The sequence below is a fragment of the Spirosoma terrae genome (assembly GCF_010435915.1).
In the GTDB taxonomy this organism is placed as follows: domain Bacteria; phylum Bacteroidota; class Bacteroidia; order Cytophagales; family Spirosomataceae; genus Spirosoma; species Spirosoma terrae.
Genome location: NZ_JAAFZH010000019.1, coordinates 57,672 through 115,342 on the forward strand (window position 1 = coordinate 57,672; position 57,671 = coordinate 115,342).

The window sequence follows — 57,671 nt, forward strand, 5'->3', positions numbered from 1 at the left end:
ATCAGCGAAATGGACATTACCGAGCCCGATGAGGTGCCAGCCATGCTGGATGACTTGTTCCTGGAACGTGTCGCGAATCGATTCCGCGACATGGATCAGGACTGGCAGGAAACCGGCGAACGTAACGGCGTTATGTAACAGTTTATAGTGTATGGTTCATCGTTTATGGTTTACGGCTTTAATGTCCTGTCACCCGAACGATAAACCATAAACAAAAAACCATAAACTATAAACCTCCCAACCCTCAACTCGTTGGTTTGTCAGGTAGTGGGGCTGATGCGTGGAATTCCGTGTAGATACGATGCATATAGGTGTCCATGAGCTCCATAATGCGGGCCTGATTATCGGAACGGACAATCAGCCCAACATGATAGTCCCGGTTTAGACGCCACCATATTTCCGGCTCCGTGAAAACCGACACGTCAGGCCACTGCTGACGAGCGAGCGATATGATTAAACCAGCGTAATGAGGCTCATCGGCCGGAACCTTGTAGGGTTGATTGCTGGCAACGGCATTTTCCAGGATTGCCCATTCCCGCCAAAGATTAATGCCCGACGCGGCTTCAACCAGTTCGGCAATGTGGGCACCGCCAACCCGGGATGCTGTTTCCAGGAAATACAACTCGCCATCATGCTCGCTACGTATATATTCTGAGTGAGAGGCACTATGACGCATCCCAAACGCCTTCAGCACATTAGTATTTAGCTGCTTCAACGCTTCCGTTTCTTCCGTATCGAGTGGTAAATTAACGGTTCGAAACACGCCCCCACCGTGGGCCACTTCCATAGGGGTAGCCAGATACTGACTAGCCCGCGTAAATACTACGTTACCGTCGTACGACAGCGAATCGACATGGTACACGCGGCCCGGCTTGAACTGCTCGATCAAAAACTCATGTCGGTGGTCACCCAGTGAGTGAATAACGTTCCAGGCTTCCTCCAGTGACTGAACTTTTCGAATGCCCGTAGCCGACGCTTCTGAACGCGGTTTCAATAACCAGGGTGCTTCTGTTGATCGTAAAAATTCGGTAATAGCTTCATCATTGACTAACGAGCTAAACGCCGGTACGCGGATACCGTCGGAGGCAGCCCGCATCCGCATCGCTAATTTGTCCCGGAAAAAACGGGCGGTTGTCTGGCCCATCCCCGGAATACGAAACGTTTCCCGAATCAGGGCTCCTTTCTCTACGTCAAAATCATCCAGGGCCACCACCCGATCTATTTTACGAGTGCGCATGACGTGGGCCAGCCCCAGTATCATCTCATTGAGACTCTCCGTATCATTGCTGGGGGAGTTGAGAAAAAAGAATTCGTCAATAGCTTCCCGGGGCCACGCCTTTTCCGCTAACTTCTGATCCGTGAGCAGGTAAACGGTGTTGCCGAGTTCCTTACAGGCTCTCATAAACTCCTCCCCTTTAAAATAAGTGGCAACGCACAGGAATGTCAACGCAGGCATATAAGTAATCGATTAAATGATGAAAACCCGTTGGTAATGATGGCTGTTTGTCGCTATTGGTTTGCCCCCAGATGCTGCAAATAATCAATCAGCAACCGGATTCCAAAACCAGTTGCATTTTTCTGACTCCCAAATTCAGTATCGGCAAAGGCCGTACCGGCAATATCCAGATGGGCCCAGGCCGGATGAAAGCGCTCCTCGCCCGCTTCGTCCTCGTTACGTTCCGTAAAGACCTCCAGAAACTTAGCCGCACTGATCGACCCGGCTATGGGTTTACCGCTAAAATTTTTCAGATCGGCCACGTCGGATTTAATGTCTTCCGTGTAAGCATCCCACAACGGTAACCGCCAAAGCCGCTCGCCTGTTTTATCCCCCGACGCGATCAGTTGAGCTGCCAGTTCGTCATTTTGCGTAAAAAGTCCGGCGGCATGATACCCCAGTGCCGAAATTACACTTCCTGTTAGTGTAGCCAGATCAATTACTATGTCGGGGCGGAAGTTACGTACCATATACCCCAATCCATCAGCCAGAATGACACGCCCTTCGGCATCCGTATCGATCACTTCGATCGTTTTGCCGGTATACGATTGAACCACATCACCCGGCTTCGTGGATCGTCCGTCAATACTGTTCTCGGTTGACGGCACAATGCCAATCAGATGCACCGGCAGATTAAGCTTTGCCGCTACCTCAACGGTACCCAGTACGGCTGCTGCCCCGCCCATATCACTCTTCATCAGGTGCATATTGTTCGAGGTTTTGATCGAAACACCACCAGTATCGAACGTAACGCCCTTACCAACCAGCCCTACTACGGGCCAATTTTCATTACGTCCAGACGCAGTCGGTTTGTGCTCGGCAATAATCAGTACGGGTGGTTTCTCACTTCCCTGACTCACACTAAGCAACGCCCCTAACCCCTGCCGCTCCAGTTCCGGTTTGTCCAGTACGGTTACCGCGTAGTTATAGTTCTTACCAGACTTAATGGCCCAATCGGCCAACGTCTGTGGGCTTTTGTGACTGGCTGGTGCATTCATAATATCCAGCATGGCGGTCTGAGTCTGCGCGATTGCTTCGGCTCTGGCCAGGGCCGGCATGGCTGTTTCCAGCATACCAACGTCGGTTAACAGTGTTAACTTACCCTGTTCGCTATATAAACCGGTCGTTTCCTGTTTACCTGTCTTGTATAAGCCAAGATCATAGCCTCCCATACGGATACCGATCACGACCGGTTCTACTACGTTACCCTCAACACCACGAAGGTCGACCAGAACCTCCTGCGGCCATTTGTTCTTCTCCGAAAAAAATAACTTTCGGAACGCCTTTAACCAATCCATCGATACCGGCGATTTTCCAAGCCCTAGCAACACAAATCGGTTTCCGTCGGCTCCATACATCGACAGTGTTTCATTCCGATCGGCTTTAAAATCACGTTGAAGCACCGTTTCCGGTACGTTAATTCGTCTGGCAATGACTGCTAATGAATCACTGAGATCGTCTCTTTTCAGCACTGGAATCACCTCAGCAGCTACGGATGTATACGTAGTTTGGGTTATAATCTGCATAATAAATAATGTCCCTCTAATTGGTCTGACAAGTTAATAAAATAGCCATTCCAGCGCAGCCGTAAACTCGTGTCCCCAATCGGATTCGCTGTGTTTACCAGCCGGGTTAATCGTCAACTGAACCGCAACCGACTGCTTCGTTCCCGCCAATTCCAGATTGTTGACAAAGTGTTTCAGCGACGAAACCATATACCGCGATTCGCTCCCCCCGCCATATACGTACCATTTCGACGGATAATCACGAGGCCCACGTCGGGTATCAGTCTGAAGATTTGGTGCTGCCCAGAAGGAAGGCGAAAAGACCAGCAGCCGACCAAATACGTTCGGATAGAGTAAGCCCCCATACGTAGCCAATAAGCCGCCCATCGAACTACCACCTAAACCGGTAGCTGTTGCTGCCGATTGAGTACGATAGGTTTGATCAATATAAGGTTTCAAGGTACTGATGATGAAATCAAGGTAATGTCGGCCATCGCCGGTGCCAGCCATCATAACATCGGGAGTAAATTCCTGAACCCGTTTCTCTCCCCCATGATCAATAGCCACCACGATAACTTCATGATGATGGCGGGACGCCAGCACCGCCATTCGCCGATCGATCTCCCAACTGCCATAGTCAGAACCAGCTCCTATCAGATTCTGGCCATCCTGCAAATAAAGCACGGGATACCGTTTTGTGGATTGCTCATAATCGTACGGGAGGAGCACCCGCACCCGACGCGTGGTTTGTAGTTGTGGAACGGAAAAATCAGTCTGGTCAAATCCCAACCGGGGTTGAAAAGCCGGATTGAACGAGTGTCCATTCCAGCGCCAGTGCGGTACATAGTCTCTTCGTACGCCCCTTTTTTGTTTTGTTCGCCGATTTGGGGGCACATCACCCGCCCCATCCAGTTCCACCTGGTCCCAACCGCCCCGTGTGTACTTATAGTTCAGCACATCCGGCCATTCCACATCCACGTCCAGTACGTAGTACCCGTCGCCTACTTGTTGCATCCGAAAAGGCTCCAGATCTGGATACCAGTCGCAGAAATTTCCGGCTACATAAACCGGTCGTTCGTCAGAAACAGGGGTAGTTAATTCGAAACGTAGCAAGGGATAATGGGTTGGTATACCAGCAATGGATCAAGGTAAGTAAAGTAATCAAAAAAACGGGTCAGCATTCAAGCTGACCCGTTTTTTTAAGCGTATTAATGAAAAACTCATTAGTTGATGTACAGCCATTTCCTGAATAACGCTTTCTGCTCCGGTGTCTGATTCGGTAAAAACTCCAGCCGATAGCTAACCAGCGGATTCTGGATAAGCGTAATGGGTAATTCCCGAAGAACTCCGGCCCGGTTAACCAGTACGTTAATCGTTTCCCCCACGTTACGACCACTAATCAGACGGAGCAGATCGTCGCCCACCCGAACGCTATCAACGGCCAGAATTTCATCACCGACATTCAGCCCATCCTGATAAGCCGCCGATCCACGCCGAACACTGGACACGGTCGATTTACCACCCGAAGGGGTTATAGCCGCACCCAGAAAACCGTCCTGCGTTTTAGCGGCTACATTGGTCAGTTTTAATCCTACCGGTTCAAAATACGCGTTATAATCAATCGGGTCGGCCGAATTCACTCCGATGGCAAAAAAATCGTCGAGCTTACGACCGGCAATCTGTTCGGCTGCTTTCCGAAACTCATCGTCGGTAAAACCACGCTTTAGTTTTTTGTAATACTCATTATAGAGAAGACGCATCAGGTCATCCATGTTACGTTCTCCTTTACTACCAGCCAGAATAGCCAGGTTCAGCAGTGAGCCCAGTACGCTCCCCTTACTGTAATACGAAATCGTTGTGTTCGACGAATTTTCGTTGGGACGATATCCCTTAATCCAGGCATCCCAGCTCGACTCAGCGGCCGACTGAACCCGAACACCCGGTTGATTTTCAATGCCGGTAATGTCGTTGGCAACAATATTCAGATAGGTTTCAGGCGTATGGAAACCCGCCCGACGTAGAATGTAATCCTCATAGAACGACGTACAGCCTTCCGACAGCCAAAGCATGTGGGTATAATTCTCATTGTCGTAATCGAAGGGACCAAGCGCAATTGGCCGAATCCGCTTTACGTTCCAGAGGTGAAAATATTCATGCGCAACCAGAGTCAGAAAACCCTTGTAATTGGTTTCGGTAGCGTAAGCGTTCCGATACGTCTCCAGGGTTGTAGAGTTGAGGTGTTCAAGCCCACCGCCCCCCTGTGGAATATGATGAACAATAAACGTATAATGCTTGCAGGGATGCTCCCCAACAACCGTCGCGGCCGTTTCGCATACCCGCTTATAATCGGCGGCCAGTTTTGTTTCATTATAGTCGACATCGCCAAACATAGCTACCGTATGAGGAACCCCCGAGGCTGTAAATGAAAACGTACGCTGATTACCGATCTCAATGGGCGAGTCGACCAATAGGTCGTAATCGGGCGCTTCATAGGTATTGGCATTACCCGTAACAGGTTCAAGCGCCGTGGTCACTACGTTCCAGGCTTTGTACGGTTGCACCACCACCCGATGCGGGATCGTCTTCAGCGCATCCAGATACATAAATACACTGGCGGGCGTTACGTAGCCATGATCGATATCCACAAAACTAGTACGGACAGTCAGTTCGTTGGCATACACCCGATACCGGATCGTCAGATTATCTTCGGTCGACGATACGCGCCAGGCATTCTTCCTGATTTTTTCGCTACGTACCGGTTTGCCATCTACCGACGCCACAAAGGCCTCGACGTTTTTTGCGTACTCCCGAATCAGGTAGGAACCGGGTGTCCAGACGGGCATTTTTATATCGACGTATCCGTTTTTCTTGGCGTTTGTTGCTGAAGCTATATTTTTGAGCTGCATTTCCACCTCGAAATAGTGGGTCTGTGGCTCAGGCATCGACAGAACGTAGGTAATCGCGGGTTGAGGAGCTGGCGGGTTGTCTTCGTTCGCCAAGACAGGCACAGCAATTACTCGAAAAGAGACAAAAAATGTCCAGACAGTAAGTAAATACAGCAGCCGGGCGTTTTTTTTCATACGGAAACAGGAATACCTTCGTTTTTTGTCCAGAATTGACCTGATATTTGTCAATTTGTCGGCGAAGCTACGACTCAATCCAAGCATTCACAACCGTTACTTTCGTTTATGCCCTATTCAGATACCCAGCTGGGCCAGCACCAGACGTTCCGTTTTATACCGGATCGGCTTATGTTGTCCCTGATTATTGGGATACTTACCACCTTATCGGCTTCGGCCCAGCGTACCCAAAGTTATTCAGAACCCGATTATCACTATCGAAACGGCATGGAGCTGTTTGAGCGTAATAATTACGCAGCTGCTCGCTATGAATTTCGGCAGTATCTGGAACCCAGACGGGGCGATGGCACCCGCACCTTGCTAAACACCAGCGACCAGCATGCGGTAGATGCCGAATATTACATTGCCCTCACCAGCCTGTATATCGACGAGCCGGGTGCTGAGGTGCTGGTCGATCGGTTCGTTAAAAATCACAGTGAACACCCAAAGGCAGGGCAGCTTTACGGTGATCTGGGAACGTATTATTATACGCGTCAGGATTACAGTAAAGCCATTACGTTTCTGGAAAAGGCCGTTACCCAGAGCGGGAGTAGCAGCCGTCAGCTGGCTTATAAATACCAGTTGGCCCTCTCCTATTATAATACGCAGGATCTGCAACGAGCCCTACCGTTGCTGAATGAGGTAAAAACAGACCCCAGCTCGCCTGATGCGCCGGCAGCCTCTTACTACGCGGGGGTTATCAATTTCCGGAATAAGAATTTTAATGAGGCTGTTGCCGATTTCCGGCGGATTGAAACCAATCCAACGTACCAGAATCAGGTTCCGAACTGGATTGCCCAGGCACTCTATCGGCAGCGACGATTTGATGATCTGCTGGCCTATACGGAACCGCTGCTCCGTCGTACTAACGGAGCGGGCTTAAGCGAAGTCGCTCTGTTTACCGCGGAGGTGTATTATCAGCAAAATCAGTTTGCCAAGGCTATTCCGTATTATAAGCAATATATCAATGCGTCAGGGGTCAAAGCTCCTGGTGCTGTGAAGTTTCGGTACGGACAATCCCTGTTCCGGACAGGTGCCTACAACGACGCGATTGCCCAGCTAAAAACCCTCGCGGGGGGCAAAGACACAACGGCACAGTACGCGGCTTACACGCTGGGGGTTAGCTATCTGCAAACGCAAAACCCTACCTATGCGCTGAACGCCTTCGATCAGGCCGGGCGGTTATCGTTTAACCCAGCCATTCAGGAGGAAGCCCGCTTTAACCATGCGAAGCTACAACTGGATCAAAATAATGGCGCGGATGCGGTGAAAGAGTTGACCGCTTTCCTGAAACAGTATCCCAACAGTAAGTTTGAGAATGAAGCCAATGAACTCGTTGGCGAGGCTTATTTTGTGTCCAACAACTACCCCGCTGCCATTGCGTACATTGAAGGATTAAAACGGCGTACGTCTAAAATTAACGCTACGTACCAACGGCTGACCTACAACCAGGGGGTTAGCGATTTCAACGCCGAACGGTATCCGAAGGCGGTTGCTAACTTCGATAAGTCGCTTAAGTTTCCGGTCGACAACGAGCTTCAGCAGGCGGCTCAATTCTGGAAGGCCGAATCTTATTCAGCCGGGAAGCAATACGACACGGCAATTCCTCTGTATGCCAGCATTGCCAAAAGCAGCGCTGGAGACTATGCCGATAAAAGTCTGTATGCCTTAGGGTATGCCTACTATAACAAAAAGGATTTTGCCCGGGCCCAAACCTACTTCCGGGATTTTGTTAGCCGGGGAACCGGCGATAAAGCACAGCTACAGGATGCTACGGTACGGCTGGCGGATACGTATTTTGCAACCAAGCAATACGAAAATGCCATGAAATATTACGATCAGGCCATCGCGCAGAACGCGCCGGATAAAGATTATGCGTCCTATCAGAAAGCCGTGATCTTGAGCTACGTGGGCCGCGACAGCGAAGCGAAAGCGATGTTTGATCAGGTTCAGCGTCAGTATCCGAATTCACGTTTTGTGGATGAAGCCCTGTTCCAGACGGCCAATGTCGACTTTGAAAAAGGGTCGTATCAAGTTGCTATTCGTGGCTTTTCAAAACTGATTGATGGCAAACCTAACAGTAAACTGATACCAGCCGCCTTATTGAAACGAGCCATTGCGTACGGTAATATTCAACAGTACGATCCGGCCATTGCGGATTACCGACGTATTCTGAGCGATTTTGGCGACTCCGAGCAGGCACAAAGTGCGTTATTAGGTATTCAGAATACGCTGAATGATGCGGGTCGGCCCGAAGAGTTTTCGCAGGTACTGGGTCAGTACAAAAAAAGCAATCCGTCGAGCACGGATGTGGAGCGCGTGCAGTTCGATAATGCCAAAAATATCTATTTCAACCAGAAATACGATCAGGCCATTCAATCGCTGCTGGCCTTTATGCAGGAATATCCGGCCAGTCCCAACACCAACGAAGCCCGCTTCTATCTGGCCGAATCCTACCGTCAGACGAACGATTTAGCCAACGCACTCCGGTATTATTACCTGATTACAGCCGACAATCGATCCGATTTTCTGGTGCGTGCCGCTACTCGGGCAGCCGAAATTGAGAGCAAACAAAAAAACTACGCCCGTGCTATCCGTAATTACCAGATCATCGTGGCCCGATCAACCAATAAAGCCGATCAGGTGGCCGCTCAGCTGGGTATGATGGATACATACTTTGCCATTCCTAAAGCTGACTCAGCAGGCGTAATCGCCCGTGAAGTACTCGCAGCGGGCAACGTTGTGTCAGGAGCGCAGAACCGAGGTCAGTTAATGCTGGGTAAAGTAGCATTTTCAAAAGGCGACTACAAAACGGCCCAATCGGAATTCGAGAAAACGATTGCGCTGGCGAAGGATGTCAACGGTGCGGAAGCTCAGTATTACCTGGGTGACATTCTGTACCGGCAAAAAAAATATAAGGAGTCAGTTGCTACGTTACTGAAATTCAACGCTGATTTCAGCGAATTCGAATACTGGAAAGGCAAAGCCTTTATTCTGGTTGCCGATAACAACATCGCCCAGGATGAACTGGCCCAGGCCAAAGCCGTATTGAATTCCATTATCGAAAACTCTTCCGAAGAAGCCATCATCGCTGAAGCGAAACAAAAGCTGGCCAGTCTGGAAAACAAAAATTAACCCGTCTCATGTCTGATGCGGAAATTTACAGTCTGCATCAGACATCATACATACCCCGTATGATTCACCCTATTCGCCCCCTGCTCACGCTCTCCTTTTTGTCGCTGTCGGCAACCTTGCTGGCCCAACAGCCAAAACCTACTCGCCCAGCCAAAGAGGGAGAAGTGGATAACCAGGAAATTACTGTCGAAAAAAACAGAAAGATCGAATTGCCACCGGCCAACCGTCTTTTCAATAAAATTCAGTCGCTGAAGCCATCCGCCGAGCAGCGGAAGCTCACCTATGAATTTGAAGACCGAAAACTAACCGTTGGCGATCCTCGCATAACGCCCGGCGTTTTGTCGCCAGCCACGACGCAGCCAGACGATAATCCCGCCTTTAACAATTATGTCAAACTCGGCGCTGGTAACTACAGTACGTTCTTTGGCGAAGGCTTTGTGGGTATCAATAACCTGTCGAACCTTTCCCTGGAAGGATCGCTCCGTCATTTATCGTCCGCTATTGGCCCGGTAGACGGCAAGAACTCCGCCCAAAGTGATACCCGATTAAATGTTACGGGAAAATACCTGGCGGATGCGTTCAAGCTCCAGGCCGATTTGGGATACGACCGGAACGCCTTCAATTTTTACGGCTACAGCCGTGAATACGCTACGTCTCCGTCGTTTAATCCTGACCTGCTCAAACAACGGCTGAACACGGTCAATTTTCGGCTCGGCATAGAAAACGCCAATTCCGACAATACCATCGATTATTCGTTGAAGACAGGAATTACCTCCCTACGCGATCGCTTTAATGCATCAGAAACCGATTGGGGCACGAACCTGAACGCGTCGTTGGGCATTACCGATAACGTTTTTGCGCTGGTAGCTGCCGATGCCTACGTAACGCAACGATCTGACGGCTCAATTGTCGATAACCGGAATCTGTTCCGGGTTAAGCCAACGTTTAAATACACATCATCTTTATTCACGATCACCGCTGGTATTAATGCCGTCAATCAAACCGACAAGCGACAGAATATTAACAACACCCGCGCTTTTCCGGTACTGGATATTGACGTAGTGCCCGTAGCCAACATTCACTTCTTTGCGGGTGTCGACGGCGATATCAACCGAAACACACTACGCTCATTATTAAGCGAAAACAAGTGGCTGGCTCCACAAGTACTTTTAGTTAACACCGTTAAGAGCCTGGATATCTACGGTGGGTCGAAAGGAAGCCTTGGTGGCGGTTTTTCGTATGAGGGCAAAGTCTCCTATGCCAGTTACCGTGATTTTTCGACGTTCAACAACACCTACCCCGACACCACCAAGTTTTTTGTGCTGTACGATGGTGGAATTTCGCGCATTTTAACCATCTCCGGACAGCTAGGTTATTCCGTGAAAGATAAATTCCGGTCAACCCTAAAAGGGGATTTCTTCCGCTACGGTCTGGATCGGCTGGAGGAAGCCTGGGGGCGTCCTCAATTCGCTGGAACCTGGTCTAATTCGTACATCCTGAACAAAAAATTATTTATTACGGCTGATTTGTATTTTTATGAGGGCATCAAAAACAAAAACTTCACTTCCAACGTCGTCTATACGCTGAAACCGATCTACGATGCCAACATTAAAATTGACTATTTCCTAGGAAAACAGGTATCTGCGTTTGTTTCGTTAAATAATATCTTTAGCCAGAATTATCAGCGGTATTTGTATTATCAGTCACAAGGCCTTAACTTTCTCGGCGGAATTAGTTATTCATTCTAACCGCCAACAAGATTTCCTATGGCTTCCGTTAATGACTACCTGAAAAAGTTGCTGTATCAGTATGACTGTGTTGTTGTATCTGAGTTGGGGGCTTTTCTAACCCACTATCAACCGGCATCCTTTGCGGAAACCAGCGGTCTTTATCTCCCCCCTCGCAAGCGGGTAGCTTTTAATGAAGCACTCCGTCTGGACGATGGGATTTTAGCCAACTATATTATGCTTCATGAGCCACTTACCCGTGAGGGTGCTCAGCGGCATATAAGCCAGTTTGTTACGTTGCTACGGCAGCAGGTTGACCAGACTGGCCGTTTTGAACTGGACGGCATTGGCACATTTACCCGTAACGATGAAGGTCGGCTTCAATTCGACCCAAGTCTTCGGCATAATTTTTTCGGTGAAGCCTATGGAATGAGTGCGATTTCGGCACAACTGGTTGCAAAAGAAACGGAGCAACAACTCGCTATCGAAGCCATACCGGTAACCGCTGTTGGTCCACACATACCTCAGGAAGAACTTGTTTCCGTAGAACCTTTGCCGGTTAGACGCTCCTACTGGCGAATTGCGGCAGCAGCCCTGCTCATTGGCTCATTGGGTTTGTTTAGTTATTCGTCTGTCGTCAAACAAGGCCAGTCGCAACAAAGCAGCCTGACACCATCCAATTTATTCAGGCTTCCCGCTTCTTTTTTGGATCGTTCTACGGCCGATAACGCGTCAACAACCTCTGCAACACCCGTTTCGTCTCCGCAGGTACGTACCACATCAGCCAGTACGCCAGTTGTAGAACCAAAGCCGGTTGCAGAACCAGTCATTGTGGCTGAAACGAAAAAAGACTTTATAGAAGCAGAACAGGTAGCTAAAGCACCTGAAGAGATAGCCAGCGCAGCTGTAAAACCAGTTCATAAATTACCTCATTACACAGTTATTGCGGGTAGTTTCTCCAATAAACGTAACGCGTTGCGGTTTAGAAAACAGTTGAGGAAAGCTGGTTATACGGATGCCTACGTAATAATGCCCGAACAGAAAGGCCAGTTATATAAAGTAGCGGCTGCAGGCTCTACAGTTCGTGAAGAGGCTGTTGCCCAAATGAATGCTATCGGCAAAGTGGCAGGTACTGAGCCCTGGCTATTTAATAACTAGTTCATTCATAGCCGAACAAAACGAAAGCCAACCCAGTGGGTTGGCTTTCGTTTTGTAATACTCTATAAACAAAAACGGCTCCCACTTTCGCAGAAACCGTTTTGCACATACAAACAGGACCGTTTAGCCTAAATACGTCTTCAATGCCTTCGACCGGGAGGTGTGGCGCAGGCGACGAATGGCTTTTTCCTTTATCTGGCGAACCCGTTCACGGGTCAGATTGAATTTTTCACCTATCTCTTCAAGAGTCATGGCGTGTTCGCCATTCAAACCGAAGTAAAGCGTAATAACATCGGCTTCACGTTGTGTCAACGTTGACAGCGCCCGTTGTACTTCTTTACGTAGTGAATCGTTGATCAAACCTGAATCAGGCTTATCCTCACCATCGTTCTCAAGCACGTCGAGCAGGCTGTTTTCTTCACCCTGAACAAATGGTGCATCCATCGACACATGGCGACCTGAAATTTTCAGCGTATCAACAACTTCGGCAGCAGAAATTTCAAGCACAGCGGCCAGCTCCTCTGGAGATGGCTCCCGTTCAAATTTCTGTTCCAGGTCTGAAAACGTTTTCGATATCTTGTTCAGCGAGCCTACCCGGTTGAGCGGCAATCGAACAATCCGCGACTGCTCTGCCAACGCCTGTAGAATCGACTGACGAATCCACCAAACGGCATAGGAGATAAATTTAAATCCGCGCGTTTCATCGAAACGCTGAGCGGCCTTAATTAGACCCAGGTTACCTTCATTGATCAAATCGCCCAATGAAAGGCCCTGATTTTGATACTGTTTCGCTACCGACACGACGAATCGTAAGTTAGCTTTCGTTAAGCGCTCCAGTGATAGTTGATCACCTTCGCGAATTTTCTGAGCTAGCGTTACTTCCTCATCGGGCGTAAGCAAATCTACCTTACCAATCTCCTGCAAGTACTTGTCTAACGACTGACTTTCGCGGTTGGTAATCTGTTTTGAAATTTTTAGCTGTCTCATGATACGTTGCCCCGAGTCGGGTGGCTATATAACGCTAACTTTTGACGTTGCATTACACAAAAAAGTAACAATCACTTACGCATTTTTGTTCTCTGGCTTGGGCAGAAGAACTTTACGGGATAAGCGATATTTTCCAGTCTTTTTATCTATGTCCGTCAATTTCACGGTTACTTCCTCCCCTACCTGCAATACACCGTCCATTGACTCAAGACGTTCCCATTTAATCTCGGAAATATGCAACAGACCGTCTTTACCTGGCATAAATTCGACGAAGGCACCAAATGGCTGAATAGTTTTCACCTTGCCAACGTATACTTCGCCAACTTCTGGCACAGCAACAATTCCCTTCACCCGTGAAACGGCTTTGTCCATGCTTTCCTTGTTGGTAGCAAAAATGCTGACCCAACCTGCATTATCGTGTTCGTCGATATTGACAACGGCACCGGAATCTTTCTGAATATCCTGAACCACTTTACCACCTGGTCCAATAACGGCGCCAATCTGGTTCGTATCAATTTTAATAACGATAGCCCGGGGAGCATGTGCTTTCAGATCAGAACGAACTTCAGCAATACCTTTCGCCATTTCGCCCAGAATATGCAGACGCCCCTGACGAGCCTGTTCTAATGCCTGCGCCAGCACTTCGTACGATAAACCGTCTACTTTCAGGTCCATCTGGCAGGCAACGATTCCTTTTTCAGTTCCCGTTACCTTGAAATCCATATCGCCCAAATGGTCCTCATCGCCAAGAATATCCGACAGGACAGCGTACTTTTCACCGTCAGAAATCAGGCCCATGGCAATACCAGCCACAGGAGCCTTGATTTTAATCCCGGCATCCATCAGCGCCATCGTACCAGCACAAACGGTTGCCATCGACGACGAACCATTCGATTCCAGAATATCGGAAACGATACGAATCGTGTATGGATTTTCGGCCTCTGGTGGTAATACTTTCTTTAGGGACCGGTGCGCCAGATTACCATGACCGATTTCACGGCGGCCAGCACCCCGGTTAGGTTTCACTTCACCCGTTGAGAATCCGGGGAAATTGTAATGCAGCAGAAATTTGCTATACCCCTGGAACATCGCCTGATCAACGATCTGTTCGTCCACTTTCGTTCCGAGCGTAACAGTTGTCAACGATTGAGTTTCTCCACGTGTGAACAACGCTGATCCGTGCGGTCCTGGTAAATAACCCGCTTCGGTCGATATCTGCCGAATTTCATCCAGTTTACGACCATCCAGCCGAACCCGTTCATCCAATACCAGCCGTCGAGACGCTTCCCAAACCAAATCGTGAAAATACGTCTTAATCAAGCTCGTATTTACGTCTGATCCTTCGGGGAACGTAGCCAGGTATTCCTCCTGCACTGCTTTAAAGCCTTCGGAACGTCCTTTCTTAACCGGATTTTGTCGACGAGCTACGTCGTAGATTTTATCGTAGCAATAGGCCCGAACAGCCGCACGCAGTTCTTCGTCGTGCGTTTCGTGATTATATTCACGCTTAACCGTTTTGCCAACCTTTGCTTCCAGCTCTTTTTGTGCCTGGCATTGCACTTTAATGGCTTCGTGGGCGACTTTCAACGCTTCCACGACTTCGGCTTCTGAACATTCGCTCATTTCGCCTTCCACCATACAAATATCTTTCTCCGTAGCAGCAACAATTAAATCGAGCGTAGCCCGGTCGATATCGGCTGTTTTAGGGTTGATTTTATATTCACCGTCAATTTTAGCGACCCGAACTTCCGAAATAGGGCCGTTGAAGGGTATATCAGAAACGGCCAGGGCCGAAGAAGCAGCTAACGCAGCTAATGCATCAGGCTGAACTTCTGGATCTGCCGAAATTAACGTAATGATTACTTGGGTATCAGCGTGGTAATTATCAGGGAAAATTGGGCGTAATGCACGATCGACCAGCCGACTGATCAGAATTTCGTGATCGCCTAAACGCCCCTCACGACGCTGGAAACTACCAGGAATACGCCCTGCCGACGCAAATTTCTCCTGATAATCAACGGAAAGTGGAAGAAAATCGACTCCTTCCTTCGCTTCTTTACTTGATACGACCGTGGCCAGTAACATCGTATCGCCCAGTCGTACAACCACCGCGCCGTCGGCCTGTCTGGCCAGTTTGCCGGTTTCGATGGTAATTTCTCGCCCGTCGGGCAGTGCAAGGGATTGCGTGGTGATTTGAAACATACAACAGATTTTGAATACGCCCTCTACAGCTTTACCGCTAGTTTCGATCAGCCTTAATGCTAATCGTGTATAAACCTCTTTTACTATACTTTCCTCTAAGCCGCTCTCACTAACGCAATTACCGCTCTCTATCACTGAAATCACAAAAATGAGGGAATCTACTGTCTGGTAGATTCCCTTTTTTTTATTGGCCGGATTATTTTCTCAGACCAAGTGCGGCCAAAATAGCCCGGTATCTGGTGATGTCTTTTTGCTGCAGGTAGTTCAGCAGACGCCGGCGTTTACCTACTAATTTTAAAAGACCCAGTTGTGTGCCGTAATCGTGCTTGTGAACTTTCAGGTGAGCGGTCAAGTGATTGATCCGGTACGTGAACAGCGCGATCTGGGATTCGGCCGACCCGGTGTCCCCTGCACTTTTGGCAAAACCCGAGGTGGAGAAAATCTCCTGTTTCTTTTCGGTCGTTAAATACATCTTCAGACAGCTAAAAAATAAAACAAATTATGAATTTGGGTGCAAAGGTAAGGAAAATAGTGATTAGTCGGTTCATAAAATAATGAGTTTTATGAAAACATCAGCAATTTCCTAAACGGACCGAGCAGGCTGGCCTTTATAAGCGGCCCATCGCTTCTTTAGTTTTTCCCAGGCAATCAGATAAATATCCTTGTCAAACAATCGGGAATCGTGACGAGCCCGTTGCATTAAAAAGAGCCCTATCGGAAATAATACCATATTGGCTAACCATGCCCCCACAGGCACCGCAATAAGCCCGTCTTTAGCATACTTATCGCCCTGTAATGTTAGTACGTATAGTAAAATAAAAAAGACGATAGATACCAGTACTGGTAAGCCAAAACCTCCTTTTTTTATGATAGCCCCCATCGATGCCCCAATCAGAAACATCACAAAAACGGAAATAGCCTGCGTGAATTTATGATGAGTTTCCAGTTGATACCGCCAGATGTTTTTTTCCTTGTCCGTCAGATACGTAACGTTTGATGTGGCGTACGACAGAATATTCTGGGCCTGACTAAGAGCCCCCTGCGCCAATTCCTGCTTTACTATATGCTGTTTACGTAGCAACGAGTCGACCCATTTCCCATCCTTTAAAACGGGTGGTTGGGGTGTAGTGCCCGTAACTATTGTGGCTGGTTTAAACTGATAATTGTAATACTGTTTAGATGTAGCCGCCACACTTAAGCTTGTATTTCGATAATCCTTACGTAGTGAATCGGTTAAGGTGGAGAGCTGATTGAGGTCTTTCATCAGTTCATGATACTCAAACTGATTTTCATCCGTACGCTTTATGCCAAACGATTCCATACTAATGACCAGTCGGTAATCCTTAAATCCATTACGCACAAACTCAGCTCCTTTAGCTGGGCCACCGCTACTGGCATAACTAACCGTATTGTTACCCGAGTATTCCTGATAATCGTTTCCATTAAACAACTCAAAAGTCAGGTATGTACGATCCTTGTCAGTGTACATTCGACCCGAATCGGCCAGTATTATTTCCCGATTACCACTCTCAATGCCATTAGTCGAATGTTTATATATCACCAGCCCTTTTAGTAAGTCACCAGTAGCGCTCTCTTTACCACTCTTTATTTTGTGGTCTACTTTTATGCTGTACCCTGGCAGATCATTGTAAAAAATACCTTCCTTCAGACTAAGCGTAGCCTTGGCGGTTTTAATATCATACAGTAAACTATACCCTTTCAAATTGGCCCAGGGCGATACTTTATTGTTAAACCAGAACGAAAAGGCACTGATGCCAATGGCTACGATCAGAAGGGGGCGCATAGCACGGGTTAAGGAGATACCCGCACTCTTCATGGCGGTCAACTCAAAAAACTCACCTAAATTACCAAACGTCATTAAGGACGATAAGAGAACAGCCAACGGTAATGCCGTCGGTATGGTAAGCATGGCAAAGTAGAAAAGCAGCCGACCGAACGTAGCGATATCGAGATCTTTTGACACAAAATCATCGATATAAAACATGAGCAGTCGCATCAGAAAAATAAAGATGACGACGCCCAACGTCAGGAAAAAAGGCCCCCAGAATGAGCCAAGCACTAATTTATCAATTTTCTTCATTCTAATGCCTACTAGTCAACGAACCGGCGTAGGTGTTCATATAGACTAATATAGTATACGTGTAACTAGAGCCTACCGTTCATTTTTTATTACTCATTAACAAATATTAATAGTTTCAGTAAGGTGAAGCGCCATATATAACTAGCACACACCTATTGATAGCTCCAAACTGCAGGAAGATGAGTTTAGCGCTATACGGTATTTTTCGTTTAGCCAGTTAAACAACCGCATCTACGATATTTAACTAGCTAAATAGAAAGGAGTTAAACCCAGACATCTAAAGAAAAACTTAAGATCTGATAAAAATATAATGTTTAACTAATATCCCTACATCTTTCCCTGATACATAAGCTTGGTCAGATACCTTTTGTATACATGCGAACCAAAAGCACTGAGCCTCTGCCTATCAAATGGGTCAGCCATAACACAAAATAGCCCCCAAATACTTAATATTGGGGGCTATCACAGGAATTTCGCAGTAGCGGGGAGCAGGATCGAACTGCCGACCTTAGGGTTATGAATCCTACGCTCTAACCATCTGAGCTACCCCGCCTTCTTCTGAGCACAAAAGTAAGAAAAAATCGAGCTTACGCAAAAAAGTGCGTTGACTTTCGCAAAAAAAATCGTTTACCTTTGCTTAGACCGGGTTTGACGAGTTTGACGTTTTACTGATAATAGGCTGATGTTCCGGTGTGTAGCCTAAATGCCTTTTCTAAATTACTTGACATGGAGAAATTTAAATTTGTTGCCGAATACGAGCTCCGGGCATCCCCCAAAATGCTTTTTCCTTACATAAGTACGGCGTCGGGCCTGTCGCAATGGTTTGCCAACAAAGTAAATACCATGCCAGAACAACGATTCGATTTTCAATGGGATAATGAAAGCCATATTGCGCGCCAGGTTTCCATGCGCCAAAATAAAGGAGTTCGCTTCGAATTTTTAGATACGGCCGAGAATGGGTCCGACAATAATTATATTGACTTCCGGGTAGATCAGTCGGAACTTACCCAGTCAACATTTCTTCGGGTTACGGATTATTCATCAACCAATGATGAAGATGAACTGCGGGATCTCTGGGAAGGCTTAATGGATAAACTGCGGGAAATTGTTGGCAGCTAACGACTCAACCCAACCGCTGTTCTTTTGTTAAACCTAACTTTGCTATAAAAAGAAACCCGCCATCAAGCGGGTTTTTCGTTTATAATCTATTACGGGAAATAATTCAGTTTACTTTCAGTAAATCAATTTGAAAGACGAGGATAGAATTGGCTGGAATACCCGGCTGCTCCTGATCCCCGTAAGCCAGACTTGGTGGCAGATACAACGTAATGCTACCACCCGGAGCAATCAGGGGAATTCCCTCCTGCCAGCCCAGAATCAATTGATTAAGCCCAAAACTTACATCCTCTCCACTATCAAAACTAGTTCCGTTTGTCAGTTGCCCTTTATAATTTACCGTTACGTTCGAACAGACGCTTGGTTTATCGCCAGAGCCAGGCTTCTGGATCTTGTAATAAAAGCCACGTTCATCGGCAGTAGCCTTAATGTTGTTCGTGTCAATAAACTGCTTTAAACTGGCTATTTCCGCATCAGGTGCTTTTATGGCTACGGCAGCAGATTCACAGGGAGTCTGATCGGCAGACTGACAACTACCCAACAGACAAAGCGTGGTTAAACTCAGTAACCCATATTGTAGTAAGACTCGTATCATAGCGCCAAGATACGTTAATTCGACCCAGGAATAGCAAGACGATACTCTATTCCTGGGTTCGTTATTCGTTTACTTACCAAACCGATAGGCCGCCGTTAAACCAATATATTGCTCATTCTTCCGCATGCGGACTGCCTCTCGTTGCCGATACGTATACACCGTCTGAAACGTCCAGCGAGGCTTGGAAAAACCGATACCGATCGAATGAGTATATACCCAGCGATTAATTGTCCCTACCACAGCCCCCCCCTGATTACTCAATAACCCACCCTGTACCGTAGCATTATAGAACTGATACTCAATAGAAGGGTGAAAAAAGGCATACACCTCTGTGTTTTTTTTCAGGGGCGCAGTTGATCGACTAACCCGAACATCATACAACGACGATTCCGATTCGTTGGCGAATAATCCGACCTGAAGTAAAAATCCCGTCGATGCATTGGTAAATAAGGTTCCTCCTGTCAGTTCAGCAACCGCGTGAAGATCAAGCCAGGCAGGACGCCAGGAATCTGATGTCAGTTTGTGCCAGTATTGCCCTTGTGCGGTTATACCGATTTCATTTTTCACCTGATAGTCCCAGCCTTTTGTCGTCAGTAGATCAAAGGTTTTGTGAATGAAAATCTGAGTTTGCTGAGCTAATGAGTTTTTACCAAGCGTCCCGACCGATACTGATGTTTTTAATACGTGTCCTTTTTTATAGAAAAACGTCATTCCTTTTTCCAGGAACAAGTAGCCAGCAAACGGCCGATCAATCTGATCAATGGTCAATTTTGGGGAAATGTAATCAGGCGTAAAAATCAGCTGCCCTAACCGATAATGGGACGTAACTTTAATCTGTTTGCTAGCTTCGTCGATTCGATTGTTTAAGCCAGTTGGCAGGTAAGTCAGCGTTACGAATAAACCGTTGGTGTAATAGCCATCGTGTAATCGTAAACAATAATTGTCATTTTCAGAGGTGACTTTTAACTCATAAGGATGCTGTCCGTAACTGCAGAGGGTATAGAAGTACAGGCAACTCAGTTTTACTAACCAGCGGAGGAGCGAAATCATACGACAAATTAATGCTCAAGTAACCACTGGGGTTCGTCAATTGTTAAAAAAGGCTGATACCGATTGACTCAGAGACGAACCAGCTGTTGAAACGTTCATTTCTGTTCAAGCCAGATACAGTGTTTACAGAACAAAATTCTTACTTTTTATGAAAAAACAATGTCCTAAAACGGATATCAATACGCTTTAGGACATTATTCGACTGCTCTGTGAGGTTAATTCATCGCCATCAGGGCTTCTTCTGGCGATTTACGATACAAATCATAAATAAACTGGGTGTTGCCGACTCGTATTTCAAACGTATCATTTTTCAGGCCATCCAGCAAGTCAGCAGCTACTTTAGCCGCCGAAATCCCATTTTTACCCCCAATAGGCGCTGAGAACTCTGTATCGACCAATGGTGGCATGAGCTCATATACTTTAACGTTACTGCTGGCTTTCGTCAAGGCGATACGTAACGAGTGCGTGTACGAGTGCAGTGCTGCCTTACTCGCCGAATAGGTCGATAAACTACCTGGAACAATGGCAACAATAGACGATACGTTTACAATAGCTGCTTCGGCCTGGGCCATCAATTGTGGCAGCAACAGCTGGTTCAATCGAATTATAGACAGATAATTGGTACGCATTTCATCTTCCGCTACGTCGAAGCCATTACGATCCGCCAATAAATTATGCAGCAAGGCTCGGCCAGCATTGTTAATAACCATATTCAAGGTCGGGAATTCACTTTTTAACGTAGCGACTAATGACTCTACATCGGCGGCATCACTCACATCGCTGACAAAACCAACGGCGTTTGGCACTTGCGAAAGGGCCGTATCTAACCGGCTTTGATTCCGACCTGTAATAATAACCTGATTGCCGTTGGTCGAAAGAAGTTTAGCTATTTCCAGCCCAATTCCTGCTGATCCCCCTGTGATCAAAACCGTATTTCCCGTAGTTTTCATTGTTAATATACCAATTGGTATTTTTTAAATTAATTTAAGTGTCCTACTTATTGCAGAATAAAACTCTGCTTTTTCAGCTTAACAGGCGCCCTATTGATTAAGTGCCACAAAGATAAATTATTTTATACCAATTGGTATAAAATAATTTATTAGCTTTTCTAAAGCTAGTAAGTGTTACGTTATACAGGACACAAAAAAGGTCCGACTATGAATTATCATAATCGGACCTGATGGTAGGAAGTAGCGGGCTCGAACCGCTGACCTCTGCTCTGTCAAAGCAGCGCTCTGAACCAACTGAGCTAACCTCCTTTGTTGAAGCCGGTGCAAACTTACGAAACTTCTGCTTTCTCCAAACGTATGCCGTAAAGTTTTTGTGAAGGAATGCGCCATAACAACATAAATCCAAGCACAAACAAGACCAACAAGGCCAGTACGCTATTGCGCATATTACCCGTAAGTTGTTCAATTAACCCGTAGAGCAGTGTCCCGAATACGATCGATGTTTTCTCCGTAACGTCATAAAAACTAAAGTAAGAGGCTGTATCGTCCGTAGCCGGAATAAGTTTTGAATAAGTAGAACGGGATAAGGATTGAATGCCTCCCATCACCAGACCAACCACACCAGCCAAGGCGAAAAATTGATTTTCAGTCTGAACGAAATAGGCACACCCACAAATGACAATCCATATCACCACTGCTATCATAAGCGCATACGTATTGCCCAACCTCTCCGACAAGCGCGAGAAACTGTAAGCACCCGGAATGGCTACCAGTTGAATGAGCAGAATGGTAATGATTAAGCTCTGGCCAGGGAGTTTCAATTCGTCGCTCCCGAAAATGGTGGCGATATACATAACCGTCTGTACCCCCATATTATAGACGAAAAAAGCAACCAGAAATCGTTTGGCTAATGGCCGCTCCTGCAGTTGGGTCCATACATGCCCTAACTCCTTAAACCCATTCAGCAGATAATTCCCGGCTTCCCGAGCTTTTTTCGTACCATCCGGTAAACGTCGAAATGGAATCTGCGCGAACCCGATCCACCATAGCCCCACCGTCAGGAACGCAATACGCGAGGCCATTCCTTCGGATATGTTACCGAACCAATCCCGCTTCAGTATTACCAGCAGATTAATCACCATCAACAGCACGCTTCCGATATAGCCCATCGAAAAACCACGCGCACTAACCCGGTCGAACTGATCTTCCGTGGCAATATCCGGCAAATAGGAGTTATAAAAGACAATGCTACCGCTCCACCCAATTAAGCTGAGCCAAAAGCAAATGACCGAGAACGTAATGGTTTCCTGCGTAAAAAAATACAGGAGCGAACAACTGATCGCGCCCGTATAGCAGAATGCTTTCATGAATGCTTTCTTATTGCCACTATAATCGGCAATGGCCGAACAAACGGGCGACAATAAAGCGGTAAATAGAAAAGCGGCCGAAACAGTATACGAGAATAAAACGGAATTCTTGATCGGAAAGCCCAGAAAATTAATGACAGGCCCGCCCGCATCGTTTAGCGCTGTTGCCGAAAAATAGACCGGAAAAATACTGGATACGATAACTAATGAATGAACTGAGTTAGCCCAATCATACAAAGTCCAGGCTCTAAGCGTACGGGGGTCGTTTTTCATACAAACACTGCAATGAGGGCCAGATTGCTACGTTCCCCCTATTTATCAGTCAATATTACTCAAAAACTCGATGATTGCCCGGCTAAAGGCATGATTTGAATCACCGGCAACCATGTGCCCCGCTCCGGCTACATTCACACGTTGTACGTGTGGTACCGAATCTAAAAATTCAGCCATAACCTTTTCACTCACTACGTCGCTCATACCTCCCCGCACAATCAGCGTGGGAACGGTTAGATTCCGGGCTGCCTGATAAAGTCGTTCTTCGTTGTTGAGCTGCTGGTCGGGGGCTGCTTTCTGCTTCCATACCATCAGCATGGCAGGGTCCCAATGCCAATAGTAGCGACCCTGTCGAAAACGCAGATTTTTCTCCAGTCGTTTATGATCGGAAGGCCGGGGGCGGTGGGGTAAATAGCCCGCGACTGCTTCAGCGGCTTCGTCCAAACTGGCAAACCCATTTAGATTGCCACTCATAAAGGCAAAAATTCGTTCAATCCCTTTTTGTTCGGCTTTAGGAGCTATATCGACCAACACGACAGCCGAACATAAGGACTCAGTTATATCAGTACGTTCCCCTTCGGCAATCAGGGCCGTCATGCCACCCATCGATGCACCAACTAGTGCCGGTTTCTGATCGAGCTGCGCGAGTATAGCCCGAAGGCCACTGGCCAGATAATCGATGCTATAATGACCATCCGCTGACCAATCGCTATCGCCGTGCCCACGGGCGTCGGGTGCTATAGCATACCAGCCTGCTTCTGCCAGAAAATTAGCCGTTTCTCCCCAGGAATGCCGCGTTTGGCCACCTCCATGAAGCAACAGGATGGGTTTGTGGGCGGGATTTCCCTGCGCTTCAGCCGTTATAAAAAAACCGGGCTCCGTTTCAAAGCGAAGAATCGACACGAGTCCAGCGCTTACAGTATCGGCTCAAACTCAAGGTTAATGTCCGTGTCAACGCCACTGACAGGAGCCCGCTGCCGCAGGGTCAGTTTTGTTCGTGACAAGGTTAAAATGGGAAAATTCCCTTTAAATCCGTTCACGTCGACATCCATCGACTTATTATCCTGCGCCAGTTTCCAGGTACCACCGTTTAGGACCTGACTGGTTTTGGTATTTCGGGCCAAAACGGTATTGTCTTTGCTAAACTGCATGCTCAACTCGAAAAGCAACAACGTAGTGGCATTCATCTGGCTGGTGCTGATCGTATTATCGTTTGCATTAGCCACCCGTTTCAGCCCCCATTTATTGGCTACCAGCAATTCTGTTTGTGATTCAGTTGTCGTTACAGGATTACTTTCCTCGTCCTGACATCCCATCGATACAGTCGACAGCAGCACAAACCAAAAGATAACACGTATGAATTTCATAGCCGAGTAAAAAGTGGAGTTATTCAGATAAAACGTCCTATAGAACCTCATTGGTTTATTAGCTGGTCCTATCGATGCTATAAATTTCTTTAGTTTTGCTGAAAAAACAAGTATGGTTTTTCGATTAGGCTGTTTCTTGGGGTGTTTACTGCTACGCTGGACTCTTTTTATATCTCCTACAGTGGCACAGGATCAATGCGCTACACCACTGTCCTTCACTCCTGTTAGCCAGCCAAATCTGATCGAATGGAGCAAATTCCCCAATTTTACACTTCCCTTTCCTATTATTTATAGTGGCCCTCGCTTCAGCGACCAACAGGCCAGCCCGCTTCGTCATGGATTCAGCCACCTCACCTCCATAAAAACCAGTGAATTTGGCTCGTTCGCGACGAACCGCCAACGGGCTATTATCTATTACGGTTTTGCTACGGGCTTGAATCAACCGTGGGAAACCCTGGAAAGTCCGTGGAATAATGACCTGAATGCCTATCGGGCTAAATGGGACCAATTCTTATCCGACATTTCTGGCGGACAAAAAAATGCGTCGGGCCAATACATCATTCAGGCCGACCGATTGGCCCTGGATATTGAACGAATCCGGGAAACAGACAGTCGAATACTTCAGCTTAAACAAGAGCCAGGCGTTCCTGCAACGTATCGCCAGTTGACCGATGCCAATTTTATTGCAGCCTATAAAACAGCGATGCGAAATCTCTACGCAGAAGGAATCCGCTACGTTCGTCAACATGCCGATCTGTCGGGCGTAACGGTCAGCAGTTATGCCGATACGCCAATCCTGAACACCTATCTGAACGTAATAGGCAATACGTGGGCAGACTGGACAACCAACTTAACCCGGGTCAATTACCTGGTCAAAGACTCCACCGAGCAGAAGATCGGCGGGGCCTATTATGATCAGCTGGATATTCTACACCCTTCAGCCTATTATTATTACGACTACCCCAATCCATTTGCCCAGAATTATCTGTCTTACTTGCTGTTTCAGATTGAGGTAAATCGGGCCTGGAGTACAAAACCAGTTGTTCCCTGGGTGTGGCTTCGGTATCATGACAGTTCCAACAGCTATCCTAATTTCATTCAGCCGTTTATGGCCGAAGCGACGGCCATATTTCCTTTCTTTTCGGGAGCGGGCGGCTTATGGCTGTGGGAAAACCCGTCGTTCGAGCAAACCCGCACCGATAATTATGCTACATACGAATATTTTATTCATGGCCTGTATCGTCTGTCCCGTTTTGCCGACATGTTTCAGGGAACGCATGAATTAGTCATTGAAACGCCCGCCCGCGATCTGATGGACCGCAAACTACCCGTATGGCGTGGTGTTGTCAAAGACAAGTACATACTGGTTGCAGCCCAAAACCCATACGCGGCCGAGGGACAAAAAACAACCCTAACGGTGGGGTATAAAAACTGGCAAAAAGTAATCGAATTATCGGGACGCGAGGTCTATCTGTGCCGTTTTGATATGAGCCTGGTAACGGCCAACGAGCCTTTCGTTGAACAGGTCAGTCTATTTCCGAATCCCGCCAGCACGGAATTTACCGTTACGTTCCCTCAGACACCATTTGCTGGAACCAGGCTTGACCTGATCACGGTACAAGGACAGCTGATCAGCAGTAGATTGCTCACAAAAAAAACAGAAACAATTTCCACGAGTCAGCTTCCTTCGGGTTTTTATATCATTCGTATTCAACAGAATGACCGGGTCGATACAAGAAAAATCCTAATCACCCAATAATGTTCTCCGCAAACTGACCTGTTCATTTTTATACTAATTCGCCCGAGCTCTCCCTCTATTTACTGACAACGGCCCGGTTCTTGCACGAAATAGGGTACCCGATAAGGGTAGAGAGAATACGAAAACACCGGGGCTGCTGGCTCCGGCTGTTTTTGTGCTGGTCAAGTTACCCATATGCCTGTGGGGTCTAATTGATGCCTTCGACGCCAAAATTATACACACAGACTAGCAGCTTTCCTTCTCTGTTCTGCACCTGAAAAAAATTACTCTATTTGGAGTTTTGCCAACTCCCCAACTATCTTGCTATACGTATTGACCGTAACAATCAGCCCCTGGTGATGAGAGGAAACAAACTGGATTTATGTCTGAGTATGGGCTACTTCCGCATGCAGCAAGATATTTTCACCTGTCAGTTTGTGTCTTTTAACAATACACTTTACGCTGCGTATTGGTTACGACTTACCCTCAAAACGGTTTCCTATGGAACCAAACAAATGCGGCTCCTTCGGAGTAATCAGCGTTTTTCGGTGACCGTGAAGCCATTTGTGCTCACCCGCGAACTCGAAGAGCTGTATGCCCTTTATAGGAATTCTATCAATTTCGACGCTCCGGAATCCGTTGAATCCTGTTTGCTGGGTGGGTCTCCGACCAATGGGTTCGATACGTATACGGTGCAGGTCCGGGATGGCGATACCCTGATTGCAGTGGGGGTATTCGATAATGGCCATGAAAGTATTGCGGGAATCATGAACTTCTATCACCCCGATTACCGTAAATTCAGTCTGGGTAAATACCTGATGCTCTTAAAAATAAACTACGCCAGCCAGCAAGGCAAAACCTACTATTACCCTGGTTATTTAGTACGGCATTACCCGAAATTCGATTACAAATTGTTTCCTTGCGAAGCCGCCACCGAAGTATATAATGATTCGAGTGGGCGATGGCTACCGTTCTCCTGGCAAACGATAGAAGAGCTGTTTGCCGATAACTTTTAAATACTTGCCTTGTTGCTACGTATCGAATCCCTACCTTTGAATTTTACAACTCAAACTAGGTATGGATACAGCATCTGTTGACGACTTTTATAAAAAAATCACGGACGACACCGGCCTCGAACTGGTCTCGCTGTTACCAAAGGGGATCAACAAAGAAATCGGGCATTTCAATGTATTCAATATAGCCGAGCTGTTTCAGCAGGCGAAGAAAAAAAATACCATGCTCTACAACCGGCGGGCTTATTACAAAATAAGCCTGATCCGGGGGCGAAATCGGGCCGAGTATGCCGATAAAGTGATTGACATTGAGAAAAATGCCCTGCTCTTTGCCACGCCTAAGGTACCCTATCACTACGTTCCTCAGGACACGAATCAACAGGGGTCGTTTTGCATTTTTACCGATGAATTTCTGGTTCAGTCTAAAAGTGGCGTCGTACTGGATGAATTGCCTATTTTCAAGCCCGGTGGTTATCCTGTTTTTCAGCTTACCGATGATGACGCCGACGAGATAGGCCTGCTATTCAAGAAAATGCAGAAAGAACTTGTTTCTGACTACGCCTATAAATACGATTTGCTTCGAAACTACGTCATGGAACTGATCCATTATGGTCAGAAACTTCAACCCGCTACGTCCTTATACCCGTCCCATACGGCCTCATCCCGCGTTTCTTCCCTGTTTATTGAACTGCTGGAACGTCAGTTTCCAATCGAATCTCCTCAGCAAAAGCTGAGTCTGCGTACGGCGAAGGATTATGCAGACCGGCTGGCCGTCCACGTAAATCATCTAAATAAAGTACTGAAGGAAAATACAGGAAAAACCACCACCGATATTATTGGGAGTCGTATTGTTCAGGAAGCAAAAATTCTACTAAAACAAACCGACTGGACTGTTTCAGAAATCGCCTATTCGCTGGGTTTTGAAGAGGTGGCTCATTTTTCTAATTTTTTCAGGAAGCAAACCTCCCTTTCCCCAGTTGCCTTCCGATCCTGAACGGCTGATTTGATTTTTGCAACTATTCGATTGATGTTCGCAAACGATCAGGACTGTTTCCGTATGACCTTTGTTCCATCAAATTTCGCGATGAAATAAGATCGAATGTAATAGCATACAACCAGTTAAGAACATGGCAACGACGAATAAAATTGCTTTAGTAACCGGTGGCAGCCGGGGTTTGGGTAAAAACATGGCACTGAGTCTGGCCCAGAACGGAATCGACGTAGTGCTTACCTATAATACGAACAAAACAGATGCCGATGCGGTGGTCGCAGCCATTCAGGAAACCGGGCAAAAAGCGGTGGCGATCCAATTAAATACAGCAGACATAGCCGGTCTCGATACGTTTGTGCATCAATTAACGACCTCTTTACAGGATACGTTTGCCACGGACCGGTTTGATTTTCTGATTAATAATGCTGGTATCGGTCTGGCGACCCCCATTGGCCAAACCAGCGAAACCGTTTTCGATGACCTGGTGAATATTCATTTCAAAGGCGTCTTTTTTCTCACCCAAAAACTATTGCCCATCCTGAATGATGGTGGCCGTATTATTAACCTCTCGACAGGGCTGGCTCGTTTTACGACGCCTGGCTATGCTGTGTATGCCTCGTTGAAAGGCGCTATTGAGACGTTAACCAAATACATGGCAAAAGAACTAGGGGCTCGTGGCATCGCCGTTAACGTAGTAGCTCCCGGTGCTATTGAAACCGATTTTGGCGGTGGTCATGTTCGGGATAATGATCAGTTGAATCAACAGATTGCCAGCGTTACAGCCCTGGGACGCGTTGGCCTCCCGGATGACATTGGTGGCGTGGTCGCGTTCCTATGCTCCGATGAGGCACGCTGGATCAATGCACAACGTATTGAAGTATCAGGCGGCATGAATCTGTAGATCGATGCCTGTTCAACTGTACTCTGATTGTCTCCTGGATTAGCCTAAGCTTTAAATCAGGAGACAATCGTTTATAGCATGGGTAGTATGGTCGATTGAATTTTGCCCGTTCACGCCAATCCAATCCAACTGTTTGCCCACTGTACTGAATCGCTTAACTTGTGGGCATGAAACATTTCCTTGTCGGACTGGCCGCTTATTGTTCTGCCTGTACAGTCGCATTCACTCAGTCAACCAACAACACATTACCCCGCATCGCTATTGCGGGTCTAGGGATCGAATCCAGTACGTTCTCCCCTGCCGTCACGCACGAAGAAGCCTTTCATGCCCGCTACAGTGGTGAAGTATTTAACGCCTATCCGTTTATGATGCCCATGTCTCCGCTACGTAAACAGGCGGTCTGGCTACCAGCCATCGTGGGAAAATCATTACCGGGTGGCGCTGTAACCCGCGAAGCGTATGAGTCGCTGGTACATAAAATGCTCGATTCGCTCAAAAAATATGGCCCTTACGATGGTCTATATTTTGATATCCACGGCGCAATGAGCGTTAAAGGCCTCGATGATCCAGAAGGAGATTTACTAACCCGAATCAGGCAGGTTATTGGCTATAAAACGCTGGTGTCAACCTCCATGGACCTGCACGGGAACGTATCGTGGCGTCTGGCGCAAAACACGGACCTGATGACCTGTTACCGGATGGCGCCCCACGAAGACGCCATGCAAACAAAAGAGCGAGCCGTTGTGAACCTGCTCAATCGGATTAAAACGGGCAAAGGAAAGCCAGCCTATAAAGCCCTGATCACCGTACCCATTCTGTTGCCGGGCGAAAAAACCAGCACTCGTATTGAGCCCGGAAAAAGTTTATACCAGGAAGTGGCTCCATTGGCCGATCAGACGAAGGGAATCGTCGACGCTGGTATCTGGATCGGTTACGCCTGGGCCGATGAGCCCCGCAATCATGCCGCCGTGATGGTGGTTGGTGATGATAAAACCAGCGTAACGCAGGCCGCCGAAAAATTAGCCACCGATTTCTGGAATGTACGCTCCCAATTCGGTTTCGTAGCGCCTACGGGCAAGCTGGACGACGTATTGACTAAAGCCGTAGCCAGCCCTAAAAAGCCATTTTTTATTAGTGATACGGGTGATAATCCCACAGCTGGTGGCGCTGGCGACGTAACCTGGACGATTACAGAAATTTTAAAACGGCCCGAATTCCAGAAAGCCGATGGACCCTCGCTGATTTATGCGTCGATCCCCGACCCTGAACTGATCAAAAAAGCGATTGCAGCGGGTGTTGGCGGACAGGTAGACGGAAAAGCAGGCGCTATTGTTGACCATCGATTTGCCCCGCCCGTACCGCTCAAAGGTACAGTCGAATCGATTGAATACGGTGATAAAGATGCTGAAGTAGAAGCCGTGATTAAGGTGGGTAGCGCACACGTCATCGTTACGCAGAAGCGAAAGCCCTATCATAAGGAAAAGGATTTTACGCGACTTGGCCTGAAACCCCGTGAAGCGGATATTGTAGTCGTAAAAATCGGCTATCTGGAACCCGAACTGTATGCCATGCAGAAAGACTGGATTATGGCCCTGACTCCGGGTGGCGTGGATCAGGATTTATTCCGATTACCCTATAAGCGAATCCAGCGCCCCATGTTTCCATTCGATCCGGATATGAAAACACCCGATCTGTCAGCCAAACTAGTCCCGGTTTCTGGCACAGCAAAATAGCAGCAAATTCTTTGTGCAAAATTCCAGATAAATAGAGCCAAAATGTTTTTGCTCTATTTATTTTAATGCCGGAACGGATTTTTCAAACCTGGCAAAGCGCTTCTGTAAATCAGTGATTATAGCCTTTTTTAGCCCATCTTCTTTAATAAAACTATAGTCGATACTATTGACTACAAATTTCTTAATATCTGTATACGAAATTTCCTTATAACGCTTCGCCAGGAGCACAAACTGATCCGTTAAATTAGTACGTAATACACCAGCATCATCGCTACTGATTACGATCGGTACGTTAAAATTTTTGTATAAACTAATGGGGTGCTTGTCGTCCTTTACTTTTAAAATAAATTCATTGCTAAACAGATTGATTTCAACGGCAATTTTATGCTGACTCATATACCGCAGCAGCTCATAGGAATTCGTCTCGTAGGGTATATCTACACCGTGACCAATTCGGCTGGCACCGGCCACCTTAACAGCAGCATCAATATGCCAGGTTAATTCTTCGGGTTTAACCATTCCTAAGGCTAATTCACCGGCATGCAACGTAATTTTCACACTGGGATATTTAGCATGACAATACTTGAACATTACCATGTGCAACCAGTAATCGTTCAGCGCAATTTCGTTGTCTTCCGGGGCTGCCAGGTTCACACCAACAACCAGAGGACTATTGGCAGCCGATTCAAACGCGGCAATCATGCTTTTAAACAGCTCGATGGGCTCAATCGTACGTATTACGTAGCTCTGATAACGTAGCGTAAATTGTTCATCATCAATTTTTAATTCGTTGTGAAGTTTTTCGAGTGTCTCTTTATTAAATTGTATTGCACATTCCCGAATTCCTCTGCCCTGAATGGTCTGGTAAAGCGAGTCTAATAATACCAGGCAGGTAGCTGTATCGTTTCGTGCTTGCTGGCTCCGTAAAACGCTGGCGTATTTTGTTAAATCATCCAGATTTTTCGGGCAGGGAACGCCCACAAAAATCGTCTCGATATAACTCACATTTTCCTTCTTCGCCCGATTTTTTATCTCCAATAACCCCTTATCGACTTCGGCCCGGCTGACAATACCAAAATTCGAAAACGTTTCAAAAAATAATTTGTCGGATGGATAATCAACATGGTTGTAGTCTTTTACAGACCATTTCTGAAATAATTTCTGTCGATAGTCGGGTAATAACCCTTCAGCTTTTAGCGCAGAAAAATTAACCCAGTCCGTTCCTTCGTTTTTTTTATCAGAAACTTTTAGCGTTTTCGTATTGATAAAATAATCATGTTTAATAACGTAGTCAATATAGGTTTCTGCATAGATCGACCCATTATAATGGGGATGAAGGTCGCCACCTTTGGGCATCTGTGAAAAGAATGCCGTTAATAAAGCATGATTATCCCGAATCGTTTCAAAATAGCGATTAACGTCCTGGGAAAAACTGGCTACGCTCGTTGTTAGTACTAAAAGAGAAAGGAGTACTCGTATAATCATGATTCTGAATTAGCTACGTCTGCCCTTGTCCAGCGGCTGGTAAACGACGACCTGGCCGCTGAACGATGAAGTTAGCAACGCATCAATAACCTGCTTAGTTGCTACGTGTTTGTTTACACAAAGATGGCAAAACAGGTCTAAAACGTAGCAGGTCGACGTAATGATTGTTAATCCTGGTAGCTAACGTAGTGATTGTACGTAGCCTCATCTCCCGACTTATACTAAACAATACGTACCACTGCTCTACCCTGCATCTGGCCTTTGAGTATGGTTTGAATGGCATCAGGCAACTCGGCCAGACTGATGTCGTGGGTCAGTGACGCCAATGAATCAGGCTTCCAGTCATCGGCAAGATGCTGCCAGATAGCGGTTCGATGGTCGATAGGGTATTCAACCGAATCGATACCGACGAGCTGAATTCCCCGGAGAATGAAAGGAAAAACAGTAAGTGGCAAATCGCCACTATTGACCATGCCACAGCAGGTTACGGTTCCGCCATAATTTGTGCTCTTGATAAGCGTAGCGAGTATGGAGCCCCCCACGGTATCGATAGCCCCCGCAAAACGGGGTTTAAGCAGGGCCTTCCCCGACGTATCGTCCAGCTCTGAGCGCGGAATAATGTCCGTTGCGCCCAGTGAGGTGAGGAAATCGTGCGCTTCTGGTTTGCCGCTAACGGCTGTAACGGAATAGCCCAACCGGTGCAAAATACCTATGGCCACCGAGCCCACACCACCCGTTGCTCCCGTAACCACGATGGGCCCCTGATCGGGTGTAACCCCATTTTTTAGCAGGGCAGCCACGCTGATACCCGCCGTAAATCCTGCCGTTCCATAGATCATGCTCTCCCGTAAGCTTAACTGATCTGGTTTCCGAACGATCCAGGAGGCTGGTACCCGAATGTAGTCGGCAAAACCGCCACTGGTGTTCATGCCCAGATCAAAACCAGTCACAATAACCTCATCGCCCGGCTTCCATCGATCTGTCGACGACCATTCAACCACCCCAGCGGCATCAATACCCGGTGTGTGCGGATAATGACGCGTAACGCCTTTATTACCAGAAGCGGACAACGCATCTTTGTAGTTCAATGATGAATAATGAACTCGAATTAATACGTCACCCGCCGGTAATTCACTGATAGTCTTCGTAGAAAGCGTTGCCGTATATGCCCCCGAATCATTGGCAGAAACGACTAAACCGTTGAACGTCTTATCCATATCGATTGATTTGCAGTAAAAAGCTGGATGCTGACGGAGCTTTACCAGCTCATCGAGCACCCAGATTCTATTTTCTCGTTTTAGGCATTAAGTTTCACCACTAATTTACCTCTTGTTTTGCCTGTTTCCTGCTGGCTATGCGCTGCTGGCATATCACTAAAATCGTAAATCGTTGATACATGCGCTTTAACAGTACCATCACCTAGCCAGGTAGCAATCTGCTTCATATCATCTCCGTTTGACTGAACCAGAAAGAAAAACGCATTGACTCCCTTTTCCTGCGCCTGAGCCATCAACTCCTCTGATATACCCGTTGGAATACTAATGACGGTACCGCCCGGTTTTACTACGTGAAGCGAACGGGAAATGTTTTCGCCACCAACCAAATCAAGCACGACATCAACCTCCGACACGACGTTCTCCAGCTTCTGCGCTGCGTAATCGATATGCTCATCCGCTCCCAGGGCCAGCACAAACTCTTTGTTGGAGGCCGAGGATGTTCCTATTACGTAGGCGCCCAAGTGTTTGGCAATTTGTACGGCAAAGTGCCCTACGCCACCAGCCGCGGCATGAATTAACACCTTCTGGCCAGCCTGTAGCGGGGCTTTATGGGTAAACGCCTGATAAGCTGTAAGCGCTGCCAATGTTGAAGCGGCTGCCTCGTCAAATGAGCAGTTTTCCGGCTTACGAGCCAGTTGACTGGCAGGGGCCGCTACGTATTCGGCATAAGCTTTCCCATGCCCCGGAAAATTAACCATGCCGAATACATCATCACCAACGGCGAAATCAGTTACGTCTGAACCGATTTCGACAATAGTACCGGCTATATCCCAGCCCAAAATCAACGGTGCCTCCGTACGTAGTCGCCCAAAAATACCTTTGCCGGCTCTGGTTTTCACATCAACGGGGTTGATACTGATCGCTTTGACCTGAATTAACACCTCGTCGGACTGGATTAGGGGCTTTGGCAGGTCGGTATAAACGAGTTGGTCTACGCTACCAGGTTCATGTAGTACAATAGCTTGCATCTTATTTCTTTTTAAGTGACGCAAAACTATACCCCTTTACCCACTATAACCTGGTACAATTTTTCTCAAATTCGGTACATTTGCAGCTATGAAACGAGAAAGCCTGCACGAACCCTTTGAAGTGGTTTTTAAAACCATCGATGAATGTCCCAAGTCTGAACATCAGCACATGTTCTTCGAGCTGGTCTATATTCTATCGGGTACAGGGATTCAGTGTATCAATCAAAACAAATTTCCGTATAGGGCCGGGCATATGTTTCTGATTACGCCAGAGGATTGTCATTCGTTTGAGATCAAAACCACTACCGAGTTTTTCTTTCTGCGCTTCAGCGATATTTACATTCAATCCAACAGCTTACAGACTCCTGATATTCAACGCTTAGAATTTATTCTTCAGAACGCCAACCATCAGCCAGGCTGTATTTTACGACATCAGCCAGATAAGCAGCTTGTACAACCGATCGTGGAAGCGATTCATCGTGAATACGCCAATCGCGACCTGTATAACAAGGAGTTAATAGCACAACTGGTGAATACCCTGATTGTAGTGGTAGCCCGTAATATTGCTCGTTATATGCCCGAGCACGTGAGTGCACACACGGATGAACGGGCCCTCGATATACTGAACTACATCCAGAATAACATTTATAATCCCGACAAAATCCGGGTGGAGGCCGTTAGTCAGCACTTTGGCATTTCGGAAACGTATCTGGGTCGGTACTTTAAAAAGCATACCGACGAGACTCTACAGCAATACATTGCCAATTATCGCACTAAGCTGATCGAGGCCCGGCTGATTCATAGCGATATGCGTATGAATGAAATAGCAGCCGAATTAGGATTCACCGACGAAAGTCACCTGAATAAGTTTTTCAGAAAGCAGCGTGGATTGAGTCCAACGGTTTTCCGCAAACAGAACGTTGGCATCTATAATCGGCTGAAAACAGTAGAATCGGTCGATGGAGCCTGCCCCGTTTTTTCATAATCGGTCGGCCAGTTCCCCTTCCATTTCATCCTCTCCAATTTTTACGCGCTCCACTTTCCCGACCAGGAAAATATACGAGCAGGCACCAATAAAGCCCAGCGCGCCAATAAAGACGAGTGCCGGTTGAAAATTGCCGCCTTTGGCCAGGTAGCCAATCACAATCGGAACCACGATCGACGCCAGATTACCCATAAAATTAAAAACGCCCCCCGTTAGGCCAATCAGGTGTTTTGGTGATAGAATGGACACGAATACCCAGGATATCAACGCCATTCCAGAACCAAAAAAGGCCAGCGCCAGAAAGAAAATAATGAACGTAGTGTCGTTGGTATAGTTAGCGCCAATGATACTGACCGATAAGAGCAGGCCGATAATAATGGGCGTTTTACGGGCCATGCCTACCGACCGGCCGCGCTTTACCAGCGAATCAGACACAAAGCCGGACAGCAACAAGCCAGCACAGGCAGCCAGAAACGGAACCGATGCCAGATAACCCGATTTAATAAAATCCATGCCCCGATACGTAACCAGATACGTCGGAAACCAGGTCAGGAAAAACCACAACGTAGCATTGACGGCAAACTGACCGATATAAACGCCCCAGAGCGTTCGACTCGAAAAAACCTGTTTCAGGTTTTTCCAGCTCCAGGCCGACGGCTGGTTCGTACCCGATTTTTTGCCTCGAAAAAGCCCTCCCCCTTCTTCAATGTAGTCGAGTTCAGCGTCGTTCACCCGTGGGTGATCCAGTGGGTCGCGGTAAAACAGGTACCAGACCACGCCCCAGATCAGACCAACGAGTCCGGTTCCTATAAATAATCCTTTCCAGCCAGCGTAGTACTGAACGTTAACTAGCACCGGGGTCAAAAAAGCGAGACCAATAAACTGCCCTGATACGTACAACGCGATGGCCGAAGCCCGTTCGTGGTCAGGAAACCAGCTGGTTACGATCCGGTTATTGATTGGATACGAAGGTGCTTCAAAAGCACCAGTGGCTAATCGAAGCGAAAACAAACTGGCAAACCCTCTCACAAATCCCTGACCAACAGTAGCGATCGACCAGGTAATCAGGCAGAATGCATACAGCACCCGTGGCCCAAAACGGTCGGCAATTAAGCCACCCGGAATCTGCAACAGGGCATAGGTCCACCCAAACGCCGAAAATATCAACCCTAATTCAACCGACGATAAACCCAGATCTTTACTAATTGTAGCGCCAGCCACGGAAATATTGCTCCGATCCAGATAGTTGATAACGACATTCACGAACACGAGCGCTAACATGCCGTATCGAACGCTGGTACGTTGCGTCTTTTTAGGTAATTGCTCCATAGGGTGAGGGTTGGTTTAGGGCTCTGCTATCAACGGGTTTTACGGGAGAGGTATTCGACCGATTATTTGGCAGTCCAGCCGCCATCAACAGTTAACATCGAGCCGACCATATAACTTCCGGCATCGCTGGCCAGAAAAATGGCAGCCCCCTGAATCTCCCGCAGATGCCCCCAACGTCCCAGGGCAGTTGCGCCGACCACAAAGTTTTTGGCTTCATCGGTGTGGGCAATGGGTATATTCATTTCCGTTAGAAAAGGCCCTGGACAAATAGCGTTGACATTAATATTGAACGGAGCCATTTCCAGCGCCAGCGCGCGGGTCATCTGTACGACGGCTCCCTTACTGGCCGTGTAGGGCGTCCGGTTCGACAAACCGACCAAACCAAGCGTACTGGCCAGGTTGATGATACTTCCTTTTCCGCGTTGTTTCATATGCGGAATTACGGCCCGACAGCATAACCAGGTACCATTCACATTCACGTCCAGCACTTTAGTAAAATCGTCGGGGGTAATCTCATCAATAGCTCCCCGGATATTGATACCCGCACTATTGATCAGAATATCGATCTGGCCGAACTCGTCCAGCGCAGCCCTAACCATGGCTTCTGTTTCTTCTTGCTGGGTAATATCGGCTTTGAAAGCAATCGCTTTTACACCAAAATCGCGCGTCAGTTCCTGCGCAGCGGCTAGTCCTTCTTCGGCATTCCGATTGACCAGCATAATGGTAGCCCCCGCCGACGCCAGACCAGCGGCCATTGCCAGACCTAACCCCTTCGAACCGCCCGTAATGATGGCAACCCGACCTCTCAGATCAAATTGTTTTATTCCTGGTAGTGTTTCTCTTTGCATCTAATTTCAGTTTTGCCAGCCAACGGTACGTTGCTACGTCGTTAGGCGATCGATCAGTGACCGGCTATTTCATTCCAATTTTATTCTTGCTGTAGGAAAGGCAGGCAACGATGTTCTCGTTTTCTTCCGCCAGTCGTTCTTCTGAAGATAACTGGGCTACCCGTGGTAATGGATTTTTCGCTTTATGCTGCCTGACCATCCGAAGGGTTCGCACCAGATCAGTTGCGGGTACGTCCGCGAAGGTCGACCAGTACTCATTTTTCAGACAGGGTATTTCCAATGGATCGCGGGTAATCATTTCCAGATTGAACGTAACGGACGGGTTGTGTTTTTTACACAACGCTATCATCGCAGGTAAATCCAGAATACCCTGACCCAACGGCACTTCCGACAACAAAAACCCATCGGGATACTCGTCAACCCCCATATCTTTAATGTGGGTCGTGAATACATACGGCGACAAAGTCTGTGCAACCGTCATTGGATCTTCCAGCAGCGATATGCTATTCCCAAAGTCCAACGTAACGCCGATCCATTCGCTATTGATTTGTTTCAGCAGCGTGACCAACTCGTTCGCCCGCCAGTCTTTGTGGTTTTCTACGGCCAGCTTCACCTTATATTGTCGAACAACAGGTTCGGCAAGACGTAGCGAACTCAAGGCATTCTGGGTCAGCTGTTTGAACTCATCTACAGAATGATAGGTCTCATACCGCCGACCCGATGAGCAAACGGCTCGCAACACCTGGGCTCCGGCTTCGCTGGCATTTTTCACTTCCTGTTCAAACCGGGCTACGTCGTCCGCTTTTTTAGGCAAGCCAATCGATCCTTCCAGGTATAATCCCAGCTGTTCGCGTTTGGCACGAACGTTCCTGGCAAAATCGGTCGACCAGCCATTTACAACGGTTTGTATGCCACCTGCCCCTAGTTGCCGACAATGGTCCAGTAAATCAAGGGCATTCGTAAAACCCGGATAATTTTTGCTGGGTGTTTTCGAATTCCAACGACTTGCGTACGAATGCACCACGATTCCCATGCCCGCGTCTTTGTACAGATCAGGAATAGTCGGTAAGGCAAAAACCATTGCCCCCGCAGCCGATTTATGAAGAAACTCTCGTCGATCCATATTAAATAGTTTTCAGTTTATAGTTTTCAGTTTATGGTTTATGGCGTCAGCCACTATAAACCATAAACTGAAAACCATAAACTACTTCACACTGGCCTCAAGCATGTATTTATTCAATTCTTTAGCCGTCCAGGGAACAACGCGCCCCTGCGACGTAACGCGGGTCATACCAACCACCCGTCGGTTGATCGGTCCGGCCTGATTGCCCCATTCGTTACGGATATAAGTCAGGATTGCCGTCAATGATGCATCGTCCATCGTCGAATGCGCAGGCATCACAGGCAGTATATCCGGAACATCGTAGGTTTTTCCGGCCACTTGAACCGGTCCTTCCATACCGTGCAACAAAATCAGGACCAGCCGTTTCTCGTCGCCCGTAACCCAATCCGATCCGATCAACGTCGGTGCAAACCGACTCATGCCAGCCCCATCCGTACCATGACAGCCAGAACACGTATTGAGATACAATTGCCGTCCCTGCGCGAATAACTTCTGGTCGTCTTCGTTCAGTTGTCCTTTTTTTGCCACTGCCTGTTTAGGCACCACATGCCCCGGCCACTCAAACATTGTCAATAACGACGCCAGACGCGAAGGATCTACCTTGTCCGACGATTTGGTTAAAATCGCTGGGGCTGAAGGCAGTCGGATGGGTTTCGTTTTACCAATAGACCCGCTGATTGACATACCCGTCAGCACGGCTTTTTCCTGCCAGCTGAGTGGCTTCCCTTTTGTGTCTAGCGCGGTCAGCAACGCAGCCAGTTCCGTGGGGTTGCGGCTTTTAACGACCGACGTAGTGAGCGTTTCCAGAAAAATTTCTTTCGCCGGATTATGCGTTTGCCATTGGGGCGATTTCATCACGCTTCGCAAAAACGTAAATTCCTGATTTGGCAGGCTACTCATCACCGCATCACGTAGCAACGGGGAATCGCCATGCCGATCAATGATGCCCGCCAGAAGCTGGTGCGATACGGTTGGTTCCAGCGCGCTGGCCGACAAGGCAATCTGTAGAATTTCGTCAATAGAGGCCTGTTGCCAGTTTTTTACCAGCAGGCTGCCGAGTTTATCGCGCACAGACTTATTCGTCTGGGCGATGGGTTCGAGCAGACGTAGCGCCGTTGACCGTAGTAACGGAGCCTGATCCGTCATGAGTGTTAGCAGAAGATCGGCCTGGGTTTGTTTCATCCCCACAAGCGTCCACAGCGCATGAAAACGCCCAAACGTATCCGTTCCTTTTAGCGCCAGTTCGGTCAGTAATGGAATCGCCTGCTTGTCATTGCGTTCCACCAGAAGCCGTTGCGCCATATCGCGATACCAGCCATCGGCATTCGACAACGTAGCGACCAACTCGTTCGTGGTTGCAGCAGACAGTTTCTTACGGGGGGCAGGCGTCCAGTTTTCGGGAACAATCCGCCAGATCCGTCCCCGATTGATCGGCTTTTCCAAATGACGATTCAGCGTCTGCTCTTTTAGATAGGGCGTTACGTAGGCGCTGTGCTGGATTAGCCCTCGGTACATATCGGCCACGTACAAGGCTCCGTCGGGGCCGGTCGTTAACTGCACTGGCCGAAAGCGCTCGTCCGTAGACGCCATAAATTCACGACCCGGATGCGGATCATGGGCCGCCAGTACTAATCCCTTCTCGTCAACGACGTTCCGTTTAATCAGATTTCCGGCGGGTTCACAGACAAATGCATTCCCATAATATTCGGCAGGAAGGGCTTTTCCACGGTATAAAAGCGGTGAACAGGCCGCCGTAAACTCCAGCAGACGTCCCTCTTTATCCAGGGTTCCCGGAATGTAGCCCCGATTTACCGCGGGCGTTGGCCGAATCGGATAGACCCGCCGATCGAGTGTTACGCCATAATCAATACCGGTTGTTGGCTTATGATTTTTATTGCGGGACAAATAATTGGGCGGCACCAGATCAGCGTGTAACTGCGACCAGTTGTAGTTGTAATACAGCCGTCCTTTATCGTCGTGACTAATCCCCCACTGCCCGCGAAACTCCGTTGAATCGCGCTGGAATTTTGCACCATCCCAATGGTACCGAAATTTGGATTTGGCGTTATAATACCAATTATCCATACTCCGCCACAGGCCATTGGGCGCATGTTCGGGAAGGCCGTTCTTGGCGTAGTCGGCGTCGATCAGTGTTTTTGAATCGGCTTTGAGATCGCCGTTGGTATCTTTTGTTAGCCATAAGGCCCCGTTTTCGGCCAGCAGGGCTCCCCCCGGAACAAGGGCAATAGCCCGTGGCATAATCAGGCTATCGATATACACCGTACTTACGTCCATCTGCCCATCGCCGTTGGTATCCTCCAGCACCGACACTCGGCCAACGGGTTTATTTTCGCCCTCGCCCTCTACGTTAGGCATAAAGCCTCGCATCTCCACCACCCAAAGCCGCCCATCCTCATCGAACGTCATCACAACGGGATCTTCCACCATCGGTTCCGAAGCCACCAGTTGTATTTTGAGACCAGAATTGATCTGAAAGGTGGCTAATTCCTCAGCGGGTGTTCGGGCTGGCGATGGCCCATCATCCGGCAAACCGCCAAATTTTGACGTAAAGCTTACCAGCGCAACCAGACAGATACTTATACTAAACAGATAATATGCAGACTTCCCCATGAAATACAAGCGGCTCTACGGGTTTGGAACGTATTACGTATCCTACCAGAATCTTTGTAGCTATAAAGTCAATCGGACAGCGCAAATACTTCAACTGTTTCTATAAATTTTACTAGTTCTCGGCCTAAATAAGCCAATCCTCCCTTTCAAGGCCTGCTAGTTTATAGGGAGGTGTACGAGTAAATAACCGGCACTGGCCCTTTTACAGCCTAACAGAGATTTTTGATTAACGCCCATGTTCGACCGATTTGACAGTCAATTTGCCATTGTTACGGGTGCTGCCGATGGAATAGGAAAAGGTATTGCCAGCCGTCTTGCTGCTGAAGGAGCCACCGTTGCGCTCTTCGATAGAAATAACGATCAACTGGAACGTACCGTGCAGGAGTTTGTAGCGCTGGGCTATCGGGCAGTGGGTTTTACCGTCGATATTGCGCAGGAGAAGGACGTAGCAAACGCGTTTCAGAACGTACTGGCCCGGTTTGGCCAACTGGATATTATGATTAATTCGGCGGGTATTCTCGGGCCCACCAACACTCGGATAACAGACTATTCTGTCGACGATTATGACAAGGTTTACAGTGTTAACCTGCGCGGAGCTTTCTTAATGACCCAGTATGCGATTCGGGTCATGGAGCCTAAAAACTACGGTCGTATTCTGCATATGGCTTCCATTGCGGGCAAAGATGGTAATCCATTTATGGCGGGCTACTCGTCTACGAAAGCGGGGCTGATTGGGCTGGTCAAAGGCATTGGTAAGGAATATGCCGAAACGGGCATTACGGTCAATGCTATAGCCCCGGCGGTGATCAGGACCGCTATGAATGCAAATACGGCTCCCGAGCAGCTCGCCTATATGACCGCTAAAATTCCCATGCAGCGCCTGGGAACGGTGGAAGAAGTGGCATCGCTGGCCAGCTGGATTGTCTCCAAAGAAGCTAGTTTTAACACCGGATGTGTCTTTGATTTATCCGGCGGACGGGCAACGTACTGATTAATCGGATACAAAATCGGTCGAATCTCAATCCTATTCCAACCCTTCACGGGGATACTGCCTCTATAGAACTGTAAGAACATAGTAATTCATTAAACCGAAACAACTATGAACAGGCTAACAGTAATGCGGCAATTTTTGCTATCGACAGTTGTTGGACTAGCGCTGATGGGCTGTACCCAAAACCAGGTCGATCCGGCTGATCAGGCTCCGTCGGCGACTATTCAGGCTATGCGGGCTAGTTTTGGTTCACTGGAAGGAAATTGGCTATTAAGCAATTACAAACATTCGCCACTACCAGCCAGTCAGCAGAACCGGGCCACGTTAGTATTAACGAAACAGGCTGATGATGCCCTGCAACTGGGTGGCCGGAGTTTCATTAATCACTACGGTGGCTCATTCTCGCTGGATGAAACAAAAGGTCTGCTTGTTTCGACCGACCCGCTGATTTCAACAAAAATGGGTGGGTCAACCGAAGATATGCAAGCCGAAACCACGTACTACAACCTACTCACGAAGGTCACGTACTTTGAACTACCCAGCGACGGGCAACTTGAGTTGTACACTGGTCCCAAAGAGGATCGAGACACGGAGGTTTTATATTTTACGAAAAAGTAATTTCCAAGTACATACTACGTCCGGATAGATAGAACGATCTGATTATCCGGACGTTCTGTTTTTAGAAAGTTTGTCCGAACTGATACTGTAGGCCTAACGATTTTTCTATTTGGCCAGGAACACGTTCACCTCCGGGTGCATGGTATACAGCCGAAACCGCTTTCCGTCGTTGACCACGATCCCGCTCGACTTATTACCAGTAAGAATCGGATTTTTGCTGTATTTCTCCCAGTGAATCAGATCTTTCGACACCGCTACGTTCATAGACCATTCGTGCCAGTCGGCAAATGCCGAGGCATGGTAATAGGCATAGAAAAGCCCTTTGTAACGGATCACCTGATTCATCGCTACGGCGTATCGGTCATACTCGTCCGGCCCTCTGTCCAGCACAGGATCATCCTGAACGTTTGTCCAGATTTTGAGATCGGTAGACGTAGCCAGCCAGACGGCCTGATCTTTTCGCTCATAGAACAAATACCAGGTTTCGCCTTCCTTGATAACCGCTGGCGTTCCATAGGGTCCTTTACTGATTGGCTGCCCATTGGTCAAACGAATGTCGAGTTCCCCCTGCTCCTGCCAATGAACGCGGTCGGTCGAAGTTAACAGATGAGCGATATCGTCTTTTCCTTCGGCAAACATATAATACGTATCCCCCGATTTAACGACCGACATATCTTCTACCCAGCCCTGATTATAAATCGGATTCGCTTTACTACGTGTCCAGGTTAATCCATCGCCAGACGTAGCATATCCCAGGTATTTTGTCTGTTCTCCGGTAGTCTGGTAGCCTGTGTACCAAAGATGATACGTATTCCCTTCCCGCAGAATAAACCCTCGTTCCCGAATTTTCTGGTCCCACGTATTGTCTCCCGTTCCTTTGAAGACTGGATTCTTTGCGTATGGTTTGAACGTAACCAGCTCAGTGGAAAACGGCAGGGTATTCTGTCCCACACTCGGGGCCTGCCAGGGTATCCAGCTGATTACTAACGAACACAGGCCAATCAGCGCACCATAAAAAACAGGACGACAGAATCGATGTTGAACCCACTCTGAGCGTTTCGGGAATTGAGGAAGCATAGTGTAGTAATAGCACGTTTGTACATGGATGGCAATTTACTCGTTTGCACGTTACGTCGGCAATCAGCGTGTATCTACCTGATACGTAACAGCATAAAAAAACCCAACCGATTTGTTTTCAGCTGGGCTCTTGATAGCGAGTACGGTGTTCTTCGTCGTGGAGAAGCGGAAGCCGCGATGAAAAAACATACGCATTAACAAGTCAATTAGATTCCTAAATCAAAAAGTAATTCTTTCGCGAAAGAATTACTTTACAGTTTTATTGTACTATTTATCACCAAAAAACAATCACCGATACACTTTAAATAGCTATGACACCAAATAAGCATACCGTTTACTTATCAACGAATAAACCAGGCTGATATTTTTCCTGACAACTGGATTGGTTCTATCAATTGTCAGCGATTCGCCAAAATTATCCTCCTCTAATACGTAATTAGCCGTTTTCGGAATTCGTTCAATTACCGATCCGGCTTCTTTCGTTTAGTTGTCAACTCGTTTTTTATATGCTCTCCATTCAACACGAAATCTTTCTGGAAGTAGCTCGTCTGCTCAGTTTTACCAAAGCCAGTCAGATTCTTTTTTTGAGTCAGTCAGCCATCAGCAAGCATATAAAAGCGCTGGAAGCTTTTTACAAAACAGCTTTGTTCGAGCGGCACGGCAACACGATCAGTTTAACGCAGGCCGGCCAGCTACTCTACCAGAAAGGCCTGGAAGCAGCCCAGTTAAAAACCGATCTGCATCAACAACTCCAGCTACTCAACGATACGTTTCTACCGCATACCCGATTGGCCGTTGGCTCCAGCACCACCATCAGTCTATATGTGCTCCCGCCCGTCCTGTCAGCTTATTTGCGAAAGCATCCGAACGTTCAGATTCAGGTTTTAAACCGCAATTCGAGTAATATCCAGAAAGCCCTGCTGGACCACGACATCGACGTGGGTATTATTGAGAGCCTTACCCAGCTTAACACGCTGACGTATACACCCTTTATCACGGATCAGGTGCTGGCCGTATGCTCGCGGAACAGCCCATTTCACCAACGAGCGCTTCACGCACAAGATCTGCCTTCCATTCCACTAGCTTTACGCGAACACGGTTCAGGGACACTGGCAGCCGTTGAAGACGCCTTACAAAAGCAGGGTGTTCGCCCTGCCGATTTACAGGTACTGATCAGGCTGGGTGGCACTGAAGCCCTGAAAAATTTTGTGCTGGCCGATACGTGTCTGGCCTTTCTGCCCAGACGGGCCATTTTGAAAGAGCTTGCCACTGGCGAACTGGTCGACGTACCGATTCAGGGACTAACCATCGACCGGACCTTTCAGTTTATTCAGCGAAAAGGAACGGAAAACAATCCGCTGGTGAACGCCTTTATTCGTTTCACCCGTCGCTATTATGCAGGAATGGAATAGGTCATTCCAAAACGTCGTTTGCCTCATTTATTTCAGACAGTCAACTTGCCAAAAAGTTTACCTGTTATGGAAACAATGATTGCTTCATCACTACTAGATCATCTTCAGTGTTCGCAGTGCGGCCAGTACCACGACGCTTTCCGTCGGCAAACGGTTTCGGATTGTTGCCAGATGCCGTTACTTGCTCAGTATCAGCTTGATCAGGGATTCAGTAAGCATCAGCTCAGTAGCCGCGAAAAATCCCTTTGGCGTTACGCGGATGTATTGCCAGTTGTCGATCCCATGAATCAGGTCAGCCTGGGTGAAGGTTTTACGCCTATTTTACCCCTACCCCGACTCGCCAGCACTTATTCACTACAGCGACTGACGCTGAAAGATGAAGGGCTTAACCCGACCGGATCGTTTAAGGCGCGCGGCATGAGTGTGGCCATTTCGAAAGCCAAAGAAAATGGCGAAAAAGCCTGTATTGTCCCAACAGCGGGTAATGCGGGCGTAGCAATGGCCGCTTACTGCGCCAGAGCCGGCCTTGAAGCTATCGTCGTAATGCCCCGTCATACGCCGGATGCCTTTAAAGAGGAGTGTCTGGTCTACGGGGCCACGCTGATTTTGGTCGACGGCCTGATCAATGATTGTGCCGCCAAGGTACGTGAACTTAACAGCCATGACGACTACTTCGACGTTTCGACCTTAAAAGAGCCGTATCGTCTGGAAGGGAAAAAGACAATGGGCTACGAAATAGCCGAGCAGTTAAACTGGACACTTCCCGACGTAATCCTGTATCCAACCGGCGGAGGAACTGGCCTGATTGGCATCTGGAAAGCGTTTCAGGAAATGCGGTCGCTAGGCTGGATAGCCCCCGACCAGCCCCTACCCAAACTGGTAGCTGTTCAGGCTGAGCAATGCTGCCCCATTGTGAAAACGTACTACGGCGAACAAACTAACAGCAAACACTACGTTGGTCAGCCGACGCTGGCCAATGGTCTGGCCGTTCCCCGACCCATCGGAGAGCCACTGATTCTTGATACGTTACGGGCTTCTCAGGGAACAGCCATTGCCATTTCTGAAGCGGATATGTTGGAAGGAGTTCGTGAATTGGGACGGCATGAGGGCCTGTTTGTTGCGCCCGAAGGTGGAGCACTTTGGGCGGCCGCCAGGCAATTGCTTCACCAGGGCTGGCTACGTCCCGAACAGCATATTCTACTTCTCAACACCGGCTCCGGGCAAAAGTATATGGAGAATTTGAGGTAGTTTGTGGTTTTTAGTCTATGGTTTATCGTTTTCAGTATGGGAAGCGGTTCCAAAGTTGACCAGAAGCGGATTTTGTCCCAGACAGCATCTTGCTGTCGAAGCCGTAGGCTAAGTTGTCATTACCCAATTAGCCACTAGCGTGGCTTCGACAGCAAGATGCTGTCTGGGACAAAATCCGCACTCAATACAACTAGACGATAAACCATAGACTAAAAACCACAAACCATAAACTATTTCAAATAATACGCCTTGAGCAGTTGCATGGCTTCCTGCCCATTGTCTGCGCAGGGCTGACAGAACGTACCAACGCCGTTGACTGGGCCTTCGTATTTCCAGGCGTAGTATTTTATGTACTTACCCGCCTTATCCGCAATTTTCAGCTCCTGCCGACGAGGGACGATGTATAACTCATATTGATTGGGAAAGCGAACTTTGAAGCATTGTTCCCCGTTCAATACGTCTTTTCCAACATAGGAAACCGTTATCTGCTGCCATTTTTCGCCGAAGGTATACGTAACATCGGACCGTTTGTTTCCGCGCACCCAGAACGAAAACTCTTCATAGTCTTTTGTGCCGGGCCTGCCCGTCGAATAATTGGCCACTTTCTGACAAAACCCCGACAAACTCAACAATAAAACATACAAAATACAACTGATTAACTTCATGAGTAGGCCATCTGATTGTTAGCATTACGTGTCAACATCCGTAACTACCCCCAATGAACTTTTGATTAGATAAACTTTCCACCGGTATTGGCTGGTGAGAAACTGTACTGTTTCGTTTTTAATCGAACTGTATTTGTCTTTCTAATGCTGAATTATAGATTTTTGCGTGTACATAATTTTTCACCGATTCGATTCTCATCATGCAGCCCGAAGACATATATAAACTCCGTTATCCCATCGGCGATTTCGCCTATGGCAGCGTTTTTACACCCGAACAAACGCAGGAACATATTCTGGCTATTGAAACCCTGCCTAAGAAGTTGACTGATCTGGTGGGGAAATGGGCCGATGATCGGCTGGATACCCCCTACCGCCCGGAAGGCTGGACCGTCCGTCAGGTTGTTCACCATATAGCCGATAGCCATATCAATGCTTATGTCCGGGTTAAAAAGGCACTCACGGAAGAGAATCCTACCATATCGCCGTACGAAGAGGGTGACTGGGCGAACCAGGCCGATTATACGTTAACGATTGCCCCGTCACTGGTGATTCTGAGCAATCTGCATCTGCGCTGGGTTACGATTCTGAAAACCCTGACGACCGATCAACTCCAGCGCACCTATTATCATCCGGGTAGCCAACGTATTTTCCCGGTTTCGGAGGTAATTGGGTTATATGCCTGGCATGGCGAACACCATTACCAGCATATCTATCAGCTAGCCCTTCGGAACGGTTGGCTGTAAAATGATGTTCTTTTTGAAAGCTCAGTATTATTTAAAGACGTCAGCAGTTCGTTGCCAGTATCTGAATAGCCATGCAGGAACTCCTTATTTTTCTGATTTTCGCCCTGGCCGTAGCGTACATGAGTTACCGGGCCTACACCAGTTTTTCAACTAAAAAAGACGGTTGCGGCAAGGGATGTGGCTGCGCAACTGATCCCAAATCGATCAGCAATAGATACCGTTAAGTGAATATACGTTCACTCCGTTAACATTTTTCAAATCCGATAGTTTGTTGTTGCAGTGAATGCTCAACGACTCATCGGATTTTTCTTTATAGTAGCAGCCCTTATTACGGCCGCCAGTTGTAACCGTGTCCGGCCGAAACCGCCCGTAGCCAAGGAGTTTGAACCGGCCATTGAAGACCCTATTTCCTACGTAGCAGGTCAGATCACATTCAACATTAAAGACTTAGAACACAAGATCAACAAATCACTGGGAGTAGTACTGGTGCCGGAAGAGACATTCGAAGGGAAGAAAGGCGAAGCCTGGCACCTTCGCGTAGAACGTACTGGCCCTGTTCGGATACGGTATGCCAATCGCCAGGTATCGTTTTCGGCTCCACTTCAGGTCTGGTACACTAATCCCATTGGCTTGAAAAAAGTGCGCAAGCGAAAACCTTTGTGTTCGCTGTCGGTAAACTTTGTCAGTCCGCTCGGCATATCGTCTAACTGGCGGCTGACGACCCGCTCTCGTTTTGAGAATTACCAGTGGATCGATACGCCAACCGTACAATTGCTGGGCATAAAGATTGGGGTCCGAAAATTGGCCGAAAGCATTCTCGACAAGCGGAAAGCAGAGATTGAAGCCGCCATCGATAAAGTGGTTCACAGCGAGCTTCGACTTGATAAGTACGTCAGTAAGGTCTGGCGGGATATGCAGAAACCGCTACGTATAACCCGGAAACCGGAAGAAATCTGGATTGTTCCGAAACCGTTCAGCATTGCTGCAGCTCCTGTGTATGGGAATAAAAAACAAATTACAGTTCCGCTCCAGATCGCCTTTCGGGTAGAAACCCGGATAGGCCCCGCTCCTGAGATTACGGAGCTGGAACGTTTACCCAAGCTTTTGAAGCGGGCTAAAACGCCCGAATCCTCGCGGCTACAGGTGCGGGCCTTCATTCCTTTCGACGATGCGAACAGGGTATTAGCGCAGGCGCTGGATAACGAGAAGCTTAAGCTGGCCGGCGGAAAAATCAAGATTAAACAGGTGAACGTATATGGCGAAGGGCGTTCGATTATCCTGAAGACCGAAGTAGGCGGAGCCGTAAACGGTACCCTCTATTTTCATGGGCAGCCCGTTTACGATACGTTAACCAATACGTTAAGAGTTCAATATCTTGATTTTGACGTTGACACAAAAGAGCGTCTGTTTGCCACAGCCGACTGGCTCCTGCACGATCATTTACGCGACACCCTCGAATCGGTCATGGTAGTTCCGCTACGTCATCAGATTTCCGAAATTCCGGGCAAGATTGAAACAGCCTTCGCGCGAGGGAAAGCCGGTCAGAAAACCAATCTTGACATTGATGCCTTCCGACTGGTTCCGCAGAAGGTGGTGGTTCGTCCAGAAGGGGTACAGGTTCTGATCAAAGTCGATTCGAAAGTGGCCGTTAACGTCCGAAAGCTCTGATACGTAGCGTTTACACCGGTTTCCAGCGCCACAAATACCGACAGGCCGTGGTACGATGAGGTCGCCAGGCTTCAGCAATCCGATGTAGTACTTGATACAGTGCTTTACCCGACAAGCCATTGGTCTGTTCCGGATACGCCAGAATCATTCGCTGGCGGATCACCAGATCATCGATTGGGAATACATCGGGGCGATCCAGCACGAATATAAGCAGCATCTCAACTGTCCACCGCCCAACTCCTTTAATGGGCAACAAGTACTGTACGACTTCCTCGTCAGTCATCGGATCGAAATGGGCACGATGCATCGGGTTCGTCAGCGAAAACTCGGCTACACTCTGCAAGTACTTTATTTTCTGGAACGATAGCCCGGCGCTACGTAGCTCTTCGGTCGTTTTGTTCAGCAACTCATCGGCATGTGGATATCCATCAGGAAATAATTGACGAAACCGGGCAAAAATGGCATCGGCAGCCTTTACCGAAATCTGCTGAGAAACAATACTTTCGAGCAGGGCCAGATACACATCGTCGGCGTAATCGGTAAACACTTTAGGGAATGTCGTTTCGGCAATCATCGTTGCCATTACGGGGTCCAAAGCCAGATGATCGAGTGGTAAAGCGGGGTTAGGGTCTATCTGCATAAAGTCTCGTCGATACGTATTGGCTAAGCCAATCCTGCCTTAGAAACAACGGGCAGCTGTTCTTAATTCGCCATTGCCGCTAAAGAATAGCCTGTTATCTGATGTGATTCCAGATCAGCATGAGTAACCAGCCAAGTATGTCATTCTTTAGATAGAGTAGAACTTTTCAGCATTAAACTACCAGGATGACGTTCAAATGGATAAGGTCGGTGAAACACCCAGTCAGCGCCTGGGTGGTCTCCATGCTACTCATTTCAGCAACTCAGACGCTGAGTATACACGCAACAATGGCGCAATCGACCGTCAAAGCGGTTTCTCTCTTCGACGGTAAAACGCTGACCGGCTGGAAAACCGTCGATCCGGCTTATAGCAAGCTGTGGTTTGTAAAAGATAGTGTCATCCGAAGTGGGGATGGTCTCAATAAAATACCCGACAATACGTATTTACACACGACAAAAGAATACGGCGACTTCGAATTTCGCTGCCTGTTTCGTTTGTCAGGCGATCCGAAGACGGGGATGATTAACAGTGGCATTCAGTATCGCTCCATCCTTGAAGGAAGCAAAATTATTGGGTATCAGGCTGATATTGGCAACGGTTTCTGGGGCGATTTATACGACGAACACCGTCGGGAGAAATTGGTAAGTGGCGATTTGAGTATCCTGAAACGGATTCTAAACGAAGACGGCTGGAATAGCTACATCATCCGCTGCAAAGGTAATCACCACGAATTGTATATCAACGGCGTAAAAACCTGCGACTATATCGAAAAAGACAGTAAAATCCCTCAAAAAGGGGTCATAGCGGTTCAAATTCATAGCGGAGGTGTCGCTCAGGTAGAATTCCGGGACCTGACGATAACTGAGCTTTAATTCCCGTTTGAGTACGTACTACCTTAAAACTCCTGTTTACCCTAGATGCCTATTCTATTCCTATGCTGAATTCTCGTCTTAAAACACTGCTGATTACGACCCTACTCTGCATTCCAGGTGCATATGGTGTCGCCCAAACCAGTAAAAACAAGCCTGCTCCCGATACGGCCAGAGTCGAACGCGATTTTCAACTGGAAGCCACCATGCTGGGCTTTTTCGCGAAAGACGGCGCCCGAAATCCTACGCTGAAAGCAAATAAAGGGGATCTTGTACGGATCACCATCACAAACGGTGAAGTCATGACCCATGATATCGCGCTGGAAAAACTGGGGCTTAAGAGCAAGACACTACAGGACAAAGGTTCCAAAACCAGCATTACGTTCCGAGCCGACAAAAGCGATACGTATTACTGTACCGTTCCTGGACACCGGGCGGCCGGTATGGTTGGGAACTTTGACGTAGTGGAGGGTACTATTTCCAACGCAACCGTTGCCGGACAGATCCCAATGAAAAACGGTAAGCCCATTAATCTGAATTTCGAAGACGGTACGTTAAACGATTGGACCGCAACCGGTGATGCCTTCACTCATGCCGTTTTTGCCCAGGACGACCCGTCGCCCATCCATGAAAAAGAGATGCATATCGGTTTCGATGGCAAGTACTTTCTAAGCAGTGGCGGCACCACCAATTACAAGCAAGTCGGTACGTTGACATCGGTACCCTTCACAGTAACGCAGCCTTTTGCTGCTTTTAAGGTATCGGGAGGAGCCTTACAGGATACGCGGGTCGAACTGGTTCAGGCCAGCACGAACAAGGTTATTTTTCACAGCACCGGGCAGGGTCGCGCTACGCTTCAGCCGGTTGTAGTTGAGTTGCAACCGTATCTGAATCAGGATATATACATCCGAATTATTGACAACGAAACCGGTATTTCACAAATCCCATACATTCCCAATGACAAATGGGCGCACATCAATTTCGATGATTTTCTCTTCTACCCTACCCGCCCGAACTTCCCGAACGAACTGAAGCAGAAAGATATCATTGTCCTGCCACCGCTCGACCCAGTGCTGAATGCCGGGCTTTCGGGTGTCAAAGCGGCTCAGGCCATGACGCCCCCTAAGGGTTTCCGTATTTCGCTGGCAGCCGCTGAACCCGACATTGTCAAACCCATTTGCTATACCATCGACTGGCGAGGTCGACTCTGGGTAGTCGAATCACACACTTACCCCGTTCCGGCTCCCGAGGGGCAGGGTCGCGACCGCATTCTGATTTTCGAAGACACTAACGGCGACGGTACGCTTGATAAGAAAAAAGTGTTCACGGAAGGTCTGAATCTGGTCAGCGGTATTGAAGTAGGCATGGGCGGTGTCTGGCTCGGTGCGGCTCCTTATCTGCTGTTTATTCCGACCGACTTCAAAAACGACAAACCGACTGGCGCACCCCAAAAATTGCTCGATGGCTGGGGACGAGAAGATACGCACGAAACGCTGAACAGTCTGCGCTGGGGACCCGACGGCTGGCTGTATGGCACCCATGGCGTGTTTACCCACTCGAATGTCGGTAAGCCGGGCGCTCCCGATTCGGAACGAACGAAGCTAAACGCAGGTGTCTGGCGCTACCACCCTACCACCCAGAAATTCGAATTATTTGCCGAAGGCACCAGTAATCCCTGGGGCCTCGATTTCAACGAGTACGGTCATGCCTTCATTACGGCCTGCGTAATTCCGCATATGTACCACATGATTCAGGGTGGTCGGTACCAGCGGCAGGCCGGTAAGCATTTCAACCCGTACACCTACGACGATATTAAAACCCACGCCGATCACGTTCACTGGGTTGGCGAGCGGGGACCACACGCGGGCAATTTCCGGTCAGGCTCAGCGGGTGGCGGACACGCGCATTCGGGCGCTATGATCTACCTCGGCAATAGCTGGCCGCAGGAATACCGTAACGATATTTTCATGAACAATATAAACGGTGCGAAGTTGAATCAGGACCATCCAACCCGTTCTGGATCAGGCTATGTGGTCACCCATAAACCCGATTTTATGCCCATGAACGATTCCTGGTCGCAATGGCTGAATATGAAATACGACGCCAGTGGTTCGGTCTGGGCCATCGACTGGTACGACAAAAATCAATGCCATAGCCCGAATCCTGACGTTCACGACAAGACGATGGGCCGCATTTTCAAAATAACCCACGACAACGACAAATGGGTGCAGGTCGATTTATCGAAAGCATCAGATATGGAGTTGGTCAATGCGCAACTGAACGGAAACGACTGGTACGTCCGTCAGGCACGGTTACTCTTACAGGAACGTGGTGGCAGTAAAAAAGTCCACAAAGCGCTAAAAGACATCCTGGCGAAAAACCCGGATGCTACGCGTAAACTTCGTGCGCTTTGGGCATTGCACGTAACCAATGGACTGACTGAACAGGATTTAAACACCCTGCTTTCCAACGAAGACGAATATGTCAGAAGCTGGGCGATTCAGTTGCTTACGGAGGATAAAACCGTATCGCCCGAAACGCTGAAAAAGCTGGCTACCTTGGCTCAGAACGACAATTCTGCGTTGGTTCGGCTCTATCTGGCTTCCGCTATGGGGCGTCTGGAACCGGCTCAACGGTGGGACGTAGTGGATGCACTCGTTCAGAAAGCTACCGATAAAGACGACCATAACTTGCCGCTGATGGTGTGGTACGCAGCCGAACCATTAGCGGCTGTCGATATGAAACGGGCGCTCGAACTAGGACAGAAATCGAAGATGCCGAAGCACCTGCCTTATATGATCCAACGTATTGGAGCGATTGGTTCTGATGAATCTAAAAAACTACTAAAAGAGCTGAACGACCGGGTTGGCAAGCTGGAGCATTCGCACGAAAATCATGAACTTCAGGCATTGATTGCCAAAGCACTAGAGGACTAGTATTAAATTGATAGAATACGGATGATTGTTATGATTTACGCAGATCATGATTAATCCTAACAATCATATTCATCTGCGTTTTATAATCGACGAATGTATGAAAGCAATCACAATAACAGGAGCTCTACTTTGCTGCTGGCTCACGGCTGCTTACAGTCAGGACAAAACATTGATGAAGGTTCGGGAGCAACAGGCCGCAGCCGCCAGTACCGAACGAGCAGCCAATGCGGCTGCTCCCGAAGGAAATTTCAAGAAGACGACCCTCACCAGAGATTTTATCTCGGAGGGGGCAGCCGTGGCCGATTTGAATAAAGACGGCAAAATGGATATTGTCGCTGGTTATTACTGGTTCGAAGCCCCCAACTGGACCCGGCACGAGATGGCACCATCCCGCACCTATGATCCCCGAAAAGAGTACAGCGACTCGTTTCTCAATCTGGGTATGGACGTCAATCAGGATGGCTGGGATGATGTAGTGATAATCGATTTTCCCGGAAAACCCGGTTTCTGGTTCGAGAACCCAAAAAATAAGCAGTCGGGGCCCTGGAGAAAACATATTCTTGCCGATTCGATGGGCATCGCCAATGAGTCGCCCGGCTTTATTGATATCGACGGTGATGGGCGGCTCGATATTCTGTGTGGTGATAAAGATAAAAAGCAGATCGTCTGGCTAAAAGCCCCTTCTAAACCCGGCGATACCCGATGGGAACGCTTCCCACTCAGCCAGGAGAACGTACCGGGGACCGAAATTTTTTCACACGGCATTGGTTACGGCGACATCGATAAAGATGGCATTAACGACGTAGTGGTTCGGGAAGGCTGGTTTAAGGGGACACCCGATAAAAAAGCAGGAAACTGGGTTTTTCATCCGGCCAATCTGGGCGAACCCTGTTCACACATGCAGGTGCTGGACGTTAATGACGATGGTAAAAACGACGTAGTGAGTGCATCTGGGCATGCGCTTGGGATCTGGTGGCACGAACAAATCACGGATGAGCAAGGCCAGATTAACTTCAAAACACACCTAATGAGTAATACAACAGCCCAGACTCACTCGTCGATTATGGCTGATCTGAATGGCGATGGCCGACCCGATTACATAACGGGTAAGCGATTCCTGGCCCACCACGGTCGCGATCCCGGCGACAGTGACGCCCCTATTCTGCTGTGGTTTGAGTTCATGCCCGGCAAAGCGCCCTATTACAAAGAGCACGTTATCGATAACGATTCTGGCTCAGGGCTCAACGTAACAATACACGACATGAACGGTGATAAAAAACCAGACATTATTGTCGCCAACAAAAACGGGGTTTATCTTTTTGAAAACAACATCCGGAAATAGAAAGCCTACATATTTTTGATGGTATTCAACGTAACGGGTTCGTGATGGCAGGTTATTACACCTATTATCACAAACCCGTTACGTTGTTGATTAATCTTATCTACAAGCCCATACCACCGGTTAGCTCAATCCGCTGACCGTTGATCCATTTGGCTTCTTCGCTACACAGAAACGCTACGACACCACCAATATCATCGGGTAGCCCAACCCGGCCCAATGCGGTGGCCTGTGCTACGTAGGCCCGCATCTCTGGCGTATCGGTCATCGCTCCTCCGCCAAACACCGCGCCGGGAGCTACTACGTTGGCCGAAATCCCACGCGATCCCAGCTCCAGTGCCAGATAACGGGTCAACACGTCTACGGCTCCTTTCATGACCGCATAGGCCGAGGCCCCCGCAAACGAGTAGCGCGTAACACCCGACGTTATATTGATGATCCGTCCACCATCATGTAGGAAAGGTAATGCTTTTTGGGTCAGAAAATAAACACCTTTCAAATGGATATTCAGCATCTGATCGAACTGGGATTCGGTCGTCTGGGCAAATGGTGCAGTCAGGCTCGTTCCGGCATTATTGATCAGGAAATCGAAGCGGTCAACGCCAAACGTTGCCGACAAGGTGGTTTTAAGTTGTTCGAAAAAGGCATCGAAACCCGCCAGATCCGCCGTATTCAATTGAAGCGCTACGGCTTTCTGCCCCAACGCTTCGATCTCAGCAACGGTCGATTGGGCTTCCGCCTGTTGCGTATGATAGGTTAGTACGACGTTAATTCCTTTTTGCGCCAGACTCAGCGCCATATTTTTGCCTATACCCCGGCTACCGCCGGTCACTATGGCTATTTTCGTTGTTTGCATTGGTTTTCTGACGTAATAAATACGTAGCAAAGGTCGGCCAGTCGATCCAATGGACTTTTGTAGAAGTCAATCCGTTTTTTGTAGGTTTCAAACCAACACCTGATGCCGATAAGCGCCGGGTGCTAAAGCCAATTGCTGCTTGAAGAATTTCGAAAAGTGGGCTACATCCGTAAAGCCAAGACTGTCAGCTACATCGGCAATGGTCCAGTCAGGTTGTTTCAGTAATCGTTTGGCTTCCTGCATGAGTCGCTGGCTAATCAGTTCCGTTGTTGTGCGGCCCGTTGTTTCTTTCAGCACTTTGTTCAGGTGATTCACGTGTACCGCCAGTTGATCGGCATATTCTTTGGCGGTACGTAGCCGCAATTGCTGGGCTGGGTTGTCAATGGGAAACTGGCGCTCCAGCAATTCCATAAACAAGGAAGACACGCGCGCCGAAGCACCGAGCGCGGGCTGTGATACGGGAGCTGGTTGCAATTTTTGCCCGAAATGAATCAGTTCCAGTACGTAGGTACGTAGCAAATCGTACTTGTAGACGTAGGAAGACGATAGTTCCTCCTGCATCCGCTCAAAGATAGACTCCACCCGAGCCACGTCCTCAGCCGACAGTTGAAATACTGGAAATCCACCCGCTTTGAAAATAGGTAATTCGTCCAGAACGACACCACTCTTCACAGGGAGTAAAAACTCTGCCGAAAAAACGCAACCGGTCGTGTCTTCTTCCGAATACTGTGGAGTCCAGTAGAAGGGAATTTTAGGTGTTGAAAAGATAAGCGCATTCGGCTCTATATCAATTACTTTGTCGGCATACTCGGCCCGGCTATATCCGCGCAACAGGCTTATTTTGTAATTATACCGACAGGGGTAAGCCGTCAAGGAATCGTTTCGTACACTTTTCAGCAATTCGTTGGACGCAAAGACGTTGAACATCCCTGACTCAGGCAGGCTTTGCACAGGCGATCTTAGGGTACAGTCTATGGTTGAGGATTGGGTTTCCTGAAGGAGGTAATTATCCGGCAAAGCAGCATTCATACGACTACGTTACGTTGATCTGAACGAACCAGTAGGCTCTTGCTACGTAACACAGTAACTTTCTTTTTAGTGTCGGCGTAGCGCCAACAACGACGGTTAAAACGGGTTAAGTAGGCATGCAGGAGGAACGTAGTGATCGGCAATGGCAAATCATCGACATACCCACCAGGGAATTCAGTACTCGACTTGATGAGCATCTAACCAGTCATGCATCGGCTGGTACGTTGTTCTCCCGGCTGGCGGTTATTCATCAGGTTGCTAAAGCGTATGCGGTTGAGGCTGCGCGTCAGTTATCCCCCAATCTACAGCCAGCCGATGTAGAAATCGAAGAAATCACCGACCCGCCTATGTACGGCTACGTTCTGGATGATGACCCGGTCGTTATCCAGTTCAGTTACAGCCAATCTAACT

48 protein-coding genes and 2 tRNA genes (2 of these 50 cut by a window edge) are annotated in these 57,671 nt (G+C 48.0%); 22 read left to right on the top strand and 28 right to left on the bottom strand.

Annotated features, from left to right (window positions below; all coding sequences use genetic code 11):
- Positions 1-138 carry the 3' portion of a hypothetical protein gene (locus GK108_RS27365; protein ID WP_163954777.1) on the top strand. 111 nt of this gene lie to the left of the window's left edge, so 138 of the gene's 249 nt are visible here — the last part of the coding sequence; its start codon lies beyond the left edge, outside the window; the stop codon is at positions 136-138.
- 106 nt (positions 139-244) lie between these two features.
- On the opposite strand, the gene GK108_RS27370 is transcribed toward GK108_RS27365, so the two are convergent.
- The 4 genes from GK108_RS27370 to GK108_RS27385 form a co-directional block, all read right to left on the bottom strand.
- Positions 245-1,456, bottom strand: coding sequence for an ATP-grasp domain-containing protein (locus GK108_RS27370; protein WP_163954778.1), 1,212 nt, complete (start codon positions 1,454-1,456; stop codon positions 245-247).
- Positions 1,457-1,509: 53 nt separating this feature from the next.
- Entirely contained in the window at positions 1,510-3,021 is a 1,512-nt protein-coding gene (locus tag GK108_RS27375) for a leucyl aminopeptidase family protein (RefSeq protein WP_163954779.1), read from the bottom strand.
- A gap of 33 nt (positions 3,022-3,054) precedes the next feature.
- Positions 3,055-4,113: an alpha/beta hydrolase gene (locus GK108_RS27380; RefSeq protein ID WP_163954780.1), complete on the bottom strand. Its 1,059-nt coding sequence runs from the start codon at positions 4,111-4,113 to the stop codon at positions 3,055-3,057.
- A gap of 110 nt (positions 4,114-4,223) precedes the next feature.
- Positions 4,224-6,080 (bottom strand): M61 family metallopeptidase, encoded by a 1,857-nt coding sequence (locus tag GK108_RS27385; RefSeq protein WP_163954781.1) that lies wholly within the window; start codon positions 6,078-6,080, stop codon positions 4,224-4,226.
- 108 nt (positions 6,081-6,188) lie between these two features.
- On the opposite strand from GK108_RS27385, the gene GK108_RS27390 reads away from it, so the two are divergent.
- From GK108_RS27390 to GK108_RS27400, 3 genes are read left to right on the top strand one after another with little or no spacing between them, the layout of a single operon-like run.
- A complete protein-coding gene (locus GK108_RS27390; protein WP_163954782.1) occupies positions 6,189-9,254 on the top strand; it encodes a tetratricopeptide repeat protein in 3,066 nt (1,021 codons plus the stop codon).
- 59 nt (positions 9,255-9,313) lie between these two features.
- Positions 9,314-11,002: a TonB-dependent receptor gene (locus tag GK108_RS27395; RefSeq protein WP_163954851.1), complete on the top strand. Its 1,689-nt coding sequence runs from the start codon at positions 9,314-9,316 to the stop codon at positions 11,000-11,002.
- Positions 11,003-11,020: 18 nt separating this feature from the next.
- On the top strand, positions 11,021-12,139 hold the full coding sequence (locus GK108_RS27400; protein WP_163954783.1) for an HU domain-containing protein: 1,119 nt from the start codon (positions 11,021-11,023) through the stop codon (positions 12,137-12,139).
- A gap of 123 nt (positions 12,140-12,262) precedes the next feature.
- Here GK108_RS27400 and GK108_RS27405 read toward each other — a convergent pair whose 3' ends face one another.
- The 5 genes from GK108_RS27405 to GK108_RS27425 all read right to left on the bottom strand — a co-directional run bounded on the left by GK108_RS27405 (position 12,263) and on the right by GK108_RS27425 (position 17,982).
- A complete protein-coding gene (locus GK108_RS27405; protein WP_009282104.1) occupies positions 12,263-13,126 on the bottom strand; it encodes a sigma-70 family RNA polymerase sigma factor in 864 nt (287 codons plus the stop codon).
- A 75-nt stretch (positions 13,127-13,201) separates the two neighbouring features.
- Positions 13,202-15,328 (bottom strand): polyribonucleotide nucleotidyltransferase, encoded by a 2,127-nt coding sequence (locus tag GK108_RS27410; RefSeq protein WP_163954784.1) that lies wholly within the window; start codon positions 15,326-15,328, stop codon positions 13,202-13,204.
- A 196-nt stretch (positions 15,329-15,524) separates the two neighbouring features.
- Positions 15,525-15,800, bottom strand: coding sequence for a 30S ribosomal protein S15 (gene rpsO, locus GK108_RS27415; protein WP_163954785.1), 276 nt, complete (start codon positions 15,798-15,800; stop codon positions 15,525-15,527).
- A 111-nt stretch (positions 15,801-15,911) separates the two neighbouring features.
- Positions 15,912-17,429, bottom strand: a complete 1,518-nt coding sequence (locus GK108_RS27420) for an LptF/LptG family permease (RefSeq protein WP_163954786.1) — start codon at positions 17,427-17,429, stop codon at positions 15,912-15,914.
- Between the two features lie 479 nt (positions 17,430-17,908).
- A tRNA-Met gene (locus tag GK108_RS27425) sits at positions 17,909-17,982 on the bottom strand.
- Positions 17,983-18,155: 173 nt separating this feature from the next.
- Between GK108_RS27425 and GK108_RS27430 the strand changes: the two genes are divergently transcribed.
- Entirely contained in the window at positions 18,156-18,548 is a 393-nt protein-coding gene (locus tag GK108_RS27430) for an START-like domain-containing protein (RefSeq protein WP_163954787.1), read from the top strand.
- Between the two features lie 103 nt (positions 18,549-18,651).
- Here GK108_RS27430 and GK108_RS27435 read toward each other — a convergent pair whose 3' ends face one another.
- The 7 genes from GK108_RS27435 to GK108_RS27465 form a co-directional block, all read right to left on the bottom strand.
- Entirely contained in the window at positions 18,652-19,140 is a 489-nt protein-coding gene (locus tag GK108_RS27435) for an FKBP-type peptidyl-prolyl cis-trans isomerase (protein WP_163954788.1), read from the bottom strand.
- A 69-nt stretch (positions 19,141-19,209) separates the two neighbouring features.
- The gene (locus GK108_RS27440) at positions 19,210-20,190 is read right to left on the bottom strand and encodes a lipid A deacylase LpxR family protein (protein ID WP_163954789.1); all 981 of its coding nucleotides are present in this window, start codon (positions 20,188-20,190) and stop codon (positions 19,210-19,212) included.
- Positions 20,191-20,405: 215 nt separating this feature from the next.
- A complete protein-coding gene (locus GK108_RS27445) occupies positions 20,406-21,140 on the bottom strand; it encodes an SDR family oxidoreductase (protein WP_163954790.1) in 735 nt (244 codons plus the stop codon).
- A 231-nt stretch (positions 21,141-21,371) separates the two neighbouring features.
- A tRNA-Val gene (locus GK108_RS27450) sits at positions 21,372-21,449 on the bottom strand.
- A gap of 20 nt (positions 21,450-21,469) precedes the next feature.
- Entirely contained in the window at positions 21,470-22,780 is a 1,311-nt protein-coding gene (locus GK108_RS27455) for an MFS transporter (RefSeq protein WP_163954791.1), read from the bottom strand.
- Between the two features lie 45 nt (positions 22,781-22,825).
- Complete coding sequence (locus GK108_RS27460; RefSeq protein ID WP_163954792.1) at positions 22,826-23,683, bottom strand: alpha/beta fold hydrolase; 858 nt, start codon at positions 23,681-23,683, stop codon at positions 22,826-22,828.
- Positions 23,684-23,694: 11 nt separating this feature from the next.
- Entirely contained in the window at positions 23,695-24,147 is a 453-nt protein-coding gene (locus GK108_RS27465; RefSeq protein WP_163954793.1) for a hypothetical protein, read from the bottom strand.
- 181 nt (positions 24,148-24,328) lie between these two features.
- On the opposite strand from GK108_RS27465, the gene GK108_RS27470 reads away from it, so the two are divergent.
- The 5 genes from GK108_RS27470 (at position 24,329) to GK108_RS27490 (ending at position 30,523) form a co-directional block, all read left to right on the top strand.
- Positions 24,329-25,906 (top strand): T9SS type A sorting domain-containing protein, encoded by a 1,578-nt coding sequence (locus GK108_RS27470; RefSeq protein ID WP_317166585.1) that lies wholly within the window; start codon positions 24,329-24,331, stop codon positions 25,904-25,906.
- A 338-nt stretch (positions 25,907-26,244) separates the two neighbouring features.
- Positions 26,245-26,901 (top strand): GNAT family N-acetyltransferase, encoded by a 657-nt coding sequence (locus GK108_RS27475; RefSeq protein ID WP_163954795.1) that lies wholly within the window; start codon positions 26,245-26,247, stop codon positions 26,899-26,901.
- A 61-nt stretch (positions 26,902-26,962) separates the two neighbouring features.
- Positions 26,963-27,892: a helix-turn-helix domain-containing protein gene (locus GK108_RS27480; RefSeq protein ID WP_163954796.1), complete on the top strand. Its 930-nt coding sequence runs from the start codon at positions 26,963-26,965 to the stop codon at positions 27,890-27,892.
- Between the two features lie 133 nt (positions 27,893-28,025).
- Complete coding sequence (locus tag GK108_RS27485) at positions 28,026-28,790, top strand: SDR family oxidoreductase (protein WP_163954797.1); 765 nt, start codon at positions 28,026-28,028, stop codon at positions 28,788-28,790.
- A gap of 167 nt (positions 28,791-28,957) precedes the next feature.
- On the top strand, positions 28,958-30,523 hold the full coding sequence (locus GK108_RS27490) for a M81 family metallopeptidase (protein WP_163954798.1): 1,566 nt from the start codon (positions 28,958-28,960) through the stop codon (positions 30,521-30,523).
- Positions 30,524-30,580: 57 nt separating this feature from the next.
- Here the strand turns inward: GK108_RS27490 and GK108_RS27495 are convergent, their stop codons facing one another.
- The 3 genes from GK108_RS27495 to GK108_RS27505 all read right to left on the bottom strand — a co-directional run bounded on the left by GK108_RS27495 (position 30,581) and on the right by GK108_RS27505 (position 34,253).
- Complete coding sequence (locus GK108_RS27495; RefSeq protein ID WP_163954799.1) at positions 30,581-32,008, bottom strand: amidohydrolase family protein; 1,428 nt, start codon at positions 32,006-32,008, stop codon at positions 30,581-30,583.
- A 221-nt stretch (positions 32,009-32,229) separates the two neighbouring features.
- Positions 32,230-33,225, bottom strand: coding sequence for a YhdH/YhfP family quinone oxidoreductase (locus GK108_RS27500; protein ID WP_163954800.1), 996 nt, complete (start codon positions 33,223-33,225; stop codon positions 32,230-32,232).
- An 80-nt stretch (positions 33,226-33,305) separates the two neighbouring features.
- Complete coding sequence (locus GK108_RS27505) at positions 33,306-34,253, bottom strand: NADP-dependent oxidoreductase (protein ID WP_163954801.1); 948 nt, start codon at positions 34,251-34,253, stop codon at positions 33,306-33,308.
- A gap of 88 nt (positions 34,254-34,341) precedes the next feature.
- On the opposite strand from GK108_RS27505, the gene GK108_RS27510 reads away from it, so the two are divergent.
- Positions 34,342-35,238 (top strand): helix-turn-helix domain-containing protein, encoded by an 897-nt coding sequence (locus GK108_RS27510; protein WP_163954802.1) that lies wholly within the window; start codon positions 34,342-34,344, stop codon positions 35,236-35,238.
- Here GK108_RS27510 and GK108_RS27515 read toward each other — a convergent pair.
- From GK108_RS27515 to GK108_RS27530, 4 genes are all read right to left on the bottom strand, one after another.
- The gene (locus tag GK108_RS27515) at positions 35,233-36,567 is read right to left on the bottom strand and encodes an MFS transporter (protein WP_163954803.1); all 1,335 of its coding nucleotides are present in this window, start codon (positions 36,565-36,567) and stop codon (positions 35,233-35,235) included. The genes GK108_RS27510 and GK108_RS27515 overlap by 6 nt on opposite strands.
- A 62-nt stretch (positions 36,568-36,629) precedes the next feature.
- Entirely contained in the window at positions 36,630-37,415 is a 786-nt protein-coding gene (locus GK108_RS27520; protein ID WP_163954804.1) for an SDR family NAD(P)-dependent oxidoreductase, read from the bottom strand.
- A gap of 64 nt (positions 37,416-37,479) precedes the next feature.
- Positions 37,480-38,538: a sugar phosphate isomerase/epimerase family protein gene (locus GK108_RS27525; RefSeq protein WP_163954805.1), complete on the bottom strand. Its 1,059-nt coding sequence runs from the start codon at positions 38,536-38,538 to the stop codon at positions 37,480-37,482.
- A gap of 81 nt (positions 38,539-38,619) precedes the next feature.
- Entirely contained in the window at positions 38,620-41,169 is a 2,550-nt protein-coding gene (locus GK108_RS27530) for a DUF7133 domain-containing protein (RefSeq protein WP_163954806.1), read from the bottom strand.
- 235 nt (positions 41,170-41,404) lie between these two features.
- Here GK108_RS27530 and GK108_RS27535 point away from each other — a divergent pair, with 235 nt between their 5' ends.
- Entirely contained in the window at positions 41,405-42,160 is a 756-nt protein-coding gene (locus tag GK108_RS27535; RefSeq protein ID WP_163954807.1) for an SDR family NAD(P)-dependent oxidoreductase, read from the top strand.
- A gap of 108 nt (positions 42,161-42,268) precedes the next feature.
- Positions 42,269-42,778 carry an META domain-containing protein gene (locus tag GK108_RS27540; protein ID WP_163954808.1) on the top strand — a complete coding sequence of 170 codons (510 nt, stop codon included), beginning with the start codon at positions 42,269-42,271 and terminating at the stop codon, positions 42,776-42,778.
- Between the two features lie 105 nt (positions 42,779-42,883).
- Here the strand turns inward: GK108_RS27540 and GK108_RS27545 are convergent, their stop codons facing one another.
- A complete protein-coding gene (locus GK108_RS27545; RefSeq protein ID WP_246225212.1) occupies positions 42,884-43,855 on the bottom strand; it encodes a glycoside hydrolase family protein in 972 nt (323 codons plus the stop codon).
- Between the two features lie 506 nt (positions 43,856-44,361).
- On the opposite strand from GK108_RS27545, the gene GK108_RS27550 reads away from it, so the two are divergent.
- Positions 44,362-45,267: a LysR family transcriptional regulator gene (locus GK108_RS27550; protein WP_163954809.1), complete on the top strand. Its 906-nt coding sequence runs from the start codon at positions 44,362-44,364 to the stop codon at positions 45,265-45,267.
- A gap of 66 nt (positions 45,268-45,333) precedes the next feature.
- Entirely contained in the window at positions 45,334-46,515 is a 1,182-nt protein-coding gene (locus tag GK108_RS27555; RefSeq protein WP_163954810.1) for a threonine synthase, read from the top strand.
- A gap of 230 nt (positions 46,516-46,745) precedes the next feature.
- On the opposite strand, the gene GK108_RS27560 is transcribed toward GK108_RS27555, so the two are convergent.
- Complete coding sequence (locus GK108_RS27560; protein WP_163954811.1) at positions 46,746-47,180, bottom strand: hypothetical protein; 435 nt, start codon at positions 47,178-47,180, stop codon at positions 46,746-46,748.
- Between the two features lie 200 nt (positions 47,181-47,380).
- Here GK108_RS27560 and GK108_RS27565 point away from each other — a divergent pair, with 200 nt between their 5' ends.
- The 3 genes from GK108_RS27565 to GK108_RS27575 all read left to right on the top strand — a co-directional run bounded on the left by GK108_RS27565 (position 47,381) and on the right by GK108_RS27575 (position 49,591).
- Positions 47,381-47,923, top strand: a complete 543-nt coding sequence (locus tag GK108_RS27565) for a YfiT family bacillithiol transferase (protein WP_163954812.1) — start codon at positions 47,381-47,383, stop codon at positions 47,921-47,923.
- A gap of 71 nt (positions 47,924-47,994) precedes the next feature.
- Entirely contained in the window at positions 47,995-48,147 is a 153-nt protein-coding gene (locus GK108_RS27570) for a FeoB-associated Cys-rich membrane protein (RefSeq protein WP_163954813.1), read from the top strand.
- A gap of 55 nt (positions 48,148-48,202) precedes the next feature.
- Positions 48,203-49,591 (top strand): DUF4403 family protein, encoded by a 1,389-nt coding sequence (locus tag GK108_RS27575; RefSeq protein ID WP_163954814.1) that lies wholly within the window; start codon positions 48,203-48,205, stop codon positions 49,589-49,591.
- A 10-nt stretch (positions 49,592-49,601) separates the two neighbouring features.
- Here the strand turns inward: GK108_RS27575 and GK108_RS27580 are convergent, their stop codons facing one another.
- A complete protein-coding gene (locus GK108_RS27580; RefSeq protein ID WP_163954815.1) occupies positions 49,602-50,231 on the bottom strand; it encodes a DNA-3-methyladenine glycosylase family protein in 630 nt (209 codons plus the stop codon).
- 209 nt (positions 50,232-50,440) lie between these two features.
- On the opposite strand from GK108_RS27580, the gene GK108_RS27585 reads away from it, so the two are divergent.
- From GK108_RS27585 to GK108_RS27595, 3 genes are all read left to right on the top strand, one after another.
- Positions 50,441-51,103 (top strand): 3-keto-disaccharide hydrolase, encoded by a 663-nt coding sequence (locus GK108_RS27585; protein WP_317166586.1) that lies wholly within the window; start codon positions 50,441-50,443, stop codon positions 51,101-51,103.
- 62 nt (positions 51,104-51,165) lie between these two features.
- A complete protein-coding gene (locus tag GK108_RS27590; protein WP_163954816.1) occupies positions 51,166-54,036 on the top strand; it encodes a PVC-type heme-binding CxxCH protein in 2,871 nt (956 codons plus the stop codon).
- Positions 54,037-54,133: 97 nt separating this feature from the next.
- Positions 54,134-55,378: an FG-GAP repeat domain-containing protein gene (locus GK108_RS27595; RefSeq protein WP_163954817.1), complete on the top strand. Its 1,245-nt coding sequence runs from the start codon at positions 54,134-54,136 to the stop codon at positions 55,376-55,378.
- A gap of 100 nt (positions 55,379-55,478) precedes the next feature.
- On the opposite strand, the gene GK108_RS27600 is transcribed toward GK108_RS27595, so the two are convergent.
- Positions 55,479-56,231, bottom strand: coding sequence for an SDR family NAD(P)-dependent oxidoreductase (locus tag GK108_RS27600; RefSeq protein ID WP_163954818.1), 753 nt, complete (start codon positions 56,229-56,231; stop codon positions 55,479-55,481).
- A gap of 87 nt (positions 56,232-56,318) precedes the next feature.
- Positions 56,319-57,260 (bottom strand): helix-turn-helix domain-containing protein, encoded by a 942-nt coding sequence (locus GK108_RS27605; protein ID WP_163954819.1) that lies wholly within the window; start codon positions 57,258-57,260, stop codon positions 56,319-56,321.
- 116 nt (positions 57,261-57,376) lie between these two features.
- Here GK108_RS27605 and GK108_RS27610 point away from each other — a divergent pair, with 116 nt between their 5' ends.
- Positions 57,377-57,671, top strand: partial view of a hypothetical protein gene (locus GK108_RS27610; RefSeq protein ID WP_163954820.1) — the 5' portion only. Its footprint extends 2 nt past the window's final position; 295 of the gene's 297 nt are visible here — the first part of the coding sequence; its start codon is at positions 57,377-57,379; its stop codon straddles the right edge of the window (only 1 of its three bases is visible, at position 57,671).

Bases quoted from the DNA above. Each gene is read 5' to 3' on its own strand.
- GK108_RS27385 (WP_163954781.1), bottom strand. From the start codon at position 6,080: ATGAAAAAAAACGCCCGGCTGCTGTATTTACTTACTGTCTGGACATTT.
- GK108_RS27400 (WP_163954783.1), top strand. From the start codon at position 11,021: ATGGCTTCCGTTAATGACTACCTGAAAAAGTTGCTGTATCAGTATGAC.
- GK108_RS27465 (WP_163954793.1), bottom strand. From the start codon at position 24,147: ATGAAATTCATACGTGTTATCTTTTGGTTTGTGCTGCTGTCGACTGTA.
- GK108_RS27550 (WP_163954809.1), top strand. From the start codon at position 44,362: ATGCTCTCCATTCAACACGAAATCTTTCTGGAAGTAGCTCGTCTGCTC.
- GK108_RS27455 (WP_163954791.1), bottom strand. From the start codon at position 22,780: ATGAAAAACGACCCCCGTACGCTTAGAGCCTGGACTTTGTATGATTGG.
- GK108_RS27420 (WP_163954786.1), bottom strand. From the start codon at position 17,429: ATGAAGAAAATTGATAAATTAGTGCTTGGCTCATTCTGGGGGCCTTTT.
- GK108_RS27570 (WP_163954813.1), top strand. From the start codon at position 47,995: ATGCAGGAACTCCTTATTTTTCTGATTTTCGCCCTGGCCGTAGCGTAC.
- GK108_RS27435 (WP_163954788.1), bottom strand. From the start codon at position 19,140: ATGATACGAGTCTTACTACAATATGGGTTACTGAGTTTAACCACGCTT.
- GK108_RS27530 (WP_163954806.1), bottom strand. From the start codon at position 41,169: ATGGGGAAGTCTGCATATTATCTGTTTAGTATAAGTATCTGTCTGGTT.
- GK108_RS27600 (WP_163954818.1), bottom strand. From the start codon at position 56,231: ATGCAAACAACGAAAATAGCCATAGTGACCGGCGGTAGCCGGGGTATA.
- GK108_RS27475 (WP_163954795.1), top strand. From the start codon at position 26,245: ATGAGAGGAAACAAACTGGATTTATGTCTGAGTATGGGCTACTTCCGC.
- GK108_RS27605 (WP_163954819.1), bottom strand. From the start codon at position 57,260: ATGAATGCTGCTTTGCCGGATAATTACCTCCTTCAGGAAACCCAATCC.
- GK108_RS27480 (WP_163954796.1), top strand. From the start codon at position 26,963: ATGGATACAGCATCTGTTGACGACTTTTATAAAAAAATCACGGACGAC.
- GK108_RS27560 (WP_163954811.1), bottom strand. From the start codon at position 47,180: ATGAAGTTAATCAGTTGTATTTTGTATGTTTTATTGTTGAGTTTGTCG.
- GK108_RS27440 (WP_163954789.1), bottom strand. From the start codon at position 20,190: ATGATTTCGCTCCTCCGCTGGTTAGTAAAACTGAGTTGCCTGTACTTC.
- GK108_RS27430 (WP_163954787.1), top strand. From the start codon at position 18,156: ATGGAGAAATTTAAATTTGTTGCCGAATACGAGCTCCGGGCATCCCCC.
- GK108_RS27515 (WP_163954803.1), bottom strand. From the start codon at position 36,567: ATGGAGCAATTACCTAAAAAGACGCAACGTACCAGCGTTCGATACGGC.
- GK108_RS27485 (WP_163954797.1), top strand. From the start codon at position 28,026: ATGGCAACGACGAATAAAATTGCTTTAGTAACCGGTGGCAGCCGGGGT.
- GK108_RS27390 (WP_163954782.1), top strand. From the start codon at position 6,189: ATGCCCTATTCAGATACCCAGCTGGGCCAGCACCAGACGTTCCGTTTT.
- GK108_RS27395 (WP_163954851.1), top strand. From the start codon at position 9,314: ATGATTCACCCTATTCGCCCCCTGCTCACGCTCTCCTTTTTGTCGCTG.
- GK108_RS27445 (WP_163954790.1), bottom strand. From the start codon at position 21,140: ATGAAAACTACGGGAAATACGGTTTTGATCACAGGGGGATCAGCAGGA.
- GK108_RS27495 (WP_163954799.1), bottom strand. From the start codon at position 32,008: ATGATTATACGAGTACTCCTTTCTCTTTTAGTACTAACAACGAGCGTA.
- GK108_RS27505 (WP_163954801.1), bottom strand. From the start codon at position 34,253: ATGCAAGCTATTGTACTACATGAACCTGGTAGCGTAGACCAACTCGTT.
- GK108_RS27525 (WP_163954805.1), bottom strand. From the start codon at position 38,538: ATGGATCGACGAGAGTTTCTTCATAAATCGGCTGCGGGGGCAATGGTT.
- GK108_RS27490 (WP_163954798.1), top strand. From the start codon at position 28,958: ATGAAACATTTCCTTGTCGGACTGGCCGCTTATTGTTCTGCCTGTACA.
- GK108_RS27410 (WP_163954784.1), bottom strand. From the start codon at position 15,328: ATGTTTCAAATCACCACGCAATCCCTTGCACTGCCCGACGGGCGAGAA.
- GK108_RS27500 (WP_163954800.1), bottom strand. From the start codon at position 33,225: ATGGATAAGACGTTCAACGGTTTAGTCGTTTCTGCCAATGATTCGGGG.
- GK108_RS27580 (WP_163954815.1), bottom strand. From the start codon at position 50,231: ATGCAGATAGACCCTAACCCCGCTTTACCACTCGATCATCTGGCTTTG.
- GK108_RS27540 (WP_163954808.1), top strand. From the start codon at position 42,269: ATGAACAGGCTAACAGTAATGCGGCAATTTTTGCTATCGACAGTTGTT.
- GK108_RS27510 (WP_163954802.1), top strand. From the start codon at position 34,342: ATGAAACGAGAAAGCCTGCACGAACCCTTTGAAGTGGTTTTTAAAACC.
- GK108_RS27555 (WP_163954810.1), top strand. From the start codon at position 45,334: ATGGAAACAATGATTGCTTCATCACTACTAGATCATCTTCAGTGTTCG.
- GK108_RS27375 (WP_163954779.1), bottom strand. From the start codon at position 3,021: ATGCAGATTATAACCCAAACTACGTATACATCCGTAGCTGCTGAGGTG.
- GK108_RS27370 (WP_163954778.1), bottom strand. From the start codon at position 1,456: ATGCCTGCGTTGACATTCCTGTGCGTTGCCACTTATTTTAAAGGGGAG.
- GK108_RS27545 (WP_246225212.1), bottom strand. From the start codon at position 43,855: ATGCTTCCTCAATTCCCGAAACGCTCAGAGTGGGTTCAACATCGATTC.
- GK108_RS27535 (WP_163954807.1), top strand. From the start codon at position 41,405: ATGTTCGACCGATTTGACAGTCAATTTGCCATTGTTACGGGTGCTGCC.
- GK108_RS27405 (WP_009282104.1), bottom strand. From the start codon at position 13,126: ATGAGACAGCTAAAAATTTCAAAACAGATTACCAACCGCGAAAGTCAG.
- GK108_RS27565 (WP_163954812.1), top strand. From the start codon at position 47,381: ATGCAGCCCGAAGACATATATAAACTCCGTTATCCCATCGGCGATTTC.
- rpsO (WP_163954785.1), bottom strand. From the start codon at position 15,800: ATGTATTTAACGACCGAAAAGAAACAGGAGATTTTCTCCACCTCGGGT.
- GK108_RS27590 (WP_163954816.1), top strand. From the start codon at position 51,166: ATGCTGAATTCTCGTCTTAAAACACTGCTGATTACGACCCTACTCTGC.
- GK108_RS27520 (WP_163954804.1), bottom strand. From the start codon at position 37,415: ATGCAAAGAGAAACACTACCAGGAATAAAACAATTTGATCTGAGAGGT.
- GK108_RS27595 (WP_163954817.1), top strand. From the start codon at position 54,134: ATGAAAGCAATCACAATAACAGGAGCTCTACTTTGCTGCTGGCTCACG.